Raw genomic sequence first — 57,671 nt, forward strand, 5'->3', positions numbered from 1 at the left:
TATTTTGCTTAATAGGGCATGCTAAGCTATTTTAAGGCTATCTAAGAAGGTTAGGAAAGGTATTAGGGGTTCGATTGTGACCCCGTCCAGTCCGCTTAAGGAAACGATCAATTTTGACTGTTTCCTTTTTTTATTCCATTCTACATATGCTTGATTAGTCGCAAGAGATATTGTGTCCAAACCTGATAATATGCCCATCTGGACATTCTACCAACATTTCTCTCATATTCCATTCTTTACTGTCGGGTTCAGCAAGAATCTTAGCCCCACCATCCTTGATTAACGCATAATACTTGTCTACGTTGTCGACAACGAGGCTGAGCCACGTTGCAGGATTGCCTTGGTCTTCTTTACAAAAGAATATCTCGACATCATCTCTGTAAACACCACCAAACGTCGGAGGAGCTTCCCATTCCCATTTATTCTCGAATTTTAACTGCTCTGTAAAATATTGTATGCTTTTTCGTACATCCGTTGAATAGAGGATGGGGATTGCTTTGTCAAATTTCATAAAATATTTTTAGTGAATGAAAATGCCGGGCAATGCAAGCATAAAGCAATACTACTAATATAAACAGATTAATGCAACATTGGGTCGGTGCAGATAAGGTTTCATTGGTTGGTTGTATATTCCCGCTTATCAAATACCTGGTCGGTAAATCCCGTTGACTGCGCTACCTTTGGGTGGCATGACACCTTTATCTTCTTTACGTAAATATTTCTGGAAATATCGTGTACGCTTTATAGTAGGTACCCTGTTTGTTGTATTCTCCAACTATTTTGCCGTGTTGGCGCCACAGATAACCGGTTTTGTGGTGAACCTGGTACAGCAGCGATTGCCCGGCGCGAGGCCGGTTGCTTCCAAACCGGTACATGATGTGCTGGTGCACCGGTTCATCACCTGGGTGCAATCGGCACAGTTCAGTTTTGGCTGGCTCATCGCCGTTTGCAGCCTCACTATTTTATTGCTGGCTATACTGCGCGGTATTTTCATGTTCTTCATGCGCCAGACCATCATTGTCATGAGCCGGCATATTGAATACGACCAGAAGAATGAGATTTTTAAACATTACCAGCGGCTCGATACAAATTTCTACAAGACCCACAGCACCGGCGACCTCATGAACCGGATGACGGAAGACGTGAGCCGTGTGCGGATGTACACCGGCCCCGCCATCATGTACCTGATCAACCTGGTAACCCTCATTGGATTTTGCGTGATGAATATGCTGCGTAAAGACGTGTCGTTAACACTCTATGTACTGGCGCCATTGCCACTGCTGGCCATCACCATCTATTTTGTAAACAGCATCATCAACAAAAAAAGCGAAAGGATACAGGCGCTTTTGTCAGATCTCACCACCAATGCCCAGGAATCGTATTCCGGTATACGCGTGATCAAATCTTTTGTGCAGGAAAAAGCCATGCTCGGTTTCTTCACCAGAAACAGCGAAGCATATAAAAAGAATGCCGTGAGCCTGGCCAGGGTCGAAGCCATTTATTTCCCCAGTATGGCACTGATGATTGGACTCAGCACCCTGGTCACCATCCTGATAGGAGGCGTACAGGCCCTGCACGACAGCAGCAAGATCGGGCTGATCGTTGAATTCGTCATCTATATCAACATGCTCACTTTCCCGGTAAGCGCCATCGGGTGGACGGCCAGCATGATCCAGCGGGCTTCGGCTTCCCAAAGAAGGATCAATGAATTCCTGCTCACCGAGCCTACCATTGCCAATCTTCCCGAAGCCCAGCAGGTAAAGGTTTCCGGCGATATTGTATTCGATGCAGTAAATTTTATTTATCCGCATACCGGTATCAACGCCGTCAAACAATTCAGCCTGCGGATTACGAAAGGAGAGAAGGTGCTGGTATTGGGCAGAACCGGCAGTGGTAAAACCACCCTTGCGCAGTTGTTGTTGCGTTTTTACGATCCGCAGGAAGGGAAGATCACCATTGGTGGCAACGATATCCGTACGATGGACCTCAAATCTTTCCGCGACCAGGTGAGTTATGTGCAACAGGATGTGTTCCTGTTCAGCGATACGGTGCGCGACAATATCAGCTTTGGTTTGGCATCACCTGCATCGGAAGAACGGGTAACGGAAGCCGCTGCTTTTGCCAGCGTACACAAAGAGATACAGGGCTTTGCCAAAGGCTATGAAACCATGATCGGGGAGCGTGGTGTAACATTGAGTGGTGGCCAGAAACAGCGGATATCCATTGCCCGTGCGCTGATCAAAAACCCCGAGATCGTAGTGTTCGACGATTGCCTGAGCGCCGTGGATGCCAAAACAGAACACGTTATTATTGGTAACCTCTACCGATACCTGCACGATAAAACCGCTATCATCATCACCCATCGCATATTCTCCTCTTTCCCTTTTCATAAGATCGTCGTGCTGGACAATGGCGAGCTGTTGGAAATGGGTTCACACGAGGAACTGATGGCCGCCAATGGCTATTATGCCGAGTTATACCGGCTCCAACTGACCGAAGAAAAGGCCGAAGTATAAGGCAAAAGCGGCTTTTTGCGGGGTTTCCGGCAGGTTTTATGAAAATTTTGGTAATTCAATAACAATCATATATTTGTGTCACTCAAAAATTAACCAAACAAAATCTACAACTGTGTCGTACGAGAACAACGAAAAAAAAATGGAAAGTGTGTACAGCACACGTATCAGGGCAGGCAAAAGGAGGACGTATTTTTTTGATGTAAGGGCAACACGCGGTAATGATTATTTCCTGACCATTACAGAAAGCCGGAAACGCTTTGATAACAACGGGTACGACAGGCACAAGATCTTCCTGTACAAAGAAGATTTCAACAAGTTCATCAAGGCACTGAACGAAGCCGTAGATTATGTAAAGACAGAACTGATGCCTGATTTTGATTTTGACGCTTTTAACCATGAATACAACGATGCCGAGGGCGAAGTAGAAGTTGCGGAAGAAGCGGCTGTAGTAGCTGAACAGCCGGTAGCCGCTCCCGTTGCAGCAGCTACTCCTACTGTTGATGCGGTAGCCGCATCCAACACCGCTTCGGAAGAAGTAGACAAATGGTAACCAGCCATAAACTAATTGCTTATCCAAAAGCCGCTTTCACCAGCGGCTTTTTTTATGTGCGAATGATTTTGAATCTTTACATCCGAATTCAAATTGCCAGCTATGATCCGCATCTTTATTACCGGTGGAACCTTCGATAAGGAATACAATGAACTGAAGGGAGAACTTTATTTTAAGAATACCCACATGCAGGAACTGCTGGAGAAGGGAAGGTGCCGGCTGGATGTTCAGATCCGCACCCTGATGATGATCGACAGCCTGGAAATGACAGATGAAGACAGGGATCTGATCGTACACCAGTGCATTCAATGCGAAGAAGACAAGATCGTCATCACCCATGGCACCGATACCATGTCGGTAACAGCCCGTGTGCTGGCAGAAAAAGTCAAGAACAAAACGATTGTACTCACAGGGGCCATGATACCCATCAAATTTGGTAGTTCCGACGGCCTGTTCAACCTGGGCGGGGCATTAGCCTTTGTACAAACCCTGCCGCCCGGCGTTTATGTAGCCATGAACGGCCGTTGGTTCAATTGGGATAATGTGCGGAAGAACAAACAGACTGGCGTATTTGAAGAAATAAAATAGCCCCCCAACCGGTTACAGATTTTTCAGCATCCAAATGCCGCAGCCGCAGTGCCCGCTGTTTCCCATAGGAGCTGTAAGGTATTGAAAGCCAAACAGCTCATAAATGCCAACTGCTTTTTTTAATTCAGGCATACTTTCAAGGTAAACCCTTGAAAATCCCTTTGCTTTAGCGGTTTCCAAACACAATGTGATCAATTGCCTGCCGAGGCCCAGTCCGCGTGCAGCAGGCGCCAAGTACATCTTCACCAGTTCGCAAGTATCTGCCGGCAATGCATTGGTAGGATAAATGCCCGCCCCACCCAATAGCGCTCCGTCTTTTTCCGCTACAAAATAGCTGCTGGCGGGCTCAGCATCGAAAGTTTCAAATAAATGATCGGTGGTTTCGTCGTAATAAACGGTTCCGGGCTTATTGGCGCCAAACTCTTCCAAGGCCTTGCGAATGATGGAGGCAAGGGCTGCATTATCTGTTTGTGCTATTGGCCTGATGTTAACCATTGATTCAGTTTTTCCTGAACTGCTTATAGGCGTTGACCAATCCGTTCGTGGATGAGTCGTGCGTAGTTACTGCTGTATCATCGGCTAATTCGGGGAGTAATTGATTAGCCAACTGTTTACCCAGTTCCACGCCCCATTGATCGAAGCTGAAAATATTCCAGATCACGCCCTGCACAAATATCTTATGCTCATAAAACGCAATCAGGCTTCCCAATGAATGTGGTGTGATTTCTTTTAACAGGAATGAATTGGTAGGCTTATTGCCTTCAAATACTTTAAAAGGCAGCAGCCGCTTGATCTCTTCTTTGCTTTTATCGGCTTTCTCCAACTCTGCTCTTACCTGGCTCTCCGTTTTGCCATTCATAAGCGCTTCTGTTTGCGCAAAGAAATTAGACAACAGTTTGGTGTGATGATCGCCAATAGGATTGTGGCTGATGGCCGGTGCAATGAAATCGCAGGGGATCATCAAGGTACCCTGGTGGATCAGTTGATAAAAAGCATGTTGTCCGTTGGTGCCCGGCTCACCCCAGATCACCGGTCCGGTTGCATAATTCACCGGGTGCCCGCTGCGGTCAATGCTTTTACCGTTGCTTTCCATATTGCCCTGTTGCAGGTAAGCCGCAAAACGATGTAAGTATTGATCGTAGGGGAGGATGGCTTCACTTTGTGCACCAAAGAAATTGGTGTACCAGATACCGATAAGCGCCATCAACACAGGTATATTCTTATCAAATTTCTCTTTGCGGAAATGTTCATCTACTGCTGCCGCACCTTTCAGGAGCGCTTCAAAATGTTCGTATCCAATGGTGAGCGCAATAGACAACCCAATAGCGCTCCACAGAGAATACCGGCCGCCTACCCAGTCCCAGAATTCAAACATATTGGCTTTGTCGATACCAAATGCCGTTACATCTTTTTCATTGGTGCTGAGCGCCACGAAATGTTTGGCCACATGCGCCTGGTCTTTTGCCTCCTTGAGGAACCAGTCACGCGCCGTGTGCGCATTGGTCATGGTTTCCTGCGTGGTGAAGGTTTTGGAAGCCACCAGGAAAAGTGTTTCTTCGGGCGTTACTTTTTTCAGTGTTTCAGCGATATGCGTTCCATCGACATTGCTCACAAAATAAGTTTCAATGTCTTTTTTCCAATAGGGGCGAAGCGCTTCTGTTACCATCACCGGCCCCAGGTCGCTGCCGCCGATGCCGATATTCACAATATAACGGATCTTTTTGCCGGTATATCCTTTCCATTTGCCGCTGTGCACTTCCTCGCAGAAAGTTTTCATGTGGTTGAGTACCCGTTGCACATGCGGCATGATGTCTTTGCCATCTACCAATATAGGTGTATCAGAAAAATTACGCAGGGCGGTATGTAATACCGAACGGTGTTCCGTTTCATTGATCTTCAGTCCGGCGAACATATCGTGGATCGCATCTTTCAGCTTACAGTCCTCCGCCAGTTGCAGCAACAACTGCAAGGTCTTCTGGTTGATAATATTCTTGGAATAATCGAACAGTGTTTCTTCAAATACAAGGGAAAAACGCTGGAAACGCTCGGGATCTGCCGCAAAAAGGTCTTTCATGTGACGGCGGCTCATTTCTTCTTCGTGGTGCTTCTTCAATAAAAACCATGCCTGGGTATTCGTTGGGTTGATTCTCGGTAACATGCTCTTGGTTCTTTTCTAAATTTCAATGATAAATAAAGTCCACTTCATCAATAAACAGCTGTACTACAAAGTATCAATCACCCGGATGGTTTCGTCCACCATGGAGGAACTAATATCTAAATGCAACACAAACCTGATCTGTGTAGAGGATATGGCAATTGCGTAGATATTGGATTGTTTAAGGATTGCCGACAAACCAGGTGCGGTAAAACGGCCTTTCACTTCAAAAATAATGATATTGGTTTCAACTGGTAAAATCTCATCCACAAAATCTTTCTTTTGCAATGCTGCTGCAATTCGCTGCGCATGCGCGTGGTCATCTGCCAGGCGTGCTACATTATTTTCCAATGCATAAATTCCTGCTGCTGCCAGATAGCCTGCTTGCCGCATGCCACCGCCGAATACTTTCCGTATCCTGCGTGCTTTCTTGATATAAGCGCCGGATCCGATCAACACACTTCCTACCGGAGCGCCCAATCCTTTGCTCAAACAAATAGAAATACTATCGAATACAGTTCCGTATTGCCCGCAGGTTTCATGCTTCGCTACCAGTGCATTGAACAGGCGGGCGCCATCGAGATGCAGCCTGAGGTTATTATCCAAACAAACCTGTTTTATTTCCTGTATATCAGTAAATTGATAACAGCTTCCGCCGCCGCGGTTGGCTGTATTTTCTAAAGAAACCAATGTGGAGACCGGCTTATGTACATCATCTGCATTGATGGACTGTTTCACTTGCGTTGCCGTAATACGGCCACGGTCGCCATGCAGCAAACGCACCGAGCAGCCCGAGTTAAAAGCAATACCGCCTCCTTCGTATTGATAAACATGCGACAACTGTTCGCAGATCACTTCATCGCCTGGTTGTGTATGACATTTGATGGCAATCTGGTTGGTCATGGTGCCACTGGGACAAAAAACGGCCGCCTCCATGCCAAACAAACCGGCGCATAATTGTTCCAAGCGGTTTACCGTTGGGTCTTCTCCAAAAACATCATCCCCCGTTGGAGCTGCCTGCATTGCCGCCAGCATGCCAGGGGTAGGCCGTGTAACGGTATCACTTCTGAAATCGATCATGCCGCTAAGATAGGTGTTGCGATCAGAACAAGATGCTCCTGCAGCTTACCGTTTATAAAATAATGTTGCGACTATGATCGTGGCGCCCTTAGATTTGCGGATTAAAAAAATCGCTCATAAATTAATATCTTCAATCTGATGATTGGAGTCTTCCGGTATCTTGGATACCTTTTTTCTAGTTTCAGATTGTTTGCACGTTGAAAGCGTAAAACGGATATCATGATTCGAAAGATCCATATCACTAAACCCTTGTACCTCCTTTGTACCCTTACTTGTTTGTATTTACCCGGAAAAGCGCAACAGTTGCAACAGGATGCCACTTTATTACAGAACGCCAGCCTGGACAATGTGGTGCAGTATGCTTTGAAGCACCAGCCTTCTTTTCAACAGTCGCTCATCGATGAAGAGATTGTTGAAACCACCATCCGCAACAAACTATCTGCCTGGTACCCGCAGTTGAATTTGAACTACAGCCTGCAACACAATTTCCAGGTGCCAACAAGTGTCATTGGCGGGAACCCCATCAGGCTGGGCGTGAACAATACTTCTGCTGCACAATTCACTGTATCGCAGAACCTTTTCAACCGCGATGCATTGCTGGCTTTCCGTAGCAAAGGAGATGTTCGTACGCAGGCGCGCCAGCATACAGGTATCGACAAGATCGGTGTGATATCCAATGTGTCGAAAGCCTTTTACGATGTGCTGGCTACCATGCAACAGATCAAAGTGTCGGATGAAAATATTGCGCGGCTGGAAAGCAGCATACGGATAGCAACCAACCAGTACAAAGCCGGACTGACAGACAAAACCGATTATAAGCGCGCTACCATTTCTCTCAACAACAGCAAAGCTACCCGTGTTGCAAACCTGGTGGTATTGAAGGCTAAGTCGGCCTACCTGAAAACGCTGATGGGTTGTCCGGATAGCGTAGACCTGCACATCGCATACGATACCCTTCAACTGGAGAAAGATGCGATGCTGGATACATTGCAGTTGCCCGATTATACACGCCGCGCTGAATACCAGTTCCTGCAAACGCAGAAAAGGCTACTCTCAGCCAACCTGCAATACGAGAAATGGTCGTACCTCCCCACGGTAGCCCTCAACGGAGCGTATAACATGAATTTCCAGGACAATGATTTTGCCAAGCTGTACAACATGAATTATCCCAGCTCTTTTGCTGCACTAACGATAACCCTTCCCATTTTCCAGGGAGGTAAACGCAAAGCGAATATCGACCAGGCAGGGTGGCAGTTGAAGAAAACCAACTGGGACATCATCAACCTGAAAAATGCTGTCAACGCACAGTATGCGCAGGCAATGGCCGGCTATAAAACCAACCTGGCCAATTACCAGGCGCTGAAAGAAAACCTGGCGCTGGCGAGGGAAGTGTATGGCATTATTGAGTTGCAGTACAAATCGGGTGTGAAAACTTACCTGGAAGTTATTACAGCAGAAACCGATCTGCGCACATCCGAGATCAATTATTACAATGCCTTATACCAGGTGCTGGCCAGCAAAATAGATGTGCAGGTAGCCCTGGGCCAAATCGTTTACTAATTTTTAAATCATCTCTTTATATGTTGTTGCATACTTTGAAAAATCATACCGGCATCATCATAACGGCGTTGTTTATGGCTTCCTGCGGAAGTTCTCAACAACAGGGGCCGCAGCAGGCTGGCCTGCAAGCCGTACCGGTTACCCTCGATACGGTAAAAAGCACCGATGCGGTGTATCACGATGAATATCCAGGCACGGTGGTAGCGTTCAACCAGGTAGACATCAGGGCGCAGGTAAGCGGTTATGTTACCGGACTGTTCTTTAAAGATGGAGATAAAGTGAGCAAGGGACAAAAACTGTACACCATCGACGCACAGGTATACGATGCCAATTACCAGCAGGCGCAAGCCAACCTGCAGGTGCAGGAAACCAATTTATTGAAAGCCCAAAAAGACGCCGACCGTTACCACGAGTTGGATAAGCACGATGCCATTGCCAAGCAACAGGTTGATTATGCCGATGCTGCATTGGAAGCTGCACACAAACAGGTATCGGCCGCCAAAGCAGCGGTGAACAGCATGAAGAGCAACCTGGGCTTCACTACCATCTATGCACCATTCAGCGGCACCATTGGTATTTCACAGGTAAAGCAGGGAGCCGCAGTGGTGGCAGGTCAAACCATTCTCAACACTGTTTCTACCGATAACCCCATGGCCGTTGATTTTGCAGTGAACCAACAGGAGCTGTACCGCTTCACGCAGTTGCAACAAAAAGGCGGCAAGGATTCTACTTTCACCCTTGCATTCGGAACAGCTGTGTATCCTGCTAACGGTACCATCAGCATGATCGATCGCGCTGTTGATCCGCAAACATCTACTATCAGAACAAGGCTTAGCTTTCCGAACGACAAAGGCATGCTGAAGGCAGGGATGAGCGCTACGGTACGCGTACTCAACCAGGCATCTAGTCACGCTGTAATGATCCCTTATAAAGCAATTACAGAGCAATTGGGTGAGTTCTTTGTTTACGTAGTGGGCGATAGCAGCAAAGTAAACCAGCGCAAAGTGCAGTTGGGTACGCAGATAGGAAACAACGTGATTGTGCAGAGCGGTTTGAATGCAGGTGAAAAAATAGCCGTGCAGGGAGTACAGAATTTGCGTGAAGGAGCGGTGATTACTACTGCTGTCAAAGGCAAGAGTCAAAAATAGAGCGTTAATTTTTAATTCAATATGATCGCAGATACTTTTATAAAACGTCCTGTTACAGCCATCGTCATCTCCATTGTGATTGTGCTGGTGGGATTGATCTCCATGACCAACCTGCCTGTTGCGCAGTATCCTGATATTACGCCGCCAACGGTTTCCATCAGTGGTAATTTCACCGGCGCCGATGCACAGACAGTGGAACAGACGACCACCACGGCCATTGAATCGCAGGTGAACGGTACGCCGGGCATGACCTATATGAGCAGTAACAGTACCAGCAGCGGACAGAGCAGCATTACGGTAAATTTTGAAGTAGGTACCAATATCGATATCGCCACGTTGGATGTACAGAACCGCGTGAGTGTTGCGCAACCTACTTTACCCGATGCGGTGAAACGACTGGGACTCACTACCCGTAAGCGTAACCCCAGCATCATGATGGCGCTGGCGCTGTATTCACCCAATGGTACGCACGATGCGATCTTCCTGGGTAACTATGCCAATATTTATTTGAAAGATGCGCTGTTGCGTGTGAAGGGAGTAGGAGATATCCTGGCCCGAGCCGATGATTTCAGTATGCGTGTATGGCTCAACCCGCGCAAGCTGGCCATGCTGGGTCTTACACCGGCTGATGTGAATGCTGCGCTCGCAGAACAAAACATACAGATCGCGGCGGGCACCGTGGGTGGCAATCCACAACCGGGACGGCAGGTCTTCGAATACAATGTGCTTACCAGCAGCCGCATCAATACCAAAGAGCAGTTTGAAAACATCATCGTACGTACCAAGCCTTCCGATGGCAGTATCGTCTATTTGAAAGATATTGCCCGCGTTGAGTTGGGTAAATTCGACTATTCCATCAATGCCCTGGTAAATGGAAAGCCTTGTGCATTCGTGCTTATTTACCAGGCACCCGGCGCCAATGCGCTCGATACGTATGCCGGTGTGATGAAAGCATTGGATAACCTCAAAAAACATTTCCCCAAAGACATCGATTACCTGGTGCCGCTCGAAACAGCATCGGTAGTACAGGTATCGATCGACGAAGTGATCCATACCTTGCTGGAAGCTTTGCTGCTGGTGGTGTTGGTGGTATTCCTGTTCTTACAGAACTGGCGCGCTACGCTGATCCCCGTATTGGCAATACCGGTATCATTGATCGGCGCCTTTATTTTCTTCGCGCCCTTCGGATTTACCATCAACACGCTTACACTCTTTGCCTTTGTGTTGGCCATCGGCATTGTGGTGGATGATGCCATTGTGGTAGTGGAAGCGGTACAGCATTATATCGACCATGAAAAGATGACGCCCAGGGAAGCCACACAAAAAGCCATGAAAGACATTTCGGGTCCGGTGGTGGCCATCGCGTTGATACTGGCAGCTGTGTTTATACCGGTAGGATTTGTACCGGGTATCGTGGGCAGGCTTTACCAGCAGTTTGCCATTACCATTGCCGTTTCAGTAGTGATCTCTGCATTCGTTGCGCTGTCACTCACCCCGGCCTTGTGTATCGTACTGTTGAAGCCTTCCAAAGATGCAACAGCAAAGAAAAACATCCTGGAAAAATTCTTTGCCGCTTTCAATAACAAGTTCACCAGGCTCACCCGTTCTTATGCGCGTGGTGTAGGTAAATGGATCCGCGCAACGCCATATGTATTGGTGATGATGGTGTGTTTGTTCGTAGGGTTGTTTTTCCTTTTCAAAGCCAAACCTTCCGGCTTCATACCCACGGAAGACGAAGGCCGTTTGTATGTAACGTATGAAATGCCCGAAGGAACTTCTACCACGCGCAACGTAGCTATGATGAAAGATGTAATGGCAATGGTGCGAAGTATCCCTGCCGTAAAAGTGGTAGGCGGACTGGCCGGACTGAACATTGTAAGCTTCTCCAGCAAATCCAACACCGGTACCATGTTCGTGAGCCTGAAACCCTGGGCAGACCGGAAGAAAGCGGAAGAACAATTGAAAGGGGTGATTGCAGAGATCACCAAACGAACCGCCAATATAAAAGAGGCACGCATATTACCCATTGCGCCGCCCGCCATCCCGGGATTGGGCGCTACTTCGGGTTTTACTTTTGAACTGCAACAAACCACCAGTACCGACAGCCTCCGGCAATTCGAAGGAGTAGCCAGAAAATTCCTCGGGGCGCTGTACCAGCGGCCGGAAATCGGTATGGCGTACACGTTCTTCTCTACACGAACACCGGGTTACCAGGTTGATGTTGACAGGGAGAAAGCAAAAAAGCTGGGCGTATCTGTGGCAGATGCGTACGCAACGTTGTCAACCTTGCTGGGCAGCAGTTATGTAAACGATTTCAATATCTACGGACGTAATTTCAGGGTGATGACGCAGGCCGACAGCAGTTTTCGCGGATCCATCGATGACCTGCAGGGCTATTATGTGCGCAACAGCCAGGGTGGAATGGTGCCGATGGGCGCGTTGGTCAACACAAAGCTGATTGAAAACCCGGCCGTCATATCACACTACAATATTTACCGTTCTATTGAGATCAACGGAACACCCAAACCCGGTTTCAGTAGCGGACAGGCCATTGAAGCATTGAAACAAACAGCGGCCCAGGTGCTGCCCGAAGGTTACAGCTATGAATTTTCGGGTATGAGCCGGGAAGAGATCAAGGCAGGCAGCAGCGCGGCGATGATCTTCGTTATCTCCATTGTGTTTGTGTTCCTGTTCCTGGCGGCATTGTATGAGAGCTGGTCTATCCCGTTCTCGGTATTGTTCGCCGTGCCGATCGGGGCATTCGGTTCTATCCTTACACTTACTTTTATCCCATCACTCAGCAATAATGTCTATGCCCAGATCGGTTTGATTACGCTGATCGGACTGGCAGCCAAGAATGCCATCCTGATCGTGGAATTTGCCAAAGAGCGGGTAGACAGGGGTATTGACATTGTTCACGCCACTTTACAGGCGGTAGAACTGAGGTTGCGGCCTATTGTGATGACCTCCCTGGCCTTTATCCTGGGTGTATTGCCCCTGGCATTTGCATCGGGAGCAGCGGCAGAATCGAGAAAAACCATTGGCTGGACCGTATTCGGGGGTATGCTGGCGGCTACCACACTGGCCATATTTGTGGTACCGGTATTCTTCGTACTCATTACGAAAATATCGTATGGGAGAAAACTCAAACGTCTACAGGAGCAGCAGCGGCTGGAAGAGGGTATCGACAGGTCTATTGCCGATTCCCGCTTGAGCTGATTAATTGTCATATTTTGCCCATTTATGCAGTTTTTTCCACAAAAGCTGGCAAAATCCATTGTTACGATGTAACTTTGCGGGCTTCTTATGATCGTATTGGGTAACTTTAACGATTTTAGTACAGCGCTTTTGAAACATTTGAGGTCTTTTAGTCGTTTACATTAAATAAGATAATATCACATCATGAGGCAGCTCAAAATTGCAACACAGATTACCAACCGAGATTCGCAGGCCGTAGAGAAGTATCTGCAGGAGATTTCCAAGATCCCTATGATCACTCCCGAAGAGGAGACTACACTGGCACAGCGCATCAAAATGGGTGATCAGCGAGCGCTCGACAAATTGGTGCAGGCCAACTTACGTTTCGTGGTATCTGTGGCTAAGCAGTACCAGCACCAGGGCCTTTCTCTTAGCGACCTGATCAACGAGGGCAACCTCGGTCTGATAAAAGCAGCCCAGCGTTTCGATGAAACCAAGGGTTTTAAATTCATCTCATACGCGGTATGGTGGATCCGCCAGTCCATCTTACAGGCGTTGGCAGAGCAGGGCAGATTGGTCCGCCTGCCTCAAAACAAAATTGGCACATACAACAAAGCCAACAAAGCCTATATGGCTTTTGAACAGGAGCACGAGCGCGAGCCGTCTACCGAAGAGTTGGCTGAAATCCTGGAAATGAGCGAAACCGAGATCAACAACATCTTCCAGAGCAACACCCGTCACACTTCATTGGATGCCCCCGTACACGAGGCAGAAGATGTAGCCATGGGCGACCTGCTGGAAGGTAGCGATGATACCGATGACGACGTGATGAAAGATTCACTGCGTGAAGAGATTCGCCGCGTATTGAAATCATTGAGTCCGCGTGAAGCCGAAATCGTGAATGCGTATTTTGGTCTGGATGGCGAGAACGGGGTGACCATTGAACAGATTGGCATGAAATACGACCTGACAAAAGAACGTATCCGCCAGATCAAGGAGAGGGCCATCAAACGCTTACAGAAAGCGCGTTACAGCAATGCATTGAAAGCATACCTGGGATAAGGTTTTATAAAGAAACTGACAATAAGACCCCTCTGCGTAAACGGAGGGGTTTTTGTTTGTATGTTTGTTCACATCTAACTAAATAGTCTAAGCAGTATGGCAAATGAAGCAACAGAAAAAGTACATGTGCTGATCATAGGTTCGGGGCCTGCGGGTTATACCGCCGCCATTTATGCGGCGCGCGCCAATATGAAGCCGGTATTGTATCAGGGTATTCAACCCGGCGGACAGCTCACCATCACCACAGAAGTAGAAAATTACCCGGGTTATCCCGATGGCATACAGGGGCCTGAAATGATGGTCCATTTTGAAAAACAGGCTGCCCGCATGGGCGCCGATATCCGTTACGGACTCGCCACTAAAGTTGATTTCTCCCAACATCCCTACAAAGTGCAGATTGATGAGGAAAAATGGATCGAAGCAGATGCCGTGATCATTTGTACAGGCGCTTCGGCCAAATGGCTGGGGCTGCCCAGTGAAGAGCGCCTGAACGGTTTTGGTGTGAGTGCTTGTGCCGTGTGCGATGGATTTTTCTTCAAAGGAAAAGACGTGGCCATCGTTGGTGCGGGAGATACTGCTGCGGAAGAAGCTTTGTATTTATCGAAACTCTGTACCAACGTTCACATGTTCATCCGCCGCGATAAAATGCGCGCCAGTAAAGTGATGCAGGAAAGGGTATTGAATGCACCCAACATCAAAGTATATTGGAACACCGATACCGATGAAATAATGGGAGAGAATAGAGTGGAAGCCGTTCGCATCAAAAACAACCAGACACAGGAAACACAGACCATACCCATCAGCGGATTTTTTGTTGCCATCGGTCATCATCCCAACAGCGATATCTTCAAAGGATGGCTGGATATGGATGAGACCGGTTACCTGCTCACCACACCCGGCACTACAAAAACCAATATAGAAGGCGTATTTGCTGCAGGAGATGTGCAGGACAAGAATTACCGTCAGGCGGTAACAGCAGCCGGCAGTGGTTGTATGGCGGCATTGGATGCGGAACGGTACCTGACAACGAAAGGATTAGTATAAACCATCGTCATCCCGAGCGAGCGAAGCGAGTCGAGGGACCTGCTGAAAGCTTCATGAGGTCCCTCGGCTTCGCTCGGGATGACGGTTGTAACAAATGATATTTATGCTTTCCATACATTTAAACAACCTCCTTTTTCACTCCTTTCATGGTTTATATGAGGAAGAGACGGTGTTGGGCAATGATTTCAAAGTAGATGTTACCGTCTGGCACCAGCCGGCCCGTATTCCTGTAAAATCTTTGCACGAAACCATCAACTATGTAACGGTGTATGAGTTGATAAAGAAAAGAATGGAAACGCCTACTTTGTTATTGGAAACACTGGCTACTACCATTGCGCAGGAAATACTCGCAACTTTTCAGCAGGCGGAAAAAGTCAAAATATCGATCGATAAATTGCAACCGCCGATACCCGATTTTCATGGGAGTGTGGGAGTGGAGTTTGAACTGAAGAGAAATTAGATAATGGCTTAATTGCTCAATACTCAATGGCTCAATGATGAAATATTATTACCTGATCGTTTCTTTGTTTTTGGGGATAACAACATTGCGTGCACAGGATGTGAATGTATTGCTGAAAGAGGCAGATAATTTTGAGAAGCAGCAGAAAGACCAGCCGGCATTGGATAAATACAAGGAGATTTTATTGATAGCACCTGCTAATATCCGTGCATTGGTGCATTCAGCAGAGTTGAATTTATCGTTGGGTAGCAGGGTAACAGATAAAAATGGTATGCGCTTGTATTATGAGTCGGCAGCGGCTTTTGCGCAGAGAGCCTGGCAGGCAGACAGCAACAATGCAGACGCGAATTATATTATGGCGATGATTGCCGATCGAATGCCCGAGATAGAAACAGAAGCAAAGAAAACAGCGGTTTATTTTAAAGATGAAAAAAGATATGCCGATAAAGCGCTGCTGCTGAATCCCCGTTACGGGAAAGCGCATTACCTGGTTGGCAAGTGGCATTACGAATTGTTGACGCTGCCACCTTTGAAAAAAGCCGCCATCAAATTCCTGCACGGAGGCTTGCCACCAGCCGATATGGATTCGGCTATCGCGCACCTGGAACAATGCAAAACACTCGAGCCCTATTTTGTATCCAATTACCTGGTACTCGCGAAAGCATATAAAGAGAACAGGCGGCCCGCACAAGCTATTGAAGTATTGAAGCTCCTGGTAAGGCTGCCTGTTCGCACTGCCAACGACCCCGCGTTGAAAGCAGAGGGCGCCGAGTTATTACAGTCGATGCAATGAGTAGTTTGCGTTATTAAATTAGGTAATAATATACAATTCTAATTCGTTCCTCAACAAAGCAAATTCAATATTTGCTCGTTAATTGTATTATTGTTAGATTAAGACATGCCGTTTTGGCATATGTATTGCCATTACCGACAATACATAACGCTCAAATTGTCAAAAAAAGGAACATATTTTTCGTTGGCTTAATGTTTGCACCCCCATTGCTATAAAACCAATTAGTTATGTTAAAGAATAACTCCATAACATCCAGGATAGAAAAAATGAGCAACTTCCGCTATGGACCTACTGGCACCGCCGCTCAACAGGATTCGCCAAAACTATCAATGTTATCACAGATAGAAAGGGAGATTAACATCATTTACTTTCAACAAGGGGAGCGCCCTTCAGCTATGAAGAATAAGTTTTCGCGGGATCTTCTATAACAGCAGTTACTACTTCTCAACGAATGTTTTCAGGCTTTGCCCGATGATATAGGTCCATCCTTCTGCAAAATTGGCTGGATTGAAATCGGGGTTCTCTTTGGGGAAAGTATCCAGCCCAGCATGGGAAAGTTTTACACTTGTTTTACCACTATCATCCCTCAATTCAAAGCTTACGAAAGATTGGCCGGGATAACCATCATAAGACCAACTGTAGGTTAATTTTTTTTCAGGCACCACTTCGGTGATCTTGCAAAGATGACGATAGCTTCTGTCGTCTTTGCCTCCTTGAAATTCAAATGTAAAACCAACTTCAGGTTTGAACGCTGCCAGATCAAAATACCATTGTTTCATGTCATCCTTGTTGGTAATGGCTTTCCAAACCCTGGATACCGGTGCGTTGAGCACTTTTTCAATAACGAATGGCGCGGTTTTCATGGCTATTTATTTGATTAGTTTATAACACCATCTTTTGAGTTTTCCTTCAAAATCGAACGGGGTAGTGGCTTTGGTAATGTCTTTGATATCGCTGGCATGAATAGCGCCGGCATCCAATTGGAAACGGGTGAAATTCGTGCTGAAATAAATTTGTCCGCCTGGTACTGTAGCAGCGAGTACATCGTTGAGCAATTCCACATGATCTCTTTGTATGTCCAGGATATCTTTCATGCGTTTACTATTGCTGAAAGTAGGCGGGTCCATTACCACCAGGTCAAAACTTTCGGGGGACAATGTTTTGAGATATTGCTTTACATCGGCGTGTACAAAGCGGTATTTGTTGGGCGACTTTAAACGGTTGATGGCGAAATTGGTTTCGGCCCATCCCAGGTAAGTTTTGGAGAGGTCCACAGAAGTAACGGCAGCGGCTCCACCTGCAGCAGCATATACCGAGAAAGAACCGGTATAACAAAACAGGTTCAATATGCGTTTCCCTTCGCTCTGTTCTTTCACCATTTGCCTTGTGATGCGGTGATCGAGAAAAAGGCCCGTGTCGAGGTAATCGGTGAGGTTCACCTGGAACTTCAGTCCGTTTTCCAGCACGGTAAAAAAAGCATCTTCCGTATTCAGTCGCTCGTATTGTCCTTCGCGGTGCGACATTCGTTTGCGTTGCCGCACATACATATGATCGGTTGGAATACCCATGATCTCGCTAATCATTGCCAGGCATGCATCGAGCCATGCTTCATGTTCTTCATCGCTCATACCATGCCTGCGCAAATATTCTGCCAGGTAAAGCTTGTCTTCATACAATTCTATACAGAAGGGAAATTCGGGCAGGTCGTGATCGTATACCCGGTAGCAATCTACCTGCATACGCCGGGCCTGCTTGCTGCGATGCTTGTACACTTTTACCAACCGGTTACGGAACATGTCCATTTTATCAGTCTGCTGCATAGGACAAAATTGCAATAAAAACGTCATCCTGAGCGAGCGAAGCGAGTCGAAGGACCTGCTTGAACATTCGGGCAGATCCCTCGGCTGCCCCTTCGACTCGCTTCGCTCGCTCAGGGTGACGTTGCTCGGGATGACGATATAAAATACTAGAGAAGCATGTATTTATTTCAGCTTAGCCAGCGCGTCTTTGATCCTTGCCCATGCTTTTTCAATGTTGGGCATGCTGTTGGCAAAAGAGAAACGAACGCATTTGGGTTCACCAAAAGCATCTCCCATTACAGAAGATACATGCGCAGTATTCAAGAGATACATGCTCAGGTCGGCTGCATTTTGGATGGTAGTAGTGCCATCTGATTTACCATAATAAGCGCTTACATCCGGAAATACATAGAATGCGCCTTGCGGTGCAAAGCATTTGAAACAGGGAATACCGCTTACCAGCGCCAGTGTTTTTTCTCTTCTGCGGGTAAACTCCTCCGTCATTTCCTGTGAAGGACGCAGATCGCCTACAAGGGCCGCTACTGCTGCTTTCTGGGTAATGGAGCAGGTACCGCTGGTGAATTGTCCCTGTAATTTTTCACAGGCCTTCACAATAGCAGCACTGGCAGCGATATAACCCAAACGCCAGCCGGTCATGGCAAATCCTTTACTGAGACCGTTGATGAGTACCACGCGGTCTTTCAGATCGGCAAACTGCGCAATGCTTTCGTGCTTGCCTACGAAGTTGATGTATTCATAGATCTCATCTGAAAGGATCACAATATGCGGATGTTTTTTAAAGATAGCAGCCAACGCTTCGAGTTCTGCTTTGCTGTACACAGCGCCTGAAGGATTACAGGGCGATGAGAACATGAACACTTTTGTCTTGGGTGTGATGGCGGCTTCTACCTGTGCAGGAGTTGGTTTGAAATCGTTCTCCACGCTGGTCCTGATCTCCACTACTTTACCACGGGCAATTTTTACCAGCTCAGAATAAGTTACCCAATAAGGAGTAGGAATGATCACTTCATCACCTTCATCCACCAATGCAAGAATGGCGTTGGCCAGACTTTGCTTGGCGCCGGTAGACGTGATGATCTGATCCGGTGTATAATCCAAATTGTTATCGCGTTTCAATTTGGTACATACGGCTTCTTTCAAATCGGCAAAGCCGGCAACAGGTGTATAATGGCTCCAGTTGTCATTGATGGCTTTGATAGCAGCGTCTTTGATGTGCTGCGGGGTATCAAAATCTGGTTCACCCAGGCTCAGGTCGATTACGTCGACCCCTTTGGCCCTCAGTTCACGGCCCAGTTTGGCCATTTTAAGTGTTTCCGGTTCACTGAATCTGTTCAGGAGAGAAGAGAGTTGCATAGCTTCAAACATTAAAAAATAAAATATAGATTAATTGCTGCGTGAAGGTCGGAAAAACCAGCCAATTTTAAGCACTAACTTTGACTATGCCTCACGAAACAATTTCGGTTTTCGACATGTTCAAAATAGGGGTAGGCCCCTCGAGTTCCCATACTTTAGGCCCCTGGCGCGCCGCTTTGCGCTTTGTAGAAACGCTCCGGTCACGCACCAGTCTTGACCAGGTAGCGGCTGTTACCGTGTTATTATACGGCTCCCTGGCCAAAACCGGCAAGGGGCATGGAACGGATATAGCCGTGCTATTGGGACTTTGCAATGAAGACCCGGTGACCATCGATGTAAACAGCATCACTCCACGTATTAATGCTATCCACGATAAAAAGGAATTGATGCTGGGAGGCGAGCAGGTGATTGCATTCAATGCCGCAGAACAGGTGCAATTCCTGTATCATGAAACATTGCCCTTTCATCCCAACGGGCTTAGCTTTCTTGTGTCCTTGAAAAATGGGCAAGGATGGAGCGAAACTTATTATTCTATCGGCGGCGGGTTTGTTGTGAAAGAAGGGGAAGACAATAGCCATAAAAATGCAGTAGACCTTTCATTCCCCATCAATACGGCCGATGACCTGCTGCACTGGTGTATGAAAACGGGTATGGCCATCCATGAAGTGGTCATGGAGAATGAAAATGCCTGGCGCTCTGAGGATGCTACCAGGGCAGGCGTGTTGCGCATCTGGCATACCATGAAAGACTGCATATATCGTGGTTGTCATGCCAAAGGGGAATTACCGGGCGGTTTACAGGTGCGCCGCCGCGCGTTCGACCTGAATAAAAAAATGATACAGGGCCATCCTTATACCGATTATGAAAGCTGGATGAAAGCGATTCGTGCAGGAGGGGAAGGCTTTCATTATATACTGGATTGGGTGAGTTGTTTTGCATTAGCCGTTAATGAAGAGAATGCCGCATTCGGAAGAGTCGTAACAGCGCCTACGAATGGCGCTGCCGGTGTGATACCCGCCGTGTTGCAGTATTTCGTTACATTTTGCAATGGGCATGATGATGACAAGATCATTCGTTTCCTGCTCACTGCTTCTGAAATTGGCAGTATATTCAAAAAAGGCGCTACCATTTCTGCGGCGATGGGTGGCTGCCAGGCCGAGATCGGCGTTTCTTCTGCCATGGCTGCCGCTGCACTCACAGAGTCGATGGGAGGTACCCAGCGCCAGGCATTGATGGCTGCCGAAATAGCCATGGAACATCATTTAGGGTTGACCTGCGATCCGATAGGCGGACTGGTGCAGGTTCCCTGTATTGAAAGAAATACCATGGGTGCCATCAAAGCTATCACCGCTTCACAACTGGCATTACAGAGTTCGCCCGACTATGCCAAAGTAAGCCTGGACAAAGTGGTTAAAACCATGTGGGATACGGCTTTGGATATGAGCAGCAAATACAAGGAGACCGCTGACGGGGGACTGGCGATCCATATTCCGATCAGTCTCCCAGAGTGTTGATTATATATAAACGAAAATCCTGTCTTAAACCCTGTTTAAATGACTATTTAAAAGCACTACCCCATAGGATATTAAATTTTTATAGCAAAAAATTTAAATAGTCATTAAAAAACACCTAAATTGTTGGAGTAGCAATTACGCTCGTGATTACACGGCGAAGTGATGTTTAACCAATGCGGCTGATGGGAATTTTTACCAAATACGGACTCAATAGTGCATACCGGAATTATGCTGGTGCCCTTACCTGGTTGTTCGTCATCGCTTGTTCTACCCAATCTCCTCCCGATCAAAAAGAACACGCTGCACAAGTACAAAGAATTGTGACCATTGCCGACAGTCTCCGTGGTAATGGTCCTGCATGGATTGATCATTTTATCGACTCTGCTTTTCGCAGCATTCCCCATATCAGCACATTCGATATTGCAAAGAAATACCATTTCCTCGCCAATTATTATTACGATCAGCAAAGAGATGCTGCGAAATCCGGAGCTTATGCAGACAGTATGTTGCTTGCGATCACCGACAGCACGCAGCTACCGGAACACATAAAACTCTATGCCAGCGCCCTTTTGATCAAAGGCGATGCAGCAAAATCGGAAAGCAGGTACAATGATGCCATTTCATATTTCTACCGTGGAAGGTTGTTCATGCGAATGACGAAAGACACCTGCAGCTTTTACGAATATGACTCAAGACTGTCTACGCTCTATTATGATCTCGGCAGGTATAAAGAGGCCGTCCGGTATTACAAAAAAACGCTCGACGTATCGCTTCACTGCCCTGAAAACCTCTTTGCCAGGTTCGCGCAAGTGCAGGCGCAACTGGATAATATTGCGCTCTGTTATTCAAATATGAAGCAGTACGACAGCGCCTTGTACTATTACGACAGCGCCCTGCATTATATAGACAAGTACAAACAACAATACCTGAACAGTGCCGACCGAACTTCCCGTCAGGCTTTCATTGAAACGGCCATTGGTGTGATCATCAGTAACAAAGGACAAACCTTGCTGGAAACAGGAGACAGCAGCACTACAGAGCAAGTGTTCCGTGAATCCATCCGCATCAATGCACAGCAGGGACATGATCTGGCAGACGCACAAAACACCATGAGCAGTCTCGCATCTTTGCTGTTGGGGCAACACCGTTACAAAGAAGCCGGAGAACAATTGCAGCAATTGAGGCAATCCCTGGATCAGTCTCCCAGCACGGCTGCTGAATACGATTACCGGAAAGTAAAATGGAAGTATTATGAAGCGCTAGGTCAACCCGAATTGGCTTATGCAACACTGAAGAGCTTCTTACGATTAAAAGATTCTCTTAATAAAGCATCTGAACCATTGCATTCCATCAATATACAGGATGAATTCACCAATATATCTCAACATTATGAACTGGCATTACTAAAAAAGCAGAGCGGATTAAAAACGGTTTACCTGTCCATTGCATTTGTTGTATTTGTGATGACATTACTGATCATCCTGTTGATATTAAAAAATGTGAGAAAATCCAGGCAGTATGTTCAGGAACTGGGCAAACTGAATGCTTTCGTTACCGAACAAAACAATCACCTGAAGAAAAGTTTATCGGCTTTGAAACAAAGCCAGCAGGAAAACTCCCGTATGATGCGGGTCGTAGCCCATGACCTGCGCAATCCTGTTGGAGGAATGGTGGCCATGACTGAATACCTCGAAGAGCAGCATCCGCTCATCAATAAAGACAGTAAAGAGCCGTTGCAACTCATGGAAGCAGCAGGCGGCCGGGCTTTGAACCTGATCAACGAGTTACTGCACCTGAATATTCCGGCCGATACCCTCAAAGAACCGGTAGAGCTGGATACAACGCTGAAATACTGTGTGGATATACTTCGCCCAAAAAGCAAAGAAAAAGAACTACAACTCGAGTTACACCTTATACCTGTAACGGTAATGGCCAACAGGGAAAAACTATGGCGTGTTTTCAGCAACCTGATTACCAATGCCATCAAATTCAGTCCGTCTGGCAGCACGATTACCATCTCCATGCAAAAAGAAGGTGCAGCCGTTCTTGTATCGGTAAAAGACCAGGGGATAGGTATTCCGGAATCATTCAGGGATAAAATATTCAGTTTTTCACCCGAGGTCAAGCGAACCGGCAGTTCAGGCGAAGTTTCCTTTGGCCTCGGGTTGTCCATTACCAAACAGATTGTAGAGGCACATAAGGGAGATATATGGTACGAAAGCGAAGAAGGGGTGGGTACCGTTTTTTATGTACGTTTAAAGGTTACGGAAGAAAATGCGCAAGTATAGTATCATACTAGGTTGGCTGTTTTCCCTGGCTTGTTCTTCTCCATACCGGCCTGACGGAGAAAAGAACGCTGCAAGGGTGCAGCAGATACTTGCTACTGCTGATACTTATACAGGAGCAATGGTTGACCGGATACCTCATTTTATCGACTCTGCATTCCGGCAAATCCATCATCCCAGCCGGTTCGACATGGCCAGGAAATACGATTACCTGGCTTCCTGTTATTTTACTCATCAAAAAAACCACAAAAAAGCATGGGCCTATTCAGACAGTGTATTGAGCGTACTACCAGATAGCACCCGCTTTCCGGCGTACATAAAAATATATGCCAGGGCTGTATTGACCCAGGGCGACGTGTTGATATCGGAAGGTAAATTCAACGACGCCATTTTATACTATTACCGGGGAAGGCAGTTTATGTTGAAAACAAAAGATACCTGCAACTTCGGCGAATACAGTAATCGCATCGCCATGCTCTACTACACCCAGGGCAGGTACAGAGATGCCATTCCATATTTTAAAGAAACATTCAGCGTAAAGTCCCGGTGCCCTGAATATCTTTGGCTACGGTTTACCGAGCAACAGGGACAATTGAACAATATCGCATGGTGTTATAGCAATCTGGGGCAATTGGACAGCGCTGTTTATTATTGCGACAGCGCCTTGCGTTATATTGACCGGGCAGTCCGTCAACACAGGAATGATCCTGTTTATACAAAGCAGCACGCTTATATTCAAACGGCTATAGCCGTTATCAATGGCACCAAAGGTGAAGCATTACGATTAAAAGGGGATGGAAAAGCCGCAGAACAGCTGTTCCGGGAAACCATTCGTGTAACCGGTCAAAAAAACTACGATCCTAGCTTTGCGCAACGAACCATGCTTAGGTTGATATTACTGCTATTGGAACAACACCGTTTTCCTGAAGCCAGGGAGCAGTTAATGCAACTAAGACAGTCCCTGGATAAACTTCCCAATATTCATCATGAACTGTTATGGAGAGAAAGGCAATGGTTTTATTATGATGGGTTGAAAGAGACACTACCTGCATTTACGGCGTTGAAAAATTACCTGCGGCTAAAAGATTCCCTGGCAAAAGCAACCAGTCCCCTGCGAGTCATTGATATACAAAATCAATTCAACAATATATCCCGTCGTTACGAATTAACCCTGCTGAAGAAGTATGATGAATTGAAAACAGTTTACCTGATCATTGCAATTATTGTGTTTGCAATGGCACTGATTATTCTTCTCTTAGTGCTGATCAACAACAGGAGGTCCAAACGGCAAATTGCTGAACTGAACAAACTGAACATATTTATTACCGAGCAGAATGATCATATGAAAGAAAGTCTCTCGGAACTGGAACAAAGTCAGCAGGAAAACACCCGCATGATGAAGATCATGGCCCATGACCTGCGCAATCCTGTAAGCAGCATGGTAGAAATAACGGCATACCTGAACAGTCATAAAGACCTGACGCCAGAAAATGCCAGGAAACAATTAACGCTGATGAAAGAAGCCGGCTGGAAGGCCTTAAAACTAATGGATGAGCTATTGCGTCCGGATATTAGCAATGTGGGAAAACAGTAGCAACGGATACAGTACTTAATTTAGTTTAAAGTTATTTCCTCAATCGCCAGATCACTATAATCCCTGATCTCATTATACAGTGTACCGCGTTCTACCGGCTGGCGTTTTACTTGTTTGATCAGCGTTACCAGCTCTGCAGTGTTCATGGAAGGCGTTTGTTCTTCACTTCCTGCCATGGAATATATTTTAGTAGAGTCGTCGATGGTGCCGTCGATATCGTTTACGCCGAATGATAATGCCAACTGTGCGTTTTTTCTCCCCAGCATGGGCCAGTAAGCTTTGATGTGCGGGAAATTATCCATGTACAGGCGGGCCATGGCGTACATGCGCATGTCTTCCACTACTGTTGATTCGGGAACATGGCTCATGTCGTTGTCTTTGTTCCTGAACTTCAACGGGATAAAAGTATTGAAGCCGCCGGTCTGATCCTGTAACTGGCGCAGGCGCTCCATGTGATCGATGCGGTGTTCGAATTTTTCAATGTGTCCGTAAAGCATGGTGGCGTTACTGTGCATACCCAGTTCATGTGCCGCACGGTGAATATGCAACCAGCCTTCGGCATCCACTTTATCATCGCATATCTGTTTTCGGATATCGGGATGGAATATTTCTGCGCCGCCACCGGGTAAAGAATCCAATCCGGCTTCGTGCGCCATCTTCATACCTTCTTCAACCGACACTTTGGCTTTGCGGAACATATAATCGAGTTCAACAGGGGTGAAAGCTTTGATATGCAGATCGGGACGATGTGCTTTGATGGTTTGGAGAAGCTCGATAAAGAACGCCAGATTCATCTTAGGATGAACACCGCCTACAATATGCACTTCGGTTACCGGCTTTCCATCGTAACTTTTAACGATGTGCATCATTTGCTCGATGCTCAGTTCCCATCCTTCTTCACGGTTGGCATAGAGGCGTGAGTAAGCGCAAAAGGCACAGGAGAATACACATACATTGGTAGGCTCTATATGGAAGTTCCTGTTGAAATAGGTTTTGTTTCCGTGCTTTTGTTCGCGTACCCAATTGGCCAGTGTACCAAGAAAGGCCAATGAGCCTTTCTCAAACAGTGTTACGCCATCCTGGAAATTGATGCGCTCTTTGCGTAATATCTTTTCACCTATTTTTTTCAGTTCGTTCGTATCATCGAGGGAAGCAACCAGTGTAAAGGGATCTGACGCAGTCGGGATCATGTTCACAGATTTTGATGTTCAGACAGCAAATTTACACCGATTTGGCGGATAAATAATGTTTAAGCGCCGATCTTAAAGAAATCGTAAAAGTAGTCCGAAGGCTGCAGGCCCAGCCATTCAGCCCGATTCAATGCAAGATCCTGGTAAGTGAATTGGCTGATTTGTTCCTTATCATACGGAAGAAGCGTTGTTGCCGGTTGTTTAACAATGATGCCCAAACCTTGATCGGCATCCAGTACAAAGCAGGTCAGGTCTTTTCGCTGACTGCGGAAATAAAGGATCGCTTTCCATACATCTCCATTCCAGGTTCCCGGGTAGTTCCATTCCTTAAAAGAACAAGCGGCTTCCGCGCTTAAAGGATTGCAATCATGCAGAACAATTACCGCATTAGGAGCAGCATGATTCAAAGTATGCTCTACATCTCTGATCACATAATCGCATTCGTGCATTCCATCAATAAGCGCCAGTTCTATTTTCTTGTTCTGGAACAACCTCGGACCATCTTGCGCAAAAAAATCGTCGCTTGTTTTTTCAAAATACTGGTTATAACGATTATACGGATTCAGCAGGAGTTTTATGGCTTTACGGCCATTCCCGAATACAAAATCGGGATCAACTGCAATCTTGAAATTGCTTTTGATACGAAAAAAGATATGTCCGTTAAAGACCCCGATTTCCAGGTAATTCTTTAGATGACGGTGTTGCATTAGAGATTTTAAAACGAATAGACGGTCCATATTTTTCATAGATGATTTTTATAACAAGTATTTAGTGATGTTTGCTTGTCTCCATATCCGGGTTGTGTTTGTACCGGAATACCAACGGGAAGAAAATACCAAGCACCAATGCATATCCTGCAAAACTTAACCAGATATTGTGCCAGTCTTTCACACCATTAACAGTAAAATAATCCACTACCCATCCGCTGATGGTACCTCCGAGGAAAGCGCCGATGCCATTGGTCATGAGCATGAACAACCCTTGTGCACTGGCCCTGATGCGTATATCGGCTTCCTTTTCCACGAATAAAGAACCGGAGATATTGAAGAAGTCGAATGCCATTCCATAAATGATCATGGACAGGATCAACAGGTAGAGCCCTGGCCCGGGATCGCCTATGGCAAATAATCCGAAACGGAATATCCAGGCAAAAATGCTGAGGAGCATGACCTGTTTGATACCAAATTTTCTAAGGAAGAAAGGAATGGTGAGGATAAAAAGTGTTTCAGATATCTGCGAAATGGATAAGAGCAGGTTCGGATGTTTTACGCCGAATGAATCGGCAAAACCGGTTTTGAAATCATCGAGAAAAGCGCCGCCGAATGCATTAGTGATCTGTAAGGCCGCGCCCAATAACATGGCAAAGATGAAAAAGATCAGCATTTTTTTTCTTCGGAATAAAACGAATGCATCTAACCCTAAGGCTTCTGACAGTGTCTTCTTCGCGTTGAATTTAACAGGCGGGCATTTTTCAATAGTGAAGGTATATAGTCCCAACAATAAGCCGGCTCCAGCACTTAGATAAAGTTGAAATGGACTTTTAGTCCAGCCGCACAAATCAACTATCCACATAGCGCAAACAAACCCCACCGTTCCCCACACACGAATAGGAGGGAAATCTTTTACAATGTGGAATCCTCTTCTTTCCAGTATAATATAGGATACAGTATTATTCAGCGCGATTGTTGGCATGAAAGCCATTGAATTGAGGAGCATGATGAGATAGAAAGTCCTGTAATCGCTTACTGTAGAAGCCCAGAGTAATAAGCAGGCCCCCACAATATGGCAAATACCCAATACACGTTCGGCATTCACCCACCTGTCTGCCACAATACCCAATAAAGCCGGCATGAACAGGGAAGCTATGCCCATGGTAGCGTAAACAGCCCCTACTTCTCCACCGGAAAAATGGAGTGTTACAATCATATAAGCACCGAGGGAGATAAGCCAGGAACCCCAAACAAAGAATTCCAAAAAATTCATGATGATCAGGCGCAACTTGATATTCATCATGCAATTAGTTTTCGTTAGTTAATAAAAAATAAAACGGGGAAAGATAACGAATAATATTAAATAAAAAGTTGCTAATTGTGAGTTGTTAGTTGATAGAATATCTTTATTTCTATCTTACAACTAACAACTAGCAACTAGCAACTCAATAAGATACGCAGTCTACTATACTATATATGCGCCTGGATCTTTTTATCGAGTACAGATTTGGGTACTGCGCCAATTTGTTTGTCTACGATCTGTCCGCCTTTGATGAACAGGATAGCAGGAATGGAAGTGATGCCATAATTCACGCTCAGATTGGGGTTATGATCTACATTCACTTTGCCCACATTGATCTTGCCTGCATAGTCTTTCGACAACTCTTCAATAACGGGTCCGATGGCACGGCAAGGTCCGCACCATTCTGCCCAAAAATCTACTACTGTAAGTTTATCGCTGTCCAGTACGGTTGACTGGAAGTTAGCGTCTGTTAATTCTAATGCCATATACACTGTTTGTTTTTTTAGGTGTTCTTACCTTATTAGGATGTCAAATTTAGCTCCAAATGGCCGTTTATGCAGTTTTGACTTTTCCACGGGTGTGATTAATGACGTTGCAACAGCAAAACTGACAGGGCGTCGGGACTGGTACATTACCCTGCCAGCCCTACATTCACCTCTAAATCCTGGTTATTGAGCAGGAATTCAGCCATTTCCTCGTTCATCCTGAAGCCTTTATCGAAAGAGATCAGGCTCACTTTCAGGTTTTCCCTGGGTTCATAAATATTGAACCGGAGGGCAGTTTTGCCGGGGAAATTGCGAACGTTCTGGTCTACAAACCTAACAAAATCGGGCGATATAGCTGCCGCGTGGGCATTGATCTCCAGGCTCCGGGTCATCGTTTCTTTTACCGTTTCCAGTAACGACATCACGGTGATCTTGAATTCAAACTCGTTTGCTCTTCCGAACCGGGGCCTGAAGAAACCGGTCAACAGCAGGTTCTGTCCTTTTTCCAGGTAGTTCTGGAATTTGATATAGTCTTCGCTCCACAAAATGAAATCTGTTTTACCACTGAAATCTTCTATCACGAATGAGCCGAAATTCTTACCGGTTTTAGTAACACGATGCTGCACGTCGATCACCAATCCTGCTACGCGCAAACTCTTACCGGGGTTGGCTTGTAGCTGCAAGGTATCCTTGATCTCATTAAAATCACTGATCTGGGTAATGCCGTAATATTTCAATTCAAATTTGAAATGATCGAGCGGGTGTCCGCTCATGAACATGCCCGTTACTTCTTTTTCATGATCCAGTAATTCGGTCAGGGTCCAGGGTTCGGATGGAAGTATCTTGGGTTTCGCTACTTCCATCGATTCGGCCAGTTCGCCGAAGAGGGTATTGGAGGAGCTGGCCTGGCTTTGTGAAGCCTGTCCGTACATGATCAGCCTTTCCAATCCCGAGAGCCGGTCTCCATCAGGTATTTTGAAATACTGCGCCCTGTGCAATTCCGGAAAACAATCGAAAGCGCCTGAATAAGCCAGGCTTTCCAATGATTTTTTATTGACTGTTCTTTGCAGTATCCGCTTCACAAATTCATAGATATCGGAATACACCCCATTTTTGCTCCGTTCGGCAATGATGGTCTCTACTGCAGCTTCGCCAACACCTTTGAGACCTCCCAGTCCAAAGCGGATCTCCCCGCGTTTGTTCACGGCAAAGCCTTTAAGTGATTCATTAATATCGGGCCCCAATACCTTGATACCCATTCGCTTGCATTCCTCCATAAAGAAGGTGATCTTCTCAATACTGCCTGCATGGTTGAGTACGGCAGCCATGTATTCGCCGGGATAGTGGGCTTTGAGGTAAGCGGTCTGGTAAGCTACAAAAGCATAGCAGGTAGAATGCGATTTGTTGAACGCATATTGTGCAAATGCTTCCCAGTCGGTCCATATTTTTTCCAGTTTATCGGCGGGATGTCCTTTGGCGGTGGCACCGGTAATGAACTGGGTTTTCATTTTATCCAGTACTGCTTTCTGCTTTTTACCCATCGCTTTCCGCAACACGTCGGCATCTCCTTTGGTGAAACCTGCCAGGCTCTGGCTCAGCAGCATCACCTGCTCCTGGTAAACGGTGATACCATAGGTTTCAGCGAGATACTCCTTCATATCATCCAGGTCGTACGTGATGGCTTCCCTGCCATGTTTACGATCGATGAAGTTGGGGATATAAGCGATGGGACCCGGACGGTACAAGGCGTTCATGGCAATGAGGTCATCGAACTTATCGGGCTTGAGTTCGCGCAGGTATTTTTGCATACCTACACTTTCAAACTGAAAAGTGGCATTGGTTTCTCCGCGTTGGTACAACAGAAAAGTCTTTTCATCATCCAACGGAAGTTCATCCAGGTCTATAGAAATATTGTGGTTCTCTTTGATGAGTTCCAGCGCTGTTTTCAAAATCGAAAGCGTTCTCAATCCGAGGAAGTCCATCTTGATTACACCTGCATCTTCAATGATGCTGCCTTCGATCTGTGTTACCCACAAACTGGAATCTTTGGCAGTAGCCACAGGAAGCAGTTCCGTAAGGTCTTTGGGTGCGATGATGATGCCTGCAGCGTGGATACCCGTATTGCGCACCGATCCCTCCAATCGCTCGGCTTCTTTCAACACTTGTGCCCTGATATCGGTGCCGTTGTATATCTCCCGCAGTTTCTTAACATTCTCAATATCTTCCTGCTGGTAGGCTTCTTTTTCTTCGAGTGATTTGGGGCCTTCTTTCGCAGTGATGGGCGCTTTCAATACACGCCCCAGTTCCGTACCCGGTTTATCGGGCACCAGCTTGGCCAGCATATTACTTTCAGCGAGCGGAAGATCCAATACCCGCGCCACATCTTTGATGCTCATCTTGGCGGCCATGGTACCATACGTGATGATCTGCGCTACCTGCTCTTTACCGTATTTGCCTACTACATAATCGATCACTTTCTGTCTTCCTTCATCATCAAAATCCGTATCGATATCGGGCATGCTCTTACGGTCCGGGTTGAGGAAACGCTCGAACAGCAGGTTGTATTTAATAGGATCAATATTGGTGATGCCGATACAATAAGCCACCACACTTCCCGCAGCAGAGCCACGTCCCGGGCCTACGAATACGCCGAGTTCACGACCTGCTTTGATGAAATCACTCACGATCAAAAAGTAACCGGCAAAACCCATGGTCTTGATGGTAAACAATTCAAAGTCTATGCGCTCCTGCGTACTGGGAGAGATGTCTGTATACCGTTTTTTAGCGCCCTCCATGGTAATATGCCGCAGGTATTCCCATTGGTTCAGGTTCGCATCGTTGTGTATCTGGAATTCAGGTGGGATAGGGAAGGCCGGCAACAGGATGTCTTTCTTCAGGTTCAGTATTTCCACCTTGTCAACAATCGCATTGGTATTGTCTAGCGATTCGGGAATATCGCTGAACAACTGCTGCATTTCGGCCGTGGTCTTGAAATAAAACTGGTTGTTGGGAAATTTGAAACGGCGGTTGCGTATCTGCACATCATCATTCACAAAATCATCAAAGCCTGGTGTACTTTGCTTTTCGCCTGTGTTGATGCAGAGCAGGATATCATGTGCATTGGCATCGTCCTGGTCAACATAGTGACTGTCGTTCGTGGCAATCACCGGCACTTTGTATTTCTTTGAGAACTTGAGCAGGGTTTGGTTGATGAGCTCCTGTTCTTTGATGTTGTGTCTTTGCAGTTCTATGTAATAATCCTCTCCGAACATATCCAGCCACCATTTGAATTCCTGTTCTGCTTTTTCTTCACCATCGTGCAGGATGGTTTGCGGAACATAAGCGCCGATACAACAAGTGGTAGCGATCAGTCCTTCGTGGTATTGTTCAATCAGCTCTTTATCGATACGCGGGTACTTGCTGTACATTCCCTCAATAAAACCCAAAGAAGTGAGCTTTACCAGGTTGGCGTAACCCGTTGCATTTTTAGCTAACAGCACCTGGTGGTAACGCTCATCTTTCACGTCTTTGGTGAACACTTTTGCATGTCTGTCACGCACCACATAGAACTCACAACCAACGATGGGTTTTACCACGGGCTCTACAATGTCTTTTCCGTTGGCATCTTTTCCCACCACTTTGGTGTTCTTCCAGGCCTGGCTTACAAAGTCAAAAACACCGAACATATTACCATGATCCGTAATGGCAAGCGCAGGCATCTGATCATTGGCAGCTTTTTTGTAGAGACTGCCAATAGCCGCCGCGCCATCGAGCAAAGAATATTGAGTATGAACATGTAAATGAGAGAATGCAGCCATACATACAAAGGTCGTAAAAACAGGCCGTACTGCCCGGGTTCCAGTTATCCACAGGGGTGCAGGGATGGGATAGCATGTTAAAAAGTTATGCGCATTGGAGCCGGCATCGGTTTCAGGGTATTATATTGCAAATCACCTACTATGAAATTACCATATATAACCATATCATGCCTGCTTGTTTTTGTCTTCAGCAGTTGTAAATCCCTCAGCAAGCTGGGGGCTAAAGACGACTCTGTGGCCAAAACCAGCAATGCTGCCAGGAGAACGGGCAATCCTCAATTCATTGACCAGATAGAGGTAACGCCTGGCGCAGTGGTTACTTCCCGCCATAAAACCAGTACTACCACTTCCAAACGCAGCAATACTACCGGCGCCGAACGCATGCCGGGCTATGGTTTGTCTTCTGTTGAAATTGAAAAAGCCAACTATCTGCAGTTAAAATATGCAGTGCTGATGGATGCAACAGTGGAACAACTGACCAATATCCCGCTATTGGAGTCGATTGACAAATGGTGGGGTACGAAATACTGCCTCGGCGGGGCTACTGATAACTGCATCGACTGTTCTGCCTTTACACAGATCATCATGCGGGATGTGTACAAGCACAATCTTCCCCGCACCGCGCAGGAACAATACGATGCCTGCGAAAAAGTACAACTAGAAGACCTGAAAGAAGGCGACCTGGTGTTCTTTCAGACGAGCGGACGCAGCATTTCACATGTAGGTGTGTATCTCCTCAATAACAAGTTTGTTCATGCAGCCACCAGTGGTGGCGTTATGATCAGCGACCTGAACGATAAATACTGGCAGCCGAGGTACAGGGGCGCCGGCAGGTTAACCGACAACTGATTCAATTATTCGTTGCTTTTTGCACTTTAACGTAGAACAGTTTTTCTATGTTTTCCGGTTTCCAGTTGGCAGCATTTTCATTGCTTAACTGCAAACTGGTCCAGCTACCTGTTACTGGTTTAACCAGTTGTGCCTGGTTGCCGGCGCCAGCCCATAGAGGAAGATTGAATCCGTCTACACAATTACTCCAACGGAACGACACCTGTGCACCGTCTAACTTGTATTCCAACACAGGTACCTGTGTGGTGTGCAGATACTGGTTGAATATTTTATCCAGTCCAAAGCCGGTAAAGCTTTCCATCGCTTCGCGGATATCATCTGCCGTTACTGTTTGATGATAAAATTTCTTGCCAAGGAAACGCAGCATGTTCCTGAATTTTTCATCATCGTGCATGGCGTTACGGATGCTGTGGATCATGTTAGCCGCTTTGGGATACATATCGCCACTGCCCTCTTTGTTAACACCATAAGGACCTGTTATGGGTACATCATTGCGTATAACGCGGCGTATGCCGTAATTGTATTCATTGGCTGCCTGCAAGCCGTATTCACATTCGGTAAAAAGCGTTTCTGAATAATTGGTAAAGCCCTCATGTATCCACATGTCGGCAATATCCTTGCTGGTGATGTTGTTGCCAAACCATTCATGCCCGCTTTCGTGTACAATGATGAAATCCCATTTGAGTCCCCAGCCTGTACCGGAAAGGTCTCTTCCCAGGTAACCGTTCTTAAACTGGTTGCCATAAGCTACCGCGCTCTGGTGTTCCATGCCCAGGTGTGGCGATTGCACCAATTTGTAACTGTCTTCATAAAAAGGATAGGGCCCCATCCAGTGTTCAAAACAACGCAACATTTTCGGCGCTTGTTTGAATTGTTCTTTCGCTTTTTCCAACTCGTAATCCAGCACCCAGTAATCGCAATCGAGCGGTCCTTTTTCGCCGTTGAATGTTTCATGCCAGGTCACATATTTACCTATATAAGGGATGATATCGTAATTGTTGATGGGGTTTTTGACATCCCATTTATAGGTAACCAGGCCTTTGCTGTGGCTGATCTTACTGATCAATCTTCCGTTTCCTACCGCTACCAGTGTATCGGGAACAGTTATATTGAGCGTAGCCCCCTGATCGGGTTCGTCGCTCTGGTGGTCTTTGCAGGGATACCATACGCTGGCGCCGAGCCCCTGGCAGGCCACACTCATCCAGGGTCTGCCCAGTTTATCGGTCTGGAATATCCATCCACCATCCCATGGTGGCCGTTTGGCAATGCGGGGGTTGCCGTGGAAAACAAGCGTGAGTGTTTGAACACTGCCTGTTTTCAATTCTTTCGGGAAACTCACATAATACACGTTACCATCGCGACGAAGCGGCAAGTCTTTGTACGCGGTGGTATACGCTTTTGATAGTTGCATAGGCTCCTGCAGGTCTATCTGCATGGTCTTACCGGGTGCCAGCACTTTGAAACGGATCTCTGTTTTACCTTCTATGTATTTAGATAGGAAGTCGGGTGTCACACCAATGGTATAATGCAATACATCCCACCAGGCCCTTTCAGGTGTGATGCTGCCGCGAAGCGTATCGGCCCGGGTAAAGACTTCTTTGGAGGATAGTGGTGTTTGTGCCTGCATTGAAATGACGGTGAACAAACCAATCATGAACAGGAACTTGTATTTTGCATTATTCATTCGCTAAAAGTACGGTATTCAGAAAAAATGAGAAACTGTCTGGCCCTTTGTTTATTACTGGCTTCCTGTATGCATCACCGGCAGGCAGCCAAGCAGGTATTTTATTACAACGAGTCTACCGGTATTGCCACACTGGATCCGGCTTTTGCCAAAAACCAGGCCATCATGTGGCCTGTGCACCAGCTCTACAACACACTGGTGGAAATAGACAGCGGACTGAATATCATCCCTTCTGTTGCGAAGCGTTGGGATATCAGTGCCGACCGCCGCACCTATACTTTCCATTTGCGCAACGATGTTTTCTTTCACGATAATGCAGTATTCCCCGGCGGTAAAGGCAGAAGGGTAGTGGCAGCGGATGTGGCATACAGTTTCAACAGGATCATCGACCACCAGACTGCCAGCAGCGGGGCCTGGATATTCAATGGCCGTATAGAAGCGGACAATGGTTTTGTTGCGGTGAATGATTCTACTTTTCAGTTAACGTTGGTACGGCCTTTCCATCCCATCATGGGTATTCTAAGCATGCAGTATTGCAGCATCGTTCCGAAGGAAGTGGTGGAAAAATATGGAAAAGATTTTGGCAGACATCCATGCGGCAGCGGCCCCTTCGTGTTCAAATCATGGGATGAAGGAGAAGCGTTGGTATTATTAAAGAATGCGCACTATTGGGAAAAAGACAATACCGGTCATGCATTGCCTTATCTCGATGCTGTCAAGATCAGTTTCTTCGATAACAAAGCCACGGAGTTCCTGCAGTTCAGGCAGGGCGGACTGAGTTTTATCAATGATATCGATCCATCATTCAAAGACGAGATACTGACCAAGAAAGGAGCGCTGCGTTCGCAGTGGGCATCAAAGATCCAATTGAAAAAACATGCTTATCTCAATACAGAATATTTTGGCATTTTATCGGATGAACAAAACCCGCTGGTGCAAGAATCGCCCACAAAAATGAAAGCCATAAGGCAGGCCATGAATTATGCGCTCGACCGGCAGAAGCTAATGATGTACATGCGTAATTCCATCGGCATACCTGCAGAAGCAGGTTTTGTGCCGGGCGGGTTACCATCGCACAATACCGAATTGGTAAAGGGCTATCCTTATGATCCTGTAGCAGCCAAAAAATTATTGAATGAAGCCGGTTATCCCGGTGGCAAGGGTTTACCGGTGATGAAGCTGCTTACTATTCCCATCTATGCAGATATTGCCAGTTTTGCTGCGCGGCAATGGGAAGAAGTAGGTATTCGCGTACAGGTAGAAGTGATACAAAAAAGTTTGCTGCTTGAACAGACCGCCAAATCACAAGCGCTGCTGTTTCGCGGAAGCTGGATCGCCGACTATCCCGATGCGGAGAATTATATGGCGATGTTCTACAGCAAAAATCCTGCGCCACCCAATTATACGCGTTACCAGAATCCTGCTTTCGATGCCTTGTATGAAAAGGCTCTGCTCGAAACCAATGATTCGTTGCGCTATGTTTTATACCGGCAAATGGACCAGCTGGTGATCAACGATGCGCCCGTGATCCCCATCTGGTACGATATGGCCATTCATCTGGTACAAAACAACGTGAACGGTTTTGAACCCAATGCGCTGAACTTGCTGGAACTGCGCAGAACGGTGATCAGAGAATGAGTTACACTTAAAACTCTATGTGAGCACGTACACCGAATACATGCACAGGTCCCCTGTCTTTGTTATAACCCGGGTTGTTCACAAACTGGTAATTCACACTCAACCAGAATTGTTTTGACAGGCGTGCATTGTAAAATGTTTCTACAATGGCTTCCTTTCCGTAATTCAGGTTACCGTCACCAATGATGAAACCATAGCCGCCTGCTTTGAGAAAAGCGCGGTGCTCGTCTGATATACCGCTGACAACTGCTGCGAGTCCGAATACGTCTTCAGGTCTTTTCCACCTGTTTCCTTTAAGGGATAAGCCCAGGCAAAAAGTACGGTCGATTTCAGTGAAAGCCCATGTGGCATATTTACCATCATTCCAGCCGATCCGCGAAAAAATACCCAGGTCTTTGGTAATTTCCTGGTCGGCACTTGCGCCCCAACCGAATTTTTTTCCTCCATAAGAAGTGTTTTCACTATCGCCTGAAATAACTGATAACAGGAAGGCATCGCTGTTGGCAACCGCTTTCAAACCGCTTTGATAGGAAGGGGCTTTTGAATGTGTATTGCTGAGGATCAGGCGTGCACTACCCGGATGCTTACGAACTGTCCATTTACGCTCATATTCAAAAGTCTCGGAATGCGCCCTGCTCATATCATACTCCATTTTGGAAGCATTGGCAATCTTGGGAACGGCAACAGTGGATAACCTGACAGCCCATCGGGGTTTGATCAACTCCACTACCACGCCCATGGTATAACCCCTCGTATTGGCAGGATAATCCCAGGCGCCATTTGCCCAGATGGCCCAGTTAGAGAATTGAGAACGGGGGTCTTTGCTGTAAGCATTGTCATCATAAAAATCACTGATCGCATATTTCCCTGCTGTAATGGTAATGCGGCTGTCCGGAATTTTATCGGCTACCTGGTTTACATCATCTGCCACATCAACATATTTTGCATCGGCCAGGGGAAAGCGTTGTTGCAGATAAGCCCTGGCAATAAAAACTTGTGGTTTAACAGCTCCCACACGGTAGGTTTCGCCATTCAACGCGCCTGCTACCCCCTGGGCAAAACTGAGTCCGTTACCGCCTGATATTTCCGGGTTGAAATAGAGTGCAGCACCTTTCCACAATTTTCTTCCCAGGAACAGGGTAGTGGTGAGGCTGGTAGCAATGGGTTCAACAGTATCTGCCAGGCTTTTATCTCCGCTGTATGCAGCATGGAATCCCGCATGTTTTTGTGCAATCACAGTCAACTGAAAGTGGCTGCTCCATTTGCTTTTTTTACTGGTATCTGTATTTTCCTGTGCTTTTACATGTGTTACCAAACTTGTTATCATAGCGAACAATACAATCAATTTTTTCATGCCAGTCGTTTTTTTCTGTTCAATAGTTTAGGTTGATTCGTCGTGCATCCTTTCATTACAACCATTGGTGGAATTTCCGTATGTACCAGTTTTTAACCGCTTGCGTGAGCAAACAATAACTGGTGAGGATCAATACCAGCCATGGGAAATAGGCAAATGGAACAGGTTGCAGCCTCAGTGCTGCTGCAAATGGAGTGAACGGAAGTACAATGCCAATGAGCATGATAATAGAAGTCAATGCCACCACCGGTGCAGCCGCCCAGCTTTGTATGAAAGGAATTTTACGGGTTCTGATCATGTGCACGATCAATGTTTGGGAAAGCAGTCCTTCTATGAACCATCCGCTCTGGAACAACGATTGGTGTTCCGGCAAATTGGCTTTAAAAAAGAAAAACATGAGTGCGAAAGTAGTGTAATCGAATATGGAACTGATGGGTCCGATGAAAACCATGAACCGGGATATACCTGAAGCATCCCATTTTTTGGGCTTTTGCAGGAACTCTTCATCCATCTTGTCCCAGGGGATGGATACCTGCGAAATATCATATAAGAGATTCTGTACCAGCAATTGTACCGGCAGCATGGGCAGGAAGGGGAGGAAAGCACTGGCTCCCAACATGCTGAACATGTTACCGAAATTACTGCTCGCAGTCATCTTGATGTACTTGATGATGTTTCCGAAAGTTCGCCGGCCGTAGATCACCCCTTTCCTTAATACCATCAGGTCTTTTTCCAGTAAAATGATGTCCGCACTTTCTTTGGCAATGTCCACCGCTGTATCTACGCTGATGCCTACATCTGCGTCTCTTAAAGCTGCCGCATCATTGATGCCATCGCCCATGAAACCAACTGTATGGCCTTTTGCCTGTAATACTTTTACCACCCTGGACTTTTGCATGGGGCTCAGTTTGGCCAGTATGGCTATATCATCTATCTGGTTCTGCAATGCTTCGTCGGTCATTTTTTCCAGGTCGCTGCCCAGCATGATCCTATCGAAAGAAATACCTACATCGCGACATATCTTCTTGGTCACCACTTCGTTGTCTCCGGTAAGTACTTTTACACTTACACCCAGTTTCTGCAAGGCTTCGATAGATGTTTTGGCAGATGGTTTGGCCGGATCGAGGAAGCCGATGAAGCCGGTCAGGATCATGTCTTTCTCGTCTTCCACAGAATAGGTGAGCGCCCTGTCATCGAATTCGCGGATGGCTACCAGTAACACACGCAGTCCTTCTTCGTTCAGCCTTTTGGATGTACTCAATACAATGGAGCGCATCTCTGCATCCATAGGGATCACCCTGTCTGATTCTATATGCAACTGCCTGTTTTCACCCGGATCAAAAGCCCTGTTGCACAGGTCCAGCATTTCTTCCACAGCCCCCTTGCAAATGAGCAGGTGTTTGCCATTGCGCTGTTTCAACACAACCGACATGCGCCGGCGCTGGAAATCGAAAGGTATTTCATCTACTTTCAGGAAGTGGTCTTCCACTTTTAAATAATCGTGAAGTTCTACGTGCTCCAGCACAGCCAGATCCAGCAGGTTTTTCAAACCTGTTTGGTGATAACTGTTCAGGTAGGCCCATTTCAATACTTCTTCATCTTCTTCTCCAAACATGTTCAGGTGGCGTTCCAGTACGATCTTATCCAGGGTAAGCGTGCCTGTTTTATCGGTGCAGAATACATCCATGGCGCCTATGTTCTGGATGGCATTCAGGCGTTTAACGATCACTTTGCGTTTGCTCATATTCACGGCGCCTTTGGCCAGATTGGCTGTTACAATCATGGGCAGCATTTCAGGTGTTAACCCAACGGCCACAGCAATGGCAAACAGGAGCGCTTCCATCCAGTTGCCTTTCATCAATCCGTTGATTACGAGGATGAGCGGTACCATTACCAGCATGAAGCTGATGAGCAGGTAACTCACTTTGTTCACGCCTTTATCAAAACTGGTTTCTGCTCTTTTGCCAATGATCGATTTGCTTAATGAACCAAAATAGGTTTGGTTGCCGGTAGTTACCACTATGGCAGTGGCTGTACCACTCACCACATTCGTTCCCATAAAGCAAATGTTATCCAGTTCCTGTGGCGACTTCTTATCTGCATCACGGATGGGAATATTTCTTTTTTCTACGGGCAATGATTCACCGGTAAGCATGGCCTGGCTAACAAACAGGTCTTTCGATTGGATAATACGGCAATCGGCAGGGATCATGTCGCCGGCAGAAAGCAGGATGATATCACCAGGCACGAGGTTTTTGATATCGACTTCTGTTTTGCCTTCCGGCCGCCTGATCACGGTGGCCGTGGTTTTTACCATGCTCTTCAATTGTTCTGCTGCCCGGTTGCTCCTGTATTCCTGTACGAAACGCAGCAGGGAACTCACCATTACCATCACACCCACCATGATCACCGTTTTGTATGCTTCTTCTCCCGGCTTGGCCATCCATACATCCATGATGAATGAAATGATGGCAATCACCACCAATATGCCAATGAACGGGTTCACGAACGCCTGCATCAATTGACGGAACCAGGAAGGAGCTTTTTCGTGCTGCACTTCATTCAAACCAACGGTTTTGAGCTTATCGGTTACCTGTGCATCGCTCAACCCGGCGTTGTTACTTTCCATGATATGGAAAAAATAGTCGCTGTCGTTGCTGCTCACGAGCTTGAGTTTCTGAACAGCGCCTTCGTTGATCCCATTTCCATTGATAGAAAAATGAAACCTGTTCCTTATATTATCTTTTACAGTGGAGAGCATGCGATTATTTTTTTGTTTTTTTCTTACCTATGACATTCAGTACGATCATAACGAACAGCAATGTTGATAATGCGATAATGCTATACTTCAATACTGGTATATTGTTCATCGGATGTTTGTACCATGCCAGGTTCATATCTGTTAAGAATATCAACACGGCTAACAGTACGATGGCTTTGAACCAATCAATGTGTGTTTTCATTATACATCAGTTTGTTGTCCTGTAACCTCCCAGCTTACTTTCGTAACATCTCTTTCGATGGTGAGCCGGCTGGCTACTTTTTCTATCAATACTTCCTGTGGCGACAATGTTTTGATTTCAGCGGCGATGATGGCATTGGACGGGTCACCATTGTCACTGCTGGTCAGGGATCGCAACAGCAGCCTGTCATCATTACCCAGGTACTGCATGAGCAATACCCGGATATGGTTTTCCACTTCCTGTTTGCATTTGATGGTAAACAGGTATTCTGTTTGCGTATCTTCCGATGGAGTGAATGTGAATTTGCTCAACCTGTTGCCCAGAGGCCGCAACAACAAGTGTGTGAGTACTACTGCTGCAGTGAGCACTATTGCCTGAATGGGCAGCCCTACTCCGGCGAGTGAGCCTACTGCTGCGGAGCACCAGATGGTAGCGGCTGTATTCAATCCCTGAACACTCATGCCGTCTTTCATGATCACACCTGCTCCCAGGAAACCAATACCCGTTACAATTTGTGATGCCACACGGCTCGGATCGCCACTGGAACCGGTGAGCGAAAGCGATAACAGGATGAATGCAGCAGCGCCTGTACTTACCAGGGTATTGGTTCGAAGGCCGGCGCTTTTTTGGCGCCATTGACGCTCAATTCCAATAATAGCACCCAATACATGGGCCAGGGCGAGTCTTAAAGTAAAGTCGAAAACGCTCATTGCTGTTCATTTGTGCAGTCATCATGCTCCAATGCTGCACAGCAAAAGCGGGGCAGGTTAGGAGTGGTGGCTACCGTTTAAAGAATAAGGGTCTGCATCCATTTGTGGTCAATTTGTTTTTGACAGCGCAAAAGTAGTTAAGCCTTGATAAAAAGGCTGTTAGAGCGCTTTTAGAAATTTATTAGAAAAAAATTAGAGGTTATCTCAAAGAATGGAATGACTTTCCCGGTTTAGGATGGTTCTCTTGTTGGACTGGTTAAACATGCTTGAAAGTAACGACAAATGTAGTGCCTTCTCCTTCTTTTGAATGCACCGTAATAGTACCATTGTGCAATCCAATGATCTTTTGCGTTAAAGGAAGACCGATGCCATTGCCATCGGTAAATTGTTTATTCTTTCCCCTATAAAAAGGGGTAAAAATATGTGCCAGCTCATCGGGTGGGATTCCTATACCTGTATCGGTAAAATGCAGGATCACATGTTGTTGATCGTACGAGATAGAAGCAGTACATTGTTTATTCGCCGAGAATTTACAGCCATTTTCCATTAAGTTGCTGAAAGCAGCTTTCAGCAGGTATTCATTGCCCTGCACTGAAACGAAATCATCGTTTTCGATCTCTTTTTCAAAACGGATATTGATGCTCACATCGGGCTGGTTGTGCAGCACATCGTTACGGGCGTCGAGCAGTACCTCGTCTATCCGCAGTTCTTTGAACGCTATTTCGGTTTGATCATAACTGGCTTTTGCCAGGTCGAGCAGGCTGTTGGAAAGGCGAATGATCTTTTTGGTATCACCTATAATATGTGTGATCGCCGCTTTGTATTCTTCATTGCTTCTTTCTTTCGATACAGTCAGTTGCAGCTCTGTAAGCATGGCAGTCAGCGGCGTTCTCAATTCATGGGAGATATTCGATACAAAATGTTTCTGGGCATCGAATGAATTCTCCAGGCGGTTGAGCATTTCATTAAATGTAATGGCCAGGGAGGCGATCTCATCTTTCCGGTTGCCCTCGGCCACCCTGAAATCGAGGTTGGTGGCCGTAATGGTTTTCACCTTGTCTACCATTGCGGCTACTGGATTGAGTGATTGACGGGCCAAAAAACGGCCTGCCCAAAAGATCAGCACAATGGCGCCTACGAATACCACCAGCAGGGTATTGCGTAAGGCCGCCAGTTTGGCCAGTCCATTGCCATCTTTGGCCGTGGCAGTGATTACATAAGTATGGTCTTTACGCGTATAAACGAATGCCACCACCTGCATGTCTTTTACATAGAACCGGAGCTCTTTCTGTGCAATGGTCTGATCAATCATGTCCCGGGTCTCTTTCACTTTATCGATATCTACCGCATCGTGGTACAATAAATGAAAACCTGTATCATAAATAGCTACTTCTTCCTGGAATAAAGGATCGGATGTGTTCTTGTAAATCAACTGCAATACGCCCGGATCGATTTTCGTATCAAACAGCAGGTTGGCTTTGATGGTAGCTTGTTGTTTGAGCCTTTTATAATATTCATCTTCCCTTGTTCGGGAGAAAGAAACATATACGATCAGGGCAAAAGCCAGCAAAATGGCCGCTGTTAGCGCAGTGAACAATAATGTTAGCCTGGTCCTGATCTGCATATTACTCTTTTTTGAAGATGAACCCGAGTCCCGATTTGGTATGGATCAATTTGGTATCGAAATCTTTGTCGATCTTTTTTCGCAGGTAATTGATGTACACGTCAATGAAATTGGTGCCGGTATCGAAAGAAGTATCCCAAACCTTTTCTGCGATCTCTGTTCTGCTCAGCACCCTTTCAGGGTTTTGCATCATGTATTCGAGCAACTTCAATTCTTTTGGCGTCAGCTCAATTTCTTTGTTGTTTCGTTTTACAATTTTGGTATGCATGTTCATTTCTATATCGGCATACCGCAATATGAATCCCTGCACCTGGTTATTGGAAGCGCTTCTTTTCAGCAATGCCCGTATCCTTACCAATAATTCCCGCAGTTCAAAGGGTTTTACCAGGTAATCGTCGGCGCCGGCATCAAATCCTTCTACTTTATCGTCGGTGGTACCAAGGGCTGTGAGCATGATAATGGGCACATCGGGCTTAACGCGCCTGATCTCTTTGCACAGGTCAATTCCATTCAGGTTGGGTAGTATGATATCGGTGATAATGATATCGTATGACCTGTTAACAGCCAGTTTTTTTCCCATCAAACCATCATAGGCAGCTGTTACTTCAAATCCCTGTTCTTCCAGCCCCTGCTTGATCAATGCTGCAATACGCTGGTCGTCTTCTACCAAAAGCAACTGAATCATGTTCGCCATTTAATGAGCACAAAGGTAATTTTAAAAAGACTTCTCTTCTTTGAGGAATTCTTTTTTCACTCCTTCGAGCAGGTCTGACTGCAACAATTTACCATCGCCGCGGGCATAGCTTTGCAAAGTGGCAAACTGCACGGCATTCAGGATGGAAGCGCCTGTCAGCTCGAATTGGTCGGCCAGTTCAAGGAGGTTCACAGAGCCATCGTGTTGCAAGCCTGCGGGCATTGTTTTTTTCCAGAGATGATGCCGTTCGGCGGTATTGGGCATGGGGAAGTGTACCACGGAGTGGAAGCGGCGCAGGAAGGCTTCGTCGAGGTTGTTCTTGAAGTTGGATGCCAGGATGAGCAGGCCGGGATAGTCTTCCACACGTTGCAGGAGATAGCTCACTTCCTGGTTGGCGTATTTGTCGTGCGAACTTTGTACACTGGTTCGTTTGCCGAAGAGTGCATCGGCCTCATCGAAAAACAATATCCAGTCCTTGCTTTCCGCTCTTTTGAAAACGGCTTCCAGGTTCTTTTCCGTTTCACCAATGTATTTACTTACAATTTGTGAAAGGTCGATGCGATAAACATCTTTGCCGAACTCTTTACCCAGCAGTGCGGCTGTTAATGTTTTACCCGTTCCGGAAGGGCCGTAAAAAAGTACGCGGTAACCGGGTTTGATCTTTCTTTTCAAATTATTGTCTTCAGCAAACCGGTGATGGTGATTGAGCCAGGTACTGATGTCTTTTACCTGTTGCATGGTGCGCGGATGCAATACCACATCGTTCCATTCCATGGCCGTAACAATTTGTTTGGCAGGAAAATCGAGTCCATAACGCGGTGCCGACTCACGACCGAATAAGATGCGTTCTATATTTTCCTGCGGCAACACGATTCGCCCGCTCATTACCGGTTCGCCTTCCTTGACCGGCTCCAGCCATAAAATGCCCTGGCGGTAAAAGAAATGCGTTTCACGGAAAAGTTCCTGTAGTTGCAGCCGTTTATCAACGTCATCACCGGCTATGATGAACTGGATCGTTTCGCCGGTAGGCAACATGCCTCGATGATTAGCCGCTTTTACGCCGCCAAATTCAGGAAAATCGCCACCGGAGGGCAGGTGTGTTACGATCAGGGATTCAAAAAAATTAGGATACACATGCGGCGCCAACGTTAACATGACCACGAGCCATTCGGTGTATTCCTGCAAGGGGATAAAAGAGAGCCAGCCTTTATTCGGTGGTTCATTTTGATATTGTTCTTTGAGCCAGGCAACCGGGTCGAAAGAGCCATTGTCGAAATACGCCTGCAAACGCAATCCGATCAAGGTTTTGCAATGATCCATCGCAATCCTCAATGATGGGACCGTATTGCTATGGTTTAACTGGTAGATCACAGGTTGTATTTTACGTTAAGATACTGCATTATGTTCTAAAGTGCTATGTACAATGATCCGGATGTGGGGGTTAGGTTGCGGCGCTTTAATAATTGTTGGCTGACTTCATCGGGCTCATAAATAACTGGTTTCCAACAGTTGGCTGACTTTATGGGCTTCATAGGCTGAGATATTATTTCTTCTGTTGTTTTTTAGGTGATGGGGAAGCAGGGGCTTTCGGCTCCTGGCAATCAATGTCTATTGTGGTATTGAAAGGATCCAGGGCATCACTCAGGGCATTGGCGGCAGCAATACGACTGGCATCTATACTGTTATGCAAGGGGAGGAGCGCATCGCTCAATCCCTGGTCTGTATGGCACGCAGTTACCGTAAATGGTGTACGCACTGTTCCATTGTAGGTATTGAATGCCGCCACATGCTGTCTTTCGTGCGGCATCAATACGTTATTGATGAAATGTTGTACGCGCAACTGCTGACAAGGTGTGAGTCCGGGCGGCATAACAGGTGGTGCAATAACCGGATGCGCATGGAATACCGAGATCATGACACCACTCATCGTAGCACAGGGAGCAGATCCACAATCACTGCAACCTGTTGCGCGGGTGCTGGTGGCATTGGCTGTTGTAAAAGTGCCATGATCGTAATTGGCGGTGGTTTGTGCGCTCACATCTGCCGAAGTGCCATTATTGGTTTTATTATCGGTAAGCGTTCCCTTACCTGAAACCGGCCTCAAAGCGGTCTTATCATCATCTTCATGGATCACCGGGTTTACTTTTCGCATGATGGCTCCTGCCTGCTGTACCACATGCGTTAATTCATGTGCAAGCAGTTTTTTCCCTTCGTATGTATCCGGTGCATATTGTCCTTCTTTGAATACAATATGGTTGCCTACAGTATAGGCTTTTGCATTGATGGCTTTAGCAGAATCGGAAGCTTCCTTTTCCGTATGAATGGCCACCTGGCTGAAATCAACGCCCATCCTTTGCTGGAAGAATTGCTTTGTAGAAGCAGGGAGCGGGCTACCTTTGCCATTGAGCGAATGGACATAAGAAGCCGCGCCGCCTGAGGCAGTAGCGGCCCCATCAGCTTGCCGGTGCAGTTTTTTATCATCGTCTTCTTTTTTATCCGTTTCGCGATGCACGGTTTTATCCTCTTCTTTCTTATCATCGGTCATGCGCTGGGCCTTTTTTTCTTCATTCTCACATTCAGCACATTTTCGTTGTACTTGTTGTGTTTGCGGTTGTGGTTGGAAAAATCCATCATGATCAGCGCCGCTGAAAAAACTTTGCTCCTGGGTATTCTCTTTCTTAAAGAACTTACCCTCATTGGCAGTGATGGATCTGCGTCTACGTCTTTTAAAAATGGTTGCCATATATTTAAAATTTATTTAGAAAATCCAATTTACACTTGACAATCCTCTTCTATATGCATTTATTCTGTTCGATTGTGCCTGGGTAGGACTCAGCGCACTAATAACTTCCGGATCAAAAGATAGAACGTCAGTTCCAAAAACTTCGGATGCAAGTGCTCTTTCCATTTGACGATAATATGTATAACCGCTTGCTGGCCTTCTTGCTCTTAAAACATCAATCATATCTCTTGTTACAGTCGACATATTTACAATGAAATACTGGGCATCAGCATCAGTTAAGACCAGATTAATATTAAAGCCTGCATTTTCAGGCGGGTCAATACTAACATTAAACGTTTTTTGTTTGGTAGGGTCCTCAACCCATTGATTATTTTGATATTTCATTGCCCCGGCTTGTGCTGAATATCTATTCGGGAACAAAGAATTATAAATAGGCCTGTAAGTTATTGAAGCCCGTAGCCAAACGGGCAGGCCCGAATTGTAATATCCTTTCAAATCGGTTTCCAAAGCATCCTTGTACTCATTGTTGATCAAAGTAGGTGTAGGAATTAAATTAGAGTCGGCGGCAATACCACCTACTTCTCGGTTCAGTATATGGAACCTTACCCACCTACTACTTAACTGCAATCCTGTTAATATCCTCCATGCGTCTACCAAATTCGCATCCGATGGTTCGGTTCCATCAGCATGGTTTTTAGGTATGGCAACCCCAGCAGCTGTTGTACCACCTCTGTAAACATATCTTGCAGAAAATGAACTGGCTTTAGCATTTAAGAATCCGGGATTGAATTCGGCAGCGGGAACCATTTCTTGTGTACCACCTGGTTCAATTTCCTTTATAACGCCAATGATTTCTACAATCATTTGCGGAATCCTCGGATTTGAGTTGTTTGCTGCTTTGGCGCTATTCATTAATGTTTGCAATCCTTGGAGTAAATTCCTTCCATGTGTGATCTTTCCTAGTTTAGTATTCTTATCTGTGGTAGTCATAGTTGATGACGCAGTAATAGCCGCTTCCTGTTGGTTAAAGAATGTAGCAACGTCCACAGGAGAACTTTCAATAATCAGTGTTGGTGCTTGCCCGGAATCTCTTATATATATGGTATGATTTGTTCCACTATCCGTAGCAAATCTTTCCCTGAATCCCAACCAATCAAGCACTGCTGCTACCGCACTTCTTCCCGCAGCCATCAATCGGTCGAATAAAGCGAAGCCTGTATCCACAGCCCGGTTCACCAACCAGGTCACAGCCCTGTCAACCAATTGTCTTGCAGCGCCTATGAGTTCAGCAATGCGGCGTCCCACACCACTTAAGCCCACTTGGTTAGCAAGGAAGCCTATGACGATGGGCATGGCCCTGTCGAGACTGTTTTCCAGGAAGTCTGCCGCACGCCTTGTATTGCCACTCGCTATTTCCACTACGCCTTCTACGAATGAATTCACCACTGTAAGCATTTCTCGCAGGTAACGGATGAAGGATTGTACAGCTCTGTACAAAGCAATCGCGCTGTTGATCACAGCCATGATACCCGTAGGGTCCAGCATACTCAGCAACCTGGTTACCACACGGTTTACGATCTGCTCCATGATCCAATTCTTCACAGCATCCAATATGGTATTCCACAGGTTACTCAATTGCTCCTGTATCTTATCCCAGATGGCGGCAATGCCTCTTTCCTGTACATCTCTGATGAAAGTCCAGATGCCTTCCAGCGTATTGATCATGCTGCGTATGCGCGCTACACGTTGTGGTCCTATCCGCGGATGTTCCGATAATTTCTGCCAGATGGTTTCCATGCTCAATCCCAATACCTGCAATACCCAACTGATGATGCCCCGCAGGGAGAAGTCTTGCGGCGCGGGCACATTCGCGTCACGTAACTCGCTCATCAACCAGCCCGTGAGTCCATTCAACAAATGCCTGAGGATATTATTGAAGAACTGTGTGAATCCTTGCTTGATGGCGCGCAGCAGGTTTTTGAGGAACCCTACCGGATCGCGCTTGATCATTTCAAAAGCCTGCATGGCTTTGGTGATGATATTGCTGATGAGGTCGGTGGGGAAATTCATCACCTGCAATATCACTTCCACCACGATCTTCACAATCTCTACCACAAAAGCAACGAGCCGGCCGATGGGCTCTCCGAATGTAGCCACGATGCGCCTGAAAGCATCGATCGGGTGGATGAGATCGTTCAGGCTCATGGAATGCCAGAGATTGATGAACAGTTGTACAATTCCGGCAGGCGTCATGTTGAGCCGGTCAACCGCCGCATTGATGCGTTGCGTGGTTCTGTCGATGGCGCCTGATTCTTTCAACTGGTTGAACTGTTCCAGTCCGCCTTCCATCAGGCTCATGAAACCACGGATGATGTTTTCCATCGTGCGCGGAACGACTTCATCGGTGAACGGATCTTTGCCAATGATCACGGTGAGCAACTGGTATCCGCGCACTGTTCTTGCCCAGTTCGACAACCTGCGCAACAATACTTCTTTGATGAAACGCAATATCACCACTGCTGTATCGCGCACGAAATTCCATACCTGTTGTATCGGCGGTGCGAATATGTTGTAGATACGATTGAAGGTATCGATGGGATGCATGAGGCTCTCGATGGACACAAAATCCCAGATCAATGCAATACCTGCTCGTATCTGTTCATACGCATTACTGAATACCGTTATGCCACGATCGATCCATGCTGCGATCCTTTGGAAAGTACCGGTATCCTGCATCTGCCGCCTATGCTCTCTTCCTTCTTCGCCACCCAGTTCCAGTAATGCATTGAGGATATTCGTTCCATTCTTCGCTACCTGCTGGTGTGTGATGGGGTCTTCACCCAGTATCACACAGAGCAAGGGGTAGGCTGTTGTATGATTGCGTACAAAGGAAACCAGTTGGTTCAACAGGAAGCGCTTGACAATAGAAAGTAATTCGCTTGCGGCGTTCTCGGCAAAACGCACAATGCTGCTGATAGTGTCGTGGATAATATTGCCAATGCGTTCAAATACGCGTTGCGGACTGCCCAGGTCGTCCAATGACAAGCTTGACCAGAAGTTTTCAATACTGGTAACAATGCGGTGTACAACAGACACGAGGTTGGCTATCTGCTGATCTACCCAAGCTTCCGCATCGGTGAGTGCACCCAATTCTTCCAGTTTATGGTGCAATAACCGGCCACCCGGCATAATGTCGAATGCCGCTTCTATAAAATTATGTCCGTTCCTTTCTACTACTTCATTGGTAATAGGGTCTTCACCCAATACCACCCGCAATGCGCGATAACCCGGTATGGCCATCGCAAAATCGCGTGCCTCTCTTAACAGGATGCGTTTACCGGCTTCGAGTCCTTGCGATACAAGATCGCCCACAGCGTTCGATACGGTTGACCATGCATCACTCAACCAGGAGCGTTGTAGTTTGGGTGCTGCTGTTTTCAACTGCACCGGAACAGGCGTGTGTTTTTCTTCTTCCTCTTTGTGTTCTTCGTCTTTCTGTTGTAACGGTTCTTCTTTCGCCTGCACAGCGGCAGGTTGAACCACAGGTGGTGCATGTGTTAACCGGCCACTCTCATTCACCTGCCAGTTACTCAGCGGTTCCTGTTTGGCTTGCAGGTGTACTTCTTCGGTCATCTCTCTTTCAGGCTCGGGGCCGTCCTGCATTTTTCTGTTTACATGGAATAATTCCTGCCGCAGTTCGCGCAATGTTTTGGGTTTGCTTTCTGCGGCCTGTTCGCCTGCACCCAGTTCTCCGTTCTTTATCATCAATGGATCGAAGAAGCCTGTCCAATTGGCAAGGGGATGATCTTTTACCTGTACCTGCCCGCCAAGATTATCTTCACCGGCCGTATTGCCGTTAACGGTTGTAACGGTATCGCCGTTTGATTTTTCAACAATGGCATAATGTGAGAATGCATTTCGATAGGCAATATCACCTGCTTTCGGGTGGTAGCCGGGAGGGTAGGCGGCATTCAGGTCTATATTATGACCGCCCAGTATCCAGGGCTTCAGGGGCACGCCGCCTTTGTGGAGCGACCAGAACACAAATATGCCACACCAACTGGGCATGGCATCTCTTTGATAAGGTCCGCTCGCAGGGCGTGGATTAGCGGGCGGCAGTCCATTAACCCTTCTTTGTTTCTTTATATCCTGTTCCGCAACGGCACCCTGCACCATGGCAGCGCCTTGCGGCAATACTTTATCGGCGCCCAATGTTGTTTTGAAATATTCTACCAGCCTTTCCCAACCGGTACGGTAACCATCAGCCCCTTCTTTATCGGCATTCACTTTACCTACTTCCGATTTGGCTTTGGCTACGGCATTATTCAATTGTGAAGGAACAGGCCGGTCAGACGCTGTTCGTTGTAAGATGGGTTTGCGCGCAACAGGATGCGCGTTGGATGCAACGGATTTGCTGGCGCCTTGTTGGATGGTATGCGTTAATTCATGAGCAAGCAACAAACCGCCTGCCCCTGTATCGGGTGCATATTTGCCGGCATTGAAATAAATATCGTTACCGTGTGTGAATGCCTGTGCCTGTATATTACTGCTCAGCGATTCTGCTACGGCGCCGGTATGAATGCGTACTCCGCCGAAGTCGGCGCCAAACCTGGTTTCCATGAACTGGCGGGTAGAGCCGGGCAAAGCGCTGCCTCCTCCTTTGGAGTGGGTCAGTTGTTGTTCAAAACCTGTTACGGGAGTTGGCGGTGCGCGGCCGTGTCTTTGCAGTAAAGCGGTTTGTATCACTTCAGCATCGGAAGTAGTACCTTCTTCTTCCTTACATTGTATGGCTGTTATAGCCGGTGTTTCCAGTTTGGGATGCAGTTCTTTTTTATCGTCGTCTGCCGCTGTTTTTCGCTGTACTTCGTTGTCTTCCTGTTTCAGTTGAGGTGTTGCCGTATCGGGTGCGCGCATCACATGGTCTGCTACGGCATCGGCTTCTTTTTCCTGTGGGTCATCCGGACTGCTAACAGATAATTTTGGTTGTATGAAACTTCCACCGTTGAAAAAAGAAGGCGCTTCCGCTTTCCTGAAAAAACTACCGCCAGCTCCTTGTTTAGGAGCTGATGACGCGGTCTTTGATGTTTTTTCAGCAGTTGAGAACATACGATCAACACAGTTTATCAGTCATTCCATTCCACCACCAGCAACGATTGCATCCAGGCTAATTTGATCATTTTAATATTCCAGGGCAGATAATCCAATAGCATATCGTAAGATGATGTTTGTACTTTCAGACGCCATTGATCGCCTGCCATTTGCAGCTTGCCTTCCCTTTGCAGGAAGGATTCACGCAAGCCTGCAACTGAAGTGTTTTTCAATACCTGCCAGTTGGTAATCACCGCCTGCAACAATTCAGCTGCAGCTTCCTTATCGGCTGTTGTAAGCTGGTATTTCTGAGGAATGGGGTCTTGTGGCTTCAAGCCGCATAAGAGTTTGGGTAATACCACTTCAAACTCTTCGAACTCATTTTCACCAGTAACGATATGTTGTAACAGGGTGATGGCCCTGGACACATTATTGATCTGGTTATCATTCAACAATCCGAGCTTATCGAAAAATCGCCCAAGATAGGGCGCTACGATTACCAAACCGGCATTGTTGATGTAAATGGTGTCAGCTTCGGATAGCACAGGCTGATTATCCTGCGTTGCATTGACAGCGGCAGGAGGTTGTTCTTTTTGCTGTGTATCGGTTTCCGTCTTGTCTGCATTAGTTGCCTGTTGAGATGTTGACCCGGATGATGTTGTTTTTTCCCTGCGCAGTTCTTGTGTCATAAGTGCTTTAAAATCCTTGTTGTTTAGTTCATCAATAAGTAGTTTCAGCGTACCTGTTTCTTTGTGAAGGGTGCCTTTTGGTAATACTTCTTCCAATTGCGCTTTTACTATTTTCGCCAACTGTTCGCTCATTGCATTAGGTGACTGGCTGCTTCCTCCCGAAGGAGTAGAGAGGAACTGCAATATAGATAACCGGATATTAACGCGAAATGATTGTTGCTGATCTGTACGTGCTATCCATTCGGTGATATGCTGCAAATCATTATACCATGCGTTGAATATTGTTTGTGAACCAGACAGTATATTGATGAATTCCCAGAAATACGTTTCATGGAACTGTACGGCCACTCTTTGACGTGCCTGTGTTTCCTGTATGACTGCCTGCAATTGCGCTTTTTCGTATGCCGGTAAAGAAGCGGAAAGGTTTTCCAACACAAAGGAATGCCAGTTTCCTGTTCCGGTAAAATGGCTCCACCAAGGCAGGTATCCGTTCCGGAGATAGAAGATCAGCAGTTGTACGAATTTCGATGCAGGTGTTGGCCGCGCACTTTTATTCTTTATTTTTCTGGCAAGTGCTTCGTTGAGTCCCTCGATGATCCGTTGTGCCAGGTTGTTTTCCATATCATTGGCATCAAGTGTGAACTCCAACGCCAACCGGTCGATAGAGATTATTTCATCATCTGGACTATAACGGTCGAATAATGCCTCCAACTGCGGCAATAATTCCTTGCGCAACATGTTTTCCGTTGTTCGCTGCAAAGCAATACCATCGGTGTTACCGTTATATGTGATGTCGAGGAACTGTTTCCCGATGATATGTTTGCCTGCATGCATGGTTAAATACTCAATAGTGGTATATATCCTGCCAGGATATGCGTGTACAATGGTTTAACGGTGGTTTCTTTATTGGTGGTTACTCTTTCCTCTTCTGCCTTCACATCATTCAGGAAGAGGTTGAATTCCGGTTGCAACTGTTTTTTCTGATCGGCTGTAAACTGCCTGGCGACTGCATTTACCCTGCCCAGGTACTCATTGAGTTGTGTGAAATAAGTATTGGTAAGCACTTGTGCTTTATCCATATCTGCCGGCTGTATGCAGGCGATATAGAAAGCGATGTCTGTCAGTATCCTTGCCAGTTCCATATTCTGCAGCCTGCTGTTCGTAAGTTCCAAATAAGGTATCACCAACATCCGTATCCAGTTGGTCATGGAAGTTACCGTATTCATTTGCTGAAAGGCTTTCAATTGTTTATCGGGTGCGCCCATTGCATCTATTCCTTTCAGGTCTTTAAAGAAGGGCACAATGGCTGTGGTAAAGGCTTTCTGTGTTGCCTGATCTAGCAGGCGCGCATTCTCTGTTGTATTCAAAGTATTGAATGCAGTGATCGCATTATTCAGCGTATAACAAGTTTTTACAACAGGCAGCACGATCTTAACTGTTTGCGTAGCCGTAGCGGCACAGGAGCCATTTGAAACAGTAAGTGATACGGTATAAGATCCTTCTTTCTGGAAATCATGTGAAGGATTGGCTTCGTTGGAAGTTTTGCCATCGCCGAAATTCCACGCCACAGTTCCGGTAGCAGGTACAGAAGTATTCCTGAACAGTTTCAGAGAAGGAGTGGAGCCATTGGTAACAGCAAAACTTGCTTTGGGTTCTGCATAAACGGTTACATCCGTTCCTTTTGATTTACCGGCAGTTGCGTAGGTTAACGTTAGTTTTTTCTGGTCTGCTCCCTGCAAGAGTACATTGGCTGGATTGAACATGAATTTACCGGCGGTATCCTTTGTAATACCTTCTCCACTAACCGTTCCACCTGCAGGCGTACCGGTTACTTCTACCGGCTTATCATTTGCACAGAAGCTGTTTTTGGGAATCGTGATGGTAAGATCGGGCGTGGTAATGGTTACTTTTTTAGTGACTTTCTCTGAATTGCAGGCGCCGTTGACTGCAATAAGACTTACATTATAATCGCCGTCTGTTCCAAAATTGAAGACCGGTTCTTTTTCCGTAGCTGTTTTGCCGTTACCGAAATCCCAGATCCATTTATCGGCAAAGGCAGAAGACTTATTAATGAAGCTGGCGCTGGTGCCATTTATCTTCACATCAAAAGCGGCAACCGGTTGCTGGAACACATCTACGGCTATTGTGACCGTTTGTTCATTGATGGTATACGTGAGTGTAATATGCTTCTCTTTATCTGCCGGAGCCAATTTAATGGCGTTGGGAGTAAAGCCGTATTTGTTATTGTTGTCTTTTGTAACACCTTCGCCTGTTACTTCACCACCTGCTGGAGAGCTATCGATGGGATAGGTTTTGCTGTCACCCGAACAGAAAGTAGTGGGTGTAATATTTATTTTCGGTTGAACAACCAGTTCGTTTACAGTAAACAACACAGGCGGACAATCTGAGCAACAGAGGTAAGGAAGATAAAAATCTGCAATCACCGTATAATTGGCCAGGTTTGATAATACTTTGTCGAGGTCGATTTCTTTTTCATGCGTAGTGTCGAGCAAGGTATGCAAGGCTTCCAGTTGCTTTTCGGTGGCGATCTTGAATTCATCCGGAGCCATTTCAACCGGCTCTTTCTCTATCGTTTTTACCGGCGTCTTGTATATGTTGCGGCTGCCTCCTATATACCTCGATCCCATGGGAATATTGCCCAGCAAATCTTTTATATGCGTAGCAACAGAATATTTTTTTTCAACAGCGGTTCGCATGCCGGCGTTTTCTGCCAACATCACTTCTCCTTTTGCAATATCTATTGGCGTGTACCCAATAGGCTTTTCATGATAAACCAGGATGAAAGTGCCCCCAACCGGAACACCGGCTTTGTGTTGAATGCCAGGGTGTGATTGGATGAAATAGCCGAACTTCTGGAGCATCATCACATATACCCATCGCAACAGGTAATCCCTGTATAAAGTGTCTATTTGTTTCTGTATGCAAACAGCAATCAGTTGATCGATGTGCACCAATGTCTGGGCTCTTTCTGCAGAAAGGGCGCCTGCTGCATTGGTGATCTGTACCCTGATCCTTTCAGCGGTAGCAAGCATTGCAGTATACGCCGTATCGAAATGTGCCTGGTTGAAAGTTCCCAGCGTAAGCGTGAGTGTATCGACCAGTTTACCCATGCTCAGCAACAAAGCAAAATATTGTGTGTATGCATTCTCATACATCGCCCTGTTATCGTAACTGTACATCATATACTCTGCCGCTGATATTCTTGCCGTACGGGCATAGTATTGTTCAAACTCATAACCCAGGGTACCGGGCTTCACTTTGAAAGTGGGGTCGCATTTTTTCAGGAGCGGGAATTTGGGCGCAGCCGGTTGCACGTCTGCTGCGGCTTTTGTAATACTGATGTCGTAGTAATATTTTGCTTCCTTACATAAGGTGCAGGTAAGCTCGGCCGATAAAGTATCGTACAGAGCTTCCAGGTCCTGGAATTCACAATCGCACTGTAATTGCTCTGCGTATTGTTCAATGAGTTTCGATACGGTATCCATCTTACCCAATGATTCCAGCGAGGTTTTCAATGAATTGATATCGGCACTCAAAGCAATCACATCGAAGGGAAGACGATACTGGTTACGAATACCCAGGATGGTTCTCAGTGCAGTCTTGTAAGGCTGCCCGATATGTCCTTCTATTCGCAAAAAATTGTAAGGCTCCAGGTCGTAACGCAAAGGGTTTTTCGTATAGTCATCGTTCGCATATTCATCTGCATGATAAGAAAGTATCTCCCGGGCGCTGCTTTCCTGGCTGAGTTCCAGGCTCCATGCTTCGTATAACTTATCCTTGCCCTGTGCCACCTGATAATAAAAGGGAATAGATTTTTCTGCCAGTTCTATATTACCCAGCCTGCTGGGTGTAATGCGTATGGAGGTATGGATGCTTCTTTTCACCAGCATTTCATATTCCAGTTTCCAGGAAGCGCCAAAACCGCCTTTTGCAGATAAAGAGATGAAAAAGTTCTGCAGCATCAATACCATTCTTTTGAACAACCATCGCAGACGAACGGTTTGTTTGCAATGACAACCGAGAATCGGAGAGGGGATGAAGTAAGTTCTGTATTGACTGGAAATGGCGCCTGCATCGTGAATGGCGAGGTCGAGCAATAAATGTAAACGGAACAGGTTGTGATCGGGTGAACACATGCTGATGATCTCCATACCTGTTTCCCTGAGTTCTTCATAAGCCAACACCAGATCGGAAAACAGGTCGTAATAGTATTGCAGGTTGATCGCTTCTGTTTGATTGATGGTTGTATACAAAAAGGCAAACTCTTGCGAGAATTTGGCAAAAGGGTTCGTGCCATACAAATCTTTCACCAGTGGCGATAATAATTTGTAGGTTTCAATAAACGCATTTTGCATGCTGCCGATAAAAGCAGGGGTGAGTATTTTACGGTACTCTTCCAGCACTTGCCCCGATGATCGCAACTGGGTAGCAATGATATTGAACCGGTGCATCTTTAATATGGGCAGGGCGAGATAAGCAGCAGGTGTGCTTCCCGATGCTTGCTGGCTAAGCCATTTATCTGCCACGGCTTTGATAACTAGCAGGGGTTTGAACGTAATGGTGACTTCTTTCCCTTTGTCGTCGCAGGAATTGGGATTGCAGTTCTTGGCGTTCTCTTCCAGCAACTCCACGTATAACAACACTACCTTATCGGCCAGGTAAGCAGCTGTAAGCGATGTGGTTTTCTCTGCTACAGCCGATTCCACCAGCTCGTCCAGGTCGAACAGTTTCTTGCTCTTATCATCGGGCTTTATGTCTACAAAACGCTCGTAGTATTTTTGTTTGACCGGATCATAGGCTTTGTATTGCGTGTACGTGGTTTCCGGAAAAGAAACCAGGTATCCGTCTGATGTGACGCCGCAGCCTTTGGTAATGGTTAATTCGGTACCTGAAGTATTTGTTCTCGCTTCCAGTCCGCATACAATACCAATACCCAGCAGGTTGGTCCTGGTGATCCTTTCCTGCTCTTCCAGGTAACCAAACAGCTCATTCAGGTTGCCGGAGGTGAGCAATTGGTCGGGTACAAATTCCGGATAGTTGAATTGCGTTTGCTGCATAACTATTTCGTTTAAATGATGGTCTGGTTTAAATAAACACGGTTCTGATCATCTCCATCAATACAATCATGAAGCGTGGCTTTGGGGTAGACGCTCTTTAAATGGGAGAATTCATCCAACAGGTCTTTCAGTTGCTGGTGCAGGTCTTTTGCGTCGGGCGCTGCTTTTGCCAGTGCTTTCTGCCAGGCGCAATACAGTTTTTCAAATTGATCCAACTGCTTACCTGTTACCCAGCATATCTTCAATCCCAGGTGCGCGGGTATTTCCATGCGGATGGTGGTTTCTGCAAACCGCCTGAATTCGATGCCGGAGTTGGCCAGTCCTTTCTCTC

General features: G+C 46.4%; 40 protein-coding genes (1 of these 40 running past the window's edge). 15 read left to right on the plus strand and 25 right to left on the minus strand.

What is annotated here, in order from left to right; translation table 11 throughout:
* Window positions 1–154 precede the first annotated feature (154 nt).
* Complete coding sequence (locus BLU98_RS15290) at window positions 155–511, minus strand: VOC family protein (RefSeq protein ID WP_092726395.1); 357 nt, start codon at window positions 509–511, stop codon at window positions 155–157.
* Between the two features lie 178 nt (window positions 512–689).
* Here BLU98_RS15290 and BLU98_RS15295 point away from each other — a divergent pair, with 178 nt between their 5' ends.
* From BLU98_RS15295 to BLU98_RS15305, 3 genes are all read left to right on the plus strand, one after another.
* Complete coding sequence (locus BLU98_RS15295; RefSeq protein WP_092726517.1) at window positions 690–2,516, plus strand: ABC transporter ATP-binding protein; 1,827 nt, start codon at window positions 690–692, stop codon at window positions 2,514–2,516.
* A 112-nt stretch (window positions 2,517–2,628) separates the two neighbouring features.
* Window positions 2,629–3,066: a DUF3276 family protein gene (locus BLU98_RS15300; protein ID WP_092726397.1), complete on the plus strand. Its 438-nt coding sequence runs from the start codon at window positions 2,629–2,631 to the stop codon at window positions 3,064–3,066.
* Window positions 3,067–3,168: 102 nt separating this feature from the next.
* A complete protein-coding gene (locus BLU98_RS15305) occupies window positions 3,169–3,654 on the plus strand; it encodes an asparaginase domain-containing protein (RefSeq protein ID WP_092726398.1) in 486 nt (161 codons plus the stop codon).
* Window positions 3,655–3,666: 12 nt separating this feature from the next.
* Here the strand turns inward: BLU98_RS15305 and BLU98_RS15310 are convergent, their stop codons facing one another.
* From BLU98_RS15310 to BLU98_RS15320, 3 genes are all read right to left on the minus strand, one after another.
* Window positions 3,667–4,149, minus strand: coding sequence for a GNAT family N-acetyltransferase (locus BLU98_RS15310; protein WP_092726400.1), 483 nt, complete (start codon window positions 4,147–4,149; stop codon window positions 3,667–3,669).
* A gap of 4 nt (window positions 4,150–4,153) precedes the next feature.
* Window positions 4,154–5,812, minus strand: a complete 1,659-nt coding sequence (pgi, locus tag BLU98_RS15315) for a glucose-6-phosphate isomerase (RefSeq protein WP_092726402.1) — start codon at window positions 5,810–5,812, stop codon at window positions 4,154–4,156.
* A gap of 63 nt (window positions 5,813–5,875) precedes the next feature.
* On the minus strand, window positions 5,876–6,889 hold the full coding sequence (locus tag BLU98_RS15320; RefSeq protein WP_092726403.1) for a threonine aldolase family protein: 1,014 nt from the start codon (window positions 6,887–6,889) through the stop codon (window positions 5,876–5,878).
* A 219-nt stretch (window positions 6,890–7,108) separates the two neighbouring features.
* Here BLU98_RS15320 and BLU98_RS15325 point away from each other — a divergent pair, with 219 nt between their 5' ends.
* The 7 genes from BLU98_RS15325 to BLU98_RS15355 all read left to right on the plus strand — a co-directional run bounded on the left by BLU98_RS15325 (window position 7,109) and on the right by BLU98_RS15355 (window position 16,154).
* The gene (locus BLU98_RS15325; RefSeq protein ID WP_092726405.1) at window positions 7,109–8,449 is read left to right on the plus strand and encodes a TolC family protein; all 1,341 of its coding nucleotides are present in this window, start codon (window positions 7,109–7,111) and stop codon (window positions 8,447–8,449) included.
* Window positions 8,450–8,469: 20 nt separating this feature from the next.
* Window positions 8,470–9,597 (plus strand): efflux RND transporter periplasmic adaptor subunit, encoded by a 1,128-nt coding sequence (locus tag BLU98_RS15330; protein WP_092726408.1) that lies wholly within the window; start codon window positions 8,470–8,472, stop codon window positions 9,595–9,597.
* A gap of 21 nt (window positions 9,598–9,618) precedes the next feature.
* Window positions 9,619–12,816 carry an efflux RND transporter permease subunit gene (locus tag BLU98_RS15335; RefSeq protein WP_092726409.1) on the plus strand — a complete coding sequence of 1,066 codons (3,198 nt, stop codon included), beginning with the start codon at window positions 9,619–9,621 and terminating at the stop codon, window positions 12,814–12,816.
* Between the two features lie 183 nt (window positions 12,817–12,999).
* Window positions 13,000–13,857 (plus strand): sigma-70 family RNA polymerase sigma factor, encoded by an 858-nt coding sequence (locus BLU98_RS15340; RefSeq protein ID WP_026770093.1) that lies wholly within the window; start codon window positions 13,000–13,002, stop codon window positions 13,855–13,857.
* Between the two features lie 96 nt (window positions 13,858–13,953).
* A complete protein-coding gene (gene trxB / locus BLU98_RS15345; protein WP_092726413.1) occupies window positions 13,954–14,901 on the plus strand; it encodes a thioredoxin-disulfide reductase in 948 nt (315 codons plus the stop codon).
* A gap of 103 nt (window positions 14,902–15,004) precedes the next feature.
* Window positions 15,005–15,361 carry a dihydroneopterin aldolase gene (gene folB / locus BLU98_RS15350; RefSeq protein WP_257575036.1) on the plus strand — a complete coding sequence of 119 codons (357 nt, stop codon included), beginning with the start codon at window positions 15,005–15,007 and terminating at the stop codon, window positions 15,359–15,361.
* A gap of 34 nt (window positions 15,362–15,395) precedes the next feature.
* Window positions 15,396–16,154 (plus strand): hypothetical protein, encoded by a 759-nt coding sequence (locus BLU98_RS15355; protein WP_092726419.1) that lies wholly within the window; start codon window positions 15,396–15,398, stop codon window positions 16,152–16,154.
* A 437-nt stretch (window positions 16,155–16,591) separates the two neighbouring features.
* Here the strand turns inward: BLU98_RS15355 and BLU98_RS15365 are convergent, their stop codons facing one another.
* The 3 genes from BLU98_RS15365 to BLU98_RS15375 all read right to left on the minus strand — a co-directional run bounded on the left by BLU98_RS15365 (window position 16,592) and on the right by BLU98_RS15375 (window position 19,327).
* Window positions 16,592–17,017 (minus strand): SRPBCC family protein, encoded by a 426-nt coding sequence (locus BLU98_RS15365; protein ID WP_092726426.1) that lies wholly within the window; start codon window positions 17,015–17,017, stop codon window positions 16,592–16,594.
* A gap of 6 nt (window positions 17,018–17,023) precedes the next feature.
* Window positions 17,024–17,974: a class I SAM-dependent methyltransferase gene (locus BLU98_RS15370; protein ID WP_257575037.1), complete on the minus strand. Its 951-nt coding sequence runs from the start codon at window positions 17,972–17,974 to the stop codon at window positions 17,024–17,026.
* 162 nt (window positions 17,975–18,136) lie between these two features.
* Window positions 18,137–19,327 (minus strand): pyridoxal phosphate-dependent aminotransferase, encoded by a 1,191-nt coding sequence (locus BLU98_RS15375; protein ID WP_092726522.1) that lies wholly within the window; start codon window positions 19,325–19,327, stop codon window positions 18,137–18,139.
* Window positions 19,328–19,413: 86 nt separating this feature from the next.
* Here BLU98_RS15375 and BLU98_RS15380 point away from each other — a divergent pair, with 86 nt between their 5' ends.
* From BLU98_RS15380 to BLU98_RS15390, 3 genes are all read left to right on the plus strand, one after another.
* Window positions 19,414–20,841: an L-serine ammonia-lyase gene (locus BLU98_RS15380; RefSeq protein WP_092726429.1), complete on the plus strand. Its 1,428-nt coding sequence runs from the start codon at window positions 19,414–19,416 to the stop codon at window positions 20,839–20,841.
* Window positions 20,842–21,023: 182 nt separating this feature from the next.
* A complete protein-coding gene (locus BLU98_RS15385) occupies window positions 21,024–23,129 on the plus strand; it encodes a tetratricopeptide repeat-containing sensor histidine kinase (protein WP_257575038.1) in 2,106 nt (701 codons plus the stop codon).
* Window positions 23,116–24,720, plus strand: coding sequence for a tetratricopeptide repeat protein (locus BLU98_RS15390; protein WP_092726433.1), 1,605 nt, complete (start codon window positions 23,116–23,118; stop codon window positions 24,718–24,720). The genes BLU98_RS15385 and BLU98_RS15390 overlap by 14 nt, the downstream gene beginning before the upstream one ends.
* Before the next feature lie 20 nt (window positions 24,721–24,740).
* Here BLU98_RS15390 and mqnE read toward each other — a convergent pair whose 3' ends face one another.
* The 5 genes from mqnE to dnaE form a co-directional block, all read right to left on the minus strand.
* A complete protein-coding gene (gene mqnE / locus BLU98_RS15395; RefSeq protein WP_092726435.1) occupies window positions 24,741–25,910 on the minus strand; it encodes an aminofutalosine synthase MqnE in 1,170 nt (389 codons plus the stop codon).
* 59 nt (window positions 25,911–25,969) lie between these two features.
* Complete coding sequence (locus BLU98_RS15400; RefSeq protein WP_257575039.1) at window positions 25,970–26,617, minus strand: class I SAM-dependent methyltransferase; 648 nt, start codon at window positions 26,615–26,617, stop codon at window positions 25,970–25,972.
* Window positions 26,618–26,678: 61 nt separating this feature from the next.
* The gene (locus tag BLU98_RS15405) at window positions 26,679–27,923 is read right to left on the minus strand and encodes a nucleoside permease (RefSeq protein ID WP_307777219.1); all 1,245 of its coding nucleotides are present in this window, start codon (window positions 27,921–27,923) and stop codon (window positions 26,679–26,681) included.
* A 167-nt stretch (window positions 27,924–28,090) separates the two neighbouring features.
* Window positions 28,091–28,408: a thioredoxin gene (gene trxA, locus BLU98_RS15410; RefSeq protein ID WP_092726437.1), complete on the minus strand. Its 318-nt coding sequence runs from the start codon at window positions 28,406–28,408 to the stop codon at window positions 28,091–28,093.
* 146 nt (window positions 28,409–28,554) lie between these two features.
* Complete coding sequence (gene dnaE / locus BLU98_RS15415) at window positions 28,555–32,226, minus strand: DNA polymerase III subunit alpha (RefSeq protein ID WP_092726439.1); 3,672 nt, start codon at window positions 32,224–32,226, stop codon at window positions 28,555–28,557.
* Window positions 32,227–32,367: 141 nt separating this feature from the next.
* Between dnaE and BLU98_RS15420 the strand changes: the two genes are divergently transcribed.
* Window positions 32,368–33,075 (plus strand): C40 family peptidase, encoded by a 708-nt coding sequence (locus BLU98_RS15420; RefSeq protein ID WP_257575040.1) that lies wholly within the window; start codon window positions 32,368–32,370, stop codon window positions 33,073–33,075.
* 1 nt (window position 33,076) lies between these two features.
* On the opposite strand, the gene BLU98_RS15425 is transcribed toward BLU98_RS15420, so the two are convergent.
* A complete protein-coding gene (locus BLU98_RS15425; protein ID WP_092726443.1) occupies window positions 33,077–34,759 on the minus strand; it encodes a M1 family metallopeptidase in 1,683 nt (560 codons plus the stop codon).
* Between the two features lie 27 nt (window positions 34,760–34,786).
* Between BLU98_RS15425 and BLU98_RS15430 the strand changes: the two genes are divergently transcribed.
* Window positions 34,787–36,397, plus strand: a complete 1,611-nt coding sequence (locus BLU98_RS15430) for an ABC transporter substrate-binding protein (RefSeq protein ID WP_092726446.1) — start codon at window positions 34,787–34,789, stop codon at window positions 36,395–36,397.
* 7 nt (window positions 36,398–36,404) lie between these two features.
* On the opposite strand, the gene BLU98_RS15435 is transcribed toward BLU98_RS15430, so the two are convergent.
* From BLU98_RS15435 to BLU98_RS15490, 12 genes are all read right to left on the minus strand, one after another.
* On the minus strand, window positions 36,405–37,751 hold the full coding sequence (locus BLU98_RS15435) for a carbohydrate porin (RefSeq protein WP_092726448.1): 1,347 nt from the start codon (window positions 37,749–37,751) through the stop codon (window positions 36,405–36,407).
* Window positions 37,752–37,806: 55 nt separating this feature from the next.
* Window positions 37,807–40,512, minus strand: coding sequence for a magnesium-translocating P-type ATPase (gene mgtA, locus BLU98_RS15440; protein WP_092726451.1), 2,706 nt, complete (start codon window positions 40,510–40,512; stop codon window positions 37,807–37,809).
* 4 nt (window positions 40,513–40,516) lie between these two features.
* Window positions 40,517–40,714: a hypothetical protein gene (locus BLU98_RS15445; RefSeq protein WP_092726455.1), complete on the minus strand. Its 198-nt coding sequence runs from the start codon at window positions 40,712–40,714 to the stop codon at window positions 40,517–40,519.
* Window positions 40,714–41,424 (minus strand): MgtC/SapB family protein, encoded by a 711-nt coding sequence (locus BLU98_RS15450; protein ID WP_092726458.1) that lies wholly within the window; start codon window positions 41,422–41,424, stop codon window positions 40,714–40,716. The genes BLU98_RS15445 and BLU98_RS15450 overlap by 1 nt, the downstream gene beginning before the upstream one ends.
* Window positions 41,425–41,680: 256 nt before the next feature.
* Window positions 41,681–43,048: an ATP-binding protein gene (locus BLU98_RS15455; RefSeq protein ID WP_092726460.1), complete on the minus strand. Its 1,368-nt coding sequence runs from the start codon at window positions 43,046–43,048 to the stop codon at window positions 41,681–41,683.
* 1 nt (window position 43,049) lies between these two features.
* Window positions 43,050–43,733, minus strand: a complete 684-nt coding sequence (locus tag BLU98_RS15460; protein ID WP_257575042.1) for a response regulator transcription factor — start codon at window positions 43,731–43,733, stop codon at window positions 43,050–43,052.
* Window positions 43,734–43,763: 30 nt separating this feature from the next.
* A complete protein-coding gene (locus BLU98_RS15465) occupies window positions 43,764–45,113 on the minus strand; it encodes an ATP-binding protein (RefSeq protein WP_257575043.1) in 1,350 nt (449 codons plus the stop codon).
* 172 nt (window positions 45,114–45,285) lie between these two features.
* A complete protein-coding gene (locus BLU98_RS15470) occupies window positions 45,286–46,485 on the minus strand; it encodes an eCIS core domain-containing protein (protein ID WP_092726465.1) in 1,200 nt (399 codons plus the stop codon).
* A 15-nt stretch (window positions 46,486–46,500) separates the two neighbouring features.
* Window positions 46,501–51,591, minus strand: a complete 5,091-nt coding sequence (locus tag BLU98_RS15475) for an eCIS core domain-containing protein (RefSeq protein WP_092726467.1) — start codon at window positions 51,589–51,591, stop codon at window positions 46,501–46,503.
* 17 nt (window positions 51,592–51,608) lie between these two features.
* Complete coding sequence (locus BLU98_RS15480; RefSeq protein ID WP_092726470.1) at window positions 51,609–53,096, minus strand: contractile injection system tape measure protein; 1,488 nt, start codon at window positions 53,094–53,096, stop codon at window positions 51,609–51,611.
* A 2-nt stretch (window positions 53,097–53,098) separates the two neighbouring features.
* Window positions 53,099–57,340, minus strand: a complete 4,242-nt coding sequence (locus BLU98_RS15485; RefSeq protein ID WP_092726472.1) for a PKD domain-containing protein — start codon at window positions 57,338–57,340, stop codon at window positions 53,099–53,101.
* An 11-nt stretch (window positions 57,341–57,351) separates the two neighbouring features.
* Window positions 57,352–57,671, minus strand: partial view of a baseplate wedge protein gene (locus tag BLU98_RS15490; protein WP_092726474.1) — the final stretch only. Its footprint extends 2,680 nt past the window's final position; the window shows 320 of its 3,000 coding nt (coding positions 2,681–3,000); its start codon lies beyond the right edge, outside the window — the gene reads right to left on this strand; it ends in the stop codon at window positions 57,352–57,354.

This window comes from Hydrobacter penzbergensis, assembly GCF_900106985.1.
GTDB classification, from domain to species: Bacteria; Bacteroidota; Bacteroidia; order Chitinophagales; family Chitinophagaceae; genus Sediminibacterium; species Sediminibacterium magnilacihabitans.

Bases quoted from the DNA above. Each gene is read 5' to 3' on its own strand.
- BLU98_RS15380 (WP_092726429.1), top strand. From the start codon at position 19,414: ATGCCTCACGAAACAATTTCGGTTTTCGACATGTTCAAAATAGGGGTA.
- BLU98_RS15355 (WP_092726419.1), top strand. From the start codon at position 15,396: ATGATGAAATATTATTACCTGATCGTTTCTTTGTTTTTGGGGATAACA.
- BLU98_RS15450 (WP_092726458.1), bottom strand. From the start codon at position 41,424: ATGAGCGTTTTCGACTTTACTTTAAGACTCGCCCTGGCCCATGTATTG.
- BLU98_RS15460 (WP_257575042.1), bottom strand. From the start codon at position 43,733: ATGATTCAGTTGCTTTTGGTAGAAGACGACCAGCGTATTGCAGCATTG.
- mqnE (WP_092726435.1), bottom strand. From the start codon at position 25,910: ATGATCCCGACTGCGTCAGATCCCTTTACACTGGTTGCTTCCCTCGAT.
- BLU98_RS15365 (WP_092726426.1), bottom strand. From the start codon at position 17,017: ATGAAAACCGCGCCATTCGTTATTGAAAAAGTGCTCAACGCACCGGTA.
- BLU98_RS15320 (WP_092726403.1), bottom strand. From the start codon at position 6,889: ATGATCGATTTCAGAAGTGATACCGTTACACGGCCTACCCCTGGCATG.
- BLU98_RS15455 (WP_092726460.1), bottom strand. From the start codon at position 43,048: ATGCAGATCAGGACCAGGCTAACATTATTGTTCACTGCGCTAACAGCG.
- BLU98_RS15400 (WP_257575039.1), bottom strand. From the start codon at position 26,617: ATGCAACACCGTCATCTAAAGAATTACCTGGAAATCGGGGTCTTTAAC.
- pgi (WP_092726402.1), bottom strand. From the start codon at position 5,812: ATGTTACCGAGAATCAACCCAACGAATACCCAGGCATGGTTTTTATTG.
- BLU98_RS15310 (WP_092726400.1), bottom strand. From the start codon at position 4,149: ATGGTTAACATCAGGCCAATAGCACAAACAGATAATGCAGCCCTTGCC.
- mgtA (WP_092726451.1), bottom strand. From the start codon at position 40,512: ATGCTCTCCACTGTAAAAGATAATATAAGGAACAGGTTTCATTTTTCT.
- BLU98_RS15405 (WP_307777219.1), bottom strand. From the start codon at position 27,923: ATGATGAATATCAAGTTGCGCCTGATCATCATGAATTTTTTGGAATTC.
- BLU98_RS15390 (WP_092726433.1), top strand. From the start codon at position 23,116: ATGCGCAAGTATAGTATCATACTAGGTTGGCTGTTTTCCCTGGCTTGT.
- BLU98_RS15305 (WP_092726398.1), top strand. From the start codon at position 3,169: ATGATCCGCATCTTTATTACCGGTGGAACCTTCGATAAGGAATACAAT.
- BLU98_RS15325 (WP_092726405.1), top strand. From the start codon at position 7,109: ATGATTCGAAAGATCCATATCACTAAACCCTTGTACCTCCTTTGTACC.
- BLU98_RS15445 (WP_092726455.1), bottom strand. From the start codon at position 40,714: ATGAAAACACACATTGATTGGTTCAAAGCCATCGTACTGTTAGCCGTG.
- BLU98_RS15430 (WP_092726446.1), top strand. From the start codon at position 34,787: ATGAGAAACTGTCTGGCCCTTTGTTTATTACTGGCTTCCTGTATGCAT.
- folB (WP_257575036.1), top strand. From the start codon at position 15,005: ATGCTTTCCATACATTTAAACAACCTCCTTTTTCACTCCTTTCATGGT.
- BLU98_RS15335 (WP_092726409.1), top strand. From the start codon at position 9,619: ATGATCGCAGATACTTTTATAAAACGTCCTGTTACAGCCATCGTCATC.
- BLU98_RS15475 (WP_092726467.1), bottom strand. From the start codon at position 51,591: ATGTTCTCAACTGCTGAAAAAACATCAAAGACCGCGTCATCAGCTCCT.
- BLU98_RS15435 (WP_092726448.1), bottom strand. From the start codon at position 37,751: ATGAAAAAATTGATTGTATTGTTCGCTATGATAACAAGTTTGGTAACA.
- BLU98_RS15470 (WP_092726465.1), bottom strand. From the start codon at position 46,485: ATGGCAACCATTTTTAAAAGACGTAGACGCAGATCCATCACTGCCAAT.
- BLU98_RS15420 (WP_257575040.1), top strand. From the start codon at position 32,368: ATGAAATTACCATATATAACCATATCATGCCTGCTTGTTTTTGTCTTC.
- BLU98_RS15370 (WP_257575037.1), bottom strand. From the start codon at position 17,974: ATGCAGCAGACTGATAAAATGGACATGTTCCGTAACCGGTTGGTAAAA.
- BLU98_RS15290 (WP_092726395.1), bottom strand. From the start codon at position 511: ATGAAATTTGACAAAGCAATCCCCATCCTCTATTCAACGGATGTACGA.
- BLU98_RS15485 (WP_092726472.1), bottom strand. From the start codon at position 57,340: ATGCAGCAAACGCAATTCAACTATCCGGAATTTGTACCCGACCAATTG.
- BLU98_RS15340 (WP_026770093.1), top strand. From the start codon at position 13,000: ATGAGGCAGCTCAAAATTGCAACACAGATTACCAACCGAGATTCGCAG.
- trxA (WP_092726437.1), bottom strand. From the start codon at position 28,408: ATGGCATTAGAATTAACAGACGCTAACTTCCAGTCAACCGTACTGGAC.
- BLU98_RS15330 (WP_092726408.1), top strand. From the start codon at position 8,470: ATGTTGTTGCATACTTTGAAAAATCATACCGGCATCATCATAACGGCG.
- trxB (WP_092726413.1), top strand. From the start codon at position 13,954: ATGGCAAATGAAGCAACAGAAAAAGTACATGTGCTGATCATAGGTTCG.
- BLU98_RS15295 (WP_092726517.1), top strand. From the start codon at position 690: ATGACACCTTTATCTTCTTTACGTAAATATTTCTGGAAATATCGTGTA.
- BLU98_RS15425 (WP_092726443.1), bottom strand. From the start codon at position 34,759: ATGAATAATGCAAAATACAAGTTCCTGTTCATGATTGGTTTGTTCACC.
- BLU98_RS15480 (WP_092726470.1), bottom strand. From the start codon at position 53,096: ATGCATGCAGGCAAACATATCATCGGGAAACAGTTCCTCGACATCACA.
- BLU98_RS15375 (WP_092726522.1), bottom strand. From the start codon at position 19,327: ATGCAACTCTCTTCTCTCCTGAACAGATTCAGTGAACCGGAAACACTT.
- dnaE (WP_092726439.1), bottom strand. From the start codon at position 32,226: ATGGCTGCATTCTCTCATTTACATGTTCATACTCAATATTCTTTGCTC.
- BLU98_RS15385 (WP_257575038.1), top strand. From the start codon at position 21,024: ATGGGAATTTTTACCAAATACGGACTCAATAGTGCATACCGGAATTAT.